Genomic DNA, 57671 nt, shown 5'->3' on the forward strand with positions numbered 1-57671 from the left:
GGGGTGGGGGGCGGGGCGGGGCCGCGGGGCGGGGCGGCCGCGGCGGCGGGGGGGGGGGGCCGCCCCCCCCCCCCCGCGGGCGGCGGGGGGGGGGGGGGGGGGGGGGGGGGGGCCCCGGCCCCCCCCCCACCCCTCTCCCGTTCCGTCGATCAGCCGGGCTGCTCGGTGACCGCCACCGGGCGGCTCTCGTCGCTCGACCACTCGCTCCACGAGCCCGGGTACAGCGCGGCCGGCAGCCCGGCCACCGCCAGGGCGAGGATCTGGTGGGCCGCCGTCACCCCGGACCCGCAGTACACCGCGGTCTCCCGCTCGGCGGCGCCCAGCGCGCGGAACCGCTCGGCCAGTTCGGCGGCCGGCCGGAACCGCCCGTCCGGGCCGACGTTCTCGGTGGTCGGCGCGGAGAGCGCCCCCGGCACGTGGCCGGCCCGCGGGTCGATCGGCTCGGTCTCGCCCCGGTAGCGCTCGCCCGCCCGCGCGTCCAGCAGCAGACCGGTCCGGGCCAGCGCGGCCGCGCCGTCCCCGTCGACCGTCGGCAACTGCCCGGGCACCGGCTTGAAGTCACCCGGCTCCGGGCTCTCCACCTCGGTGGTCACCGGCAGCCCGGCCGCCTGCCACGCGGCGAACCCGCCGTCCAGCACCCGCACGTCCGGGTGACCGGCCCAGCGCAGCAGCCACCAGGCGCGCGCCGACGCCAGCGAGGTCGCACCGTCGTACACCACCACCGGACGGTCGGCGCGGACCCCGAGGCGACGCAGTGCGACGCCCAACTCCTCCGGGTCGGGCAGCGGGTGACGGCCACCGCGCCCGGGCGGCCCGGCCGGGGCGGCGAGGTCGGTGTCCAGCGCGACGAAGCCCGCACCGGGCAGATGGCCCGCCGCGTAGTCCTCGATGCCGGGAGGGCCGCCGAGCTGCCAGCGCACATCGAGCAGGACGGGCGGGCGCGCCGAGGCGAGCGCCTCCCGCAGGCCGGCCACCGACACCAGCGGGGAGTCATCGTGAGAGGTCGTCATGGCGGTCATTCTCGCGCAGCACCACCAACTCAACGCTCTTTGTGCGGTCTTTGCCGGACTTTCCGCGCGGCCCGAGGGTTCGACGCGCGCCAGGGTGGAACCATCACCCTCACGTGCGCAGGTCCGTGCGCCGACCGCCCCGTGAGGAGGCCCGCATGCCCGCGGTGACACTCCGGCTGGCCCAGGGCACGCCGTGCTGGGTCAGCCTGATGACCGACGACCTGGCCGGCGCCCGCGCGTTCTACGGCGAGCTGCTCGACTGGACGTACACCCCCGGCCCCACCGAGCTCGGTGACTACGTCCGGGCCGAATCGGGCGGTGCGCCGGTCGCCGGCCTCGGCGTCTCCGCGGTGCCCGGCTTCCCGGTGCAGTGGACCACCTACTTCGCGGTGGACAGCGCCGACCGGACGGCCCAACTGGTGCACGAGTGCGGCGGAACGGTCGCGGTCGGGCCGCTCCAGGCCGAGCGTGCCGGACGGCTGGCGATCGCGGCCGACGTCTCCGGCGCGGTCTTCGGCCTCTGGCAGGGCGAGGAGCACATCGGCCGCGAGGCCGGACCCGAGCCCGGCGGACCGGCCTGGGCCGAACTGCTCACGCCGGACGAGGAGGGCGCCGCGGTGTTCTACGGCGCGGTGCTCGGGCGGCCGGTGGCACCCGCCGGCGGCGAGTCCGCGCTGCTGGTGGACGGCCGGCCGGTGGCGGGCATCCGGCACGGCGCCGAGCTGCGCGGCCACCCGCCGCGCTGGCGAGTCCACTTCGCCGTCCAGGACATCGAACTGACGGCCCGTCGGGCGATCCGGCTGGGTGGCCGGGTGCTGCTGGAGCCGCACGAGAGCGGGCGCGGACCGGTGGCGCGACTGGCGGACCCGCAGGGCGGGCACTTCTCGGTGCTGCAGGCGGGGCTCCGGTAGGAGCGGGTCAGGCCTGCTGCTCCTCGAAGGGCAGCACGTCCGGGGAGAGCACCGAGACGCGGGCGGTGGCGGCGGTCAGCCGGCGGCGGTGGTGCCGGCGGCAGAGCACCTCGTAGCCGACCTCGTCCTCGCGCACCGTGATGTCGCCGATCACGACCTGGGCGCCCTCGACCACCATCACGCCGCCCACCGTACGGGCGTTGTGGGTGGCCCGCGCGCCGCACCAGCAGAGCGCCTCGACCTGGAGGACCTCCACCCGGTCGGCCAGTTCGATCAGCCGCTGGGAACCGGGGAACAGCCGGGTGCGGAAGTCCGTGGTGATGCCGAAGGTGAACACGTCGATGCCGAGTTCGTCCACCACCCGGGCCAGTTGGTCGACCTGCTCGGCGGCGAAGAACTGGGCCTCGTCGCAGATCAGGTAGTCCACCCGGCCGCCGGCCGAGAGCCGGTGCACGACGTGGGCGTGGAAGTCGAATTCGTCCGCCACCTCGACCGCCTCGGCCTGCAGGCCGAGCCGGCTGGAGATGGTGGCCGCGCCGGCCCGGTCGTTGCGGGTGAGGATGATCCCCTGCCGGCCGCGCGCGGCGTGGTTGTGGTCCATCTGCAAAGCGAGCGTCGACTTCCCGCAGTCCATCGTGCCCGAGAAGAACACCAGTTCAGCCATGGGTGGTGCGAAGGCCTTTCACTTCAAGGGGGTTCAGGTGCGGACTTCGAGCAGGGGCACGAACTGCTCGACCGGGGTCATCGAGCCGTGCAGACCGATCATCGCGGACTCGCCGGGCTCGTTGCGGGAGGCGGTCACCGCGACGTCGTCCCGGGCGGCGGCGACCACGTCGCCGATCCGCAGGTAGACCCGCTCGTCCACGGAGGGTCCGAACCAGCCTGCCGCGATCGCGTCGTCCCGGGTGGCCACCCACATCCGGTCGCCCAGCACCTCGCTCCAGACCGTGTACACGTCGGCGGCCGCGCCGGGCACCGCGTAGACGTGCCGGGCCCGGCCCTCGCCGCCGAGCAGGGCGACGCCGGCGCCCAGCTCCCAGTCCTCGTCGAAGTCGATCCGGTCCTCCGGAGCGATGTCGATCATGCCGTGGTCGGCGGTGACGTACATCGCCGACCGCGGCGGCAGCTGCTCGGCCAGGCGGCGCGCCAGGCGGTCCACCGCGTCCAGCGTCATCCGCCAGTCGTCGGAGTCCACCCCGAACCGGTGCCCCGCGCCGTCCAGCTCGCTCACGTAGGTGTAGACGAGGGCGCGGTCGTGCTCGGCCAGCCAGCGGGCGGCCCGGTCCATCCGCTCCTCGCCGGTGGTGCGGCCGAGGAAGCTGCCGCCGGAGAGCGCCACCCGGGTCAGCGGGGTCTGGGCGAACAGCGGCGAGGAGACCTGGGCGGTCGCCACCCCGGCGGCGTGCGTCTGCTCGAACACCGTCGGGTACGGCTGCCAGGTGTGCGGGGCGACCGGCGGCTGCCAGCGCAGCTGGTTCATCAGGTGGCCGGCGCCCGGCACCGCGACCGTGTAGCCGACCAGGCCGTGCAGGCCGGGCGGGGTCCCGGTGCCGACCGAGGCCAGCGAGGTGGCGGTGGTGGACGGGAAGCCGGCGGTCAGCGGGCGGCCGGTGCCGGCGAACGAGCTGCCGATCAGCGAGGAGAGGAACGGCGCGTACTCCGGGTGGCGCAGCAGCAGCTCCCAGCCGAGTCCGTCGACCAGGAAGACCACCACCCGGTCGGCCGGGGCGATCGGCAGTGCGGCGGTGAAGCCGGGCACGCCGAGGCCGGCCGCCACCGAGGGCAGCAGGTCACAGAGCGAGCCGCCGCCGTACAGGGGGGCCGGGGCGGCGGCGGGGTCGAGGATCTCGAAGGCGTCGTGGGCGTCGGGTGCGAAGGACATGGGTGAGAGGCTGACTTCCTGGCTTCCGGTGCGTCGGCTCAGACCCGCGGACCGTTGCTGATCGTGGCGTCGGAGAGCGCCCGGGCGAACACCAGGGCCTGGGCGACCGTCTCCGGGCCGTCACCCGCCTCGCTGACCCGCAGTGACAGGTCGTCAGCGGTGGCCGATCCGGTGTAGCCGTGGTCGGCCTCGCAGTTCGGGTCCGAGCAGCCGGCCGGCTCCAGGTCCAGGCGCTGCACGGCACCCCAGCCGATGGTCAGCACGACCTCGCGGGGCAGCGTGCCGGGGGTGTAGGTCTCCGGGTTGGCGACCATCCGGCTCACCACGACCGAGCCGATCCGGTCCAGCCGGACGCTCTCGGTGGAGGTGGTGGCGTAGGGCACCGCGGGGCCGGCCTCGCCGCCGGACTGCTCGTCGGTGTGGCTCACCACGAAACGGGTCGGGGTCAGCACCAGCACGGTGACGTGCCGGCGCACCTCGTTGGCGTCGAAGGTGGTCTCCTGGTGCACCAGGTAGGAGCTGATCGGCTCGGGACCCACCGCGGACTCGACCGCCTCGGACACCAGGGCCGGGTAGTAGCCGCTGCGCTCGATCGCCGAGCGCAGGTCCTGAGTGGTGGTGGTACCGGTCTTCGCCATAACTCCATCCTGGCATGGTCCGCCGACGAAGCGGGCGGCGCGGCGCCGAGCTTCCGGACGACAGCGCCCCCGGACAGGGCGCAACCAAGGAAGGTTACAGCGTGCTCATCGCGCGCGGGCCCAGATCGCTGCGGACGGGCAGGGGCGCGATCCGCACCCGCGCCCCCAGGATCGCCAGTCCGTGCGGAGCGACGACCACGGGTTCGAGGTCCACCGAGGCGACCTCCGGGAGATCGTCGACCAGCCGCGACACCCTCAGCAGCAGTTCCTCCAGGGCGGCGGTGTCCACCGCCTCGGCGCCGCGCCAGCCGAACAGCAGCGGGGCCGCCCGGACCTCGCGGATCAGACCGGCGACGTCCTGGTCGGTGGCGGGGACCAGACGGTGGGCAACATCACCGAGCAGCTCGGCCGGGGCGCCGGCCAGACCGAAGGAGAGGATCGCGCCCACCGCCGGGTCGACGGTGGCCCCGATCACGGTGTCCACACCGCGCGGGGCCAGGCGCTGCACGACGAGTTCGGCCTGGGCGGCTCCGCCGAGCAGCGCGTCCAGCTCGCGGTGGGCGCGGCGCAGCCCCGGCTCGCCGGTCAGGTCGAGGCGGACGCTGCCGAGGTCGGGGCGGTGGCGCAGGTGCGGGGCGGTCGCCTTGAGCGCCACCGGGTAGCCGAGCGTCGCGGCGGCACGGACGGCGGACTCCTCGTCGGGCGCGGGCAGGGTCGGGGAGACGTCGATGCCGTAGTGCGCGAGCAGCGCGGTGGTGCCGGCCTCCGGCAGGGTGATCCGCGCACCGCCGGGCTGGGTGCGGGCGGCGATCGCGGTCCGGGTGCTGAGCGCCGCCTCGACCAGGTCGCGGGCGCCGCCCTCGTCGATCCGGTCCAGCTCCGGGACGCGGGCGGTCTCCTCCGCCTCGGCCGTCCGGCGCCGCCACTCGGCGTGGTGGACGGCGTGCGCGAGGGCGCGGACGGCGCGCTCCGGTGCCGGGTAGGCGGGGATGCCGCCCGGGCGGAGCCGGCTCGGCAGGTCGGTCAGCGCCAGGTGGGCGAGCACCAGCGGCTTGCCCAACTCCCTCGCGCGCTCGCCCGCTTCGAGCAGGGCGGCGGCGATCTCGGGGTCGTCGGAGCCCATCTCGGGATCGTCCGGGCCGGTCAGCCGGCCGCCCATGAAGGCATGCGCGGAGGTGCCGATGGGCGGGATCGCGACGGCGATCACCGCGTCCACGGCCGGGTCCGCGAGTGCGACGTCCAGCGCGATCCGGAAGTTCTCGCCGGTGGCGGCCGTGGTGAGGTCGACCGGGGTGCGGGGGCGCAGACCGGCGCTGAGGCAGGCGTCGTGGGTGAGCAGGCCGAGCGAGTCGGAGTTGCCGACCACGGCGACCCGGTCGCCGGGCGGCAGCGGCTGGAGCGCGAGCAGCTCCCCGGTGTCGTACAGCTCGGTGATGGTCTCCACCCGGGTGACGCCGGCCTGCTCGAACAGGGCGTCGACGGTGGCGTCGCGCAGCCCGCTGGCGGTGACCGGGACGGCGTGGCCGGGCGGCAGGCTGCCGGTGTGGCGGGCGCCCTTGACGACCACGATCGGCTTGACGGCGGCGAGCCGGCGGGCGATCCGGGTGAACTTGCGGGGGTTGCCGAAGGACTCCAGGTAGAGCAGCACGACGTCGGTGGCCGGGTCCTCCGCCCAGTACTGGAGGAAGTCGTTGCCCGAGACGTCGGAGCGGTTGCCGACCGAGGCGAAGGAGGAGACGCCGAGGCCCCGGCGGTGGGCGGCCTCCAGCAGGGCGACGCCGATCGCGCCGGACTGGCAGAAGATGCCGAAGCCGCCCCGGCGCGGCAGGACGGGTGCGAGCGAGGCGTTGAGCGGGAGCGCGGGGTCGGTGTTGATCAGGCCGAAGGCGTTCGGGCCGATCACCCGCATGCCGGCCGCCCGGGCCTGGCGGACCAGGGCGCGCTGGCGGTCGCGGCCCTCCGGGCCGGTCTCGGCGTAGCCGGCGGTGACCACCACCAGGCCCTGCACACCGTGCGCGCCGCAGTCGGCGACGGCGGCGGGGACGGCGGCGGCCGGGACGGCGATCACGGCGAGGTCCACCGGGCCGGGGATCTCCAGCACCGAGCGGTGCACCGGGACGCCGTCCAGCGCGGTGCCGGGCGGGGCGTTGCGGTTCACCGCGTAGACGCGGCGCTCGTCACCGTGCGGCAGCCCGCCGAGCAGGTCCCGCAGGATCGCCCGGCCGACGGTCTGCGGGTGGCGGGAGACGCCCACCACCGCGACCGAGCGCGGGGTGAGCAGCCGCTGCACGGACCGCGCCTCGGCCCGGTGCTCGCGCGCCCGCATCACGGCCAGCGAGGCGGCGGTCGGCTCCAGGTCGAACTCCAGGTGGACCACACCGTCCGCGAAGCTGCGGTGCTGGGTGTAGCCGGCGTCGGTGAAGACCTTCACCATCTTGCGGTTCTCCGGCAGCACCTCGGCCTGGAAGCGGCGGATGCCGCGCTCCTGGGCCACCGCGGCGATGTGTTCCAGCAGTGCGGAGGCGACCCCGCGGCCCTGGTGGGCGTCCTGCACCAGGAACGCCACCTCGGCGTCGGTGCCGGTCTCCGAGGGGCGGCCGTCGGCGTCGATCCGGTCGTAGCGGACGGTGGCGATGAAGCGGTCGCGGACCACCACGGCGAGGCCGACCCGGTTCACGAAGTCGTGGTGGGTGAAGCGGCGGACGTCCTTGTCGGAGAGCCGCGGGTAGGGCGCGAAGAAGCGGAAGTACTTGGACTGGTCCGACACCTGCTCGTAGAACTCGACCAGCCGGCCGGCGTCGGCGGGCGTGATCGGCCGGATCCGGGCCGTGCCGCCGTCACGCAGCAGGACGTCGGCCTCCCAGTGCTGCGGGTAGTCCGCGTCCTGGTGCTGCCGGGGCTGGGGAGCCGGCCGGTTCTGCGGATCCTGCGGGGTCTGCTCGGGGTGCGGTACCGCGGAGTCGTCCACATTCGTCAGGTTATCCGGCGGCGAGCCGAATGGCGCCGGACGTGTCGTCGCGGCAGGGTGGAGACGGCCACTGGCCGGGGGTTATGCCCCCGAAAGAAACAATCACAAGTCCTGAACGCGGCGGCTCGCAGGGGTTGCCTGCATGCAACACTGGTCTAGACAACATGGTCGAAGGAACCCCCCTGCCCCGGCCATGACCAGCTTCACCGGAAAGGCACGTCTCATGGCTGAGCGCCGCGTCACCATCGGTTGGGCCGAGGGCCTGCACGCCCGTCCCGCCTCCGTCTTCGTCCGGGCCGTCACGGCCACCGGCGTGCCGATCACGATCGCCAAGCCCGGCGGCACCCCGATCAACGCCGCCTCCATGCTCGGCCTGCTCGGCCTCGGCGCCCAGGGCGGCGAGGAGGTCGTCCTCGCCTCCGACGCCGAGGGCGCGGACGAGGCCCTGGACCGCCTCGCCCAGCTGGTCCAGGAAGGCCTCGACGAGCTGCCGGCCGCCGCCTGAGCACCGTCGAGAAGGGGGGCACCGCCACGGCGGTGCCCCCCTTCCGCATGACCGGCACCCGGCGGCGCCGGAGCCGCGGGCCTGCGCCCGGGTCAGCCCTTGACGCAGACGACCTGCTTCAGGTGGGCGACGACCTCCACGAGGTCCTTCTGCTGCTCGATGACCTTCTCGATCGACTTGTACGCACCGGGGATCTCGTCCACGACGCCGCTGTCCTTGCGGCACTCCACGCCCTTGGTCTGCTCGACCAGGTCCTGGGTGGTGAACCGCTTCTTCGCGGCGTTGCGGCTCATCTTCCGGCCGGCGCCGTGCGAGGCGGAGTTGAACGCCGCCTCGTTGCCGAGGCCGCGGACGATGTAGGAGCCGGTGCCCATCGAACCGGGGATGATGCCGAAGTCACCGGAGCCGGCCTTGATCGCGCCCTTGCGGGTCACCAGCAGGTCGACGCCGTCGTACCGCTCCTCCGACACGTAGTTGTGGTGGCAGCTGATCACCTCGTCGAAGGTGACCCTCGCCTTGGCGAACTCACGGCGGACGACGTCCTGGAAGAGCGCCATCATCACCGCACGGTTCTTCTTGGCGTACTCCTGCGCCCAGAAGAGGTCCTCGCGGTAGGCGGCCATCTGCGGGGTCTGCGCGATGAAGACCGCGAGGTCCTGGTCGATCAGCCCCTGGTTGTGCGGCAGCGACCGGGCGACGCCCATGTGGTGCTCCGCCAGCTCCTTGCCGATGTTCCGGGACCCGGAGTGCAGCATCAGCCACACGACTCCGGTGGTATCAACACATACTTCGATGAAATGGTTTCCGCCTCCGAGGGTCGCCATCTGCTGCATGGCGCGCTCGCGGCGCCACTTGACCTCGTGGGCCACGCCGTCGAACCGCTCCCAGAAGTCGTCCCAGCCCGCCGTGGCGAAGCCGTGGAGCTTCTTCGGGTCGACCGGGTCGGTGTGCAGGCCGCGGCCGACCGGGATGGCCTGCTCGATCTTGGAGCGCAGTCGCGAGAGGTCGTCGGGCAGGTCCCCGGCCGTGAGCGAGGTCTTGACGGCGCTCATCCCGCAGCCGATGTCGACGCCGACGGCCGCCGGGCAGACGGCGCCCTTCATCGCGATCACGGAGCCGACCGTCGCGCCCTTGCCCAGGTGGACGTCGGGCATCACGGCGAGGCCGTGCAGCCAGGGCAGCGAGCTGATGTTGCGCAGCTGCTGCATGGCCTGGCCCTCGACGGTGGCCGGGTCGGTCCACATCCGGATCGGCACGCGGACGCCGGGTACCTCGGTGTACGACATGGTTGAACGACCTCCAAAGGTCGGCTGGTTCAAGCCTAGGTGGGGTGCCGCGCGAAGAGTCCCGGCGCGGCTCGGGGAAGTTCCGGGGGTGGGGCTCAGACGCCCTGGGCACAGCGGGAGAACGGCCTTGGGGAGCGTCGTGCAGTTCGCTCGACCCGCATGGTGACCGCCTCCTCCCGTTCGTGTGTGCCGGGGAACATCTACCCACGCGGCGCCCGGGGCCCGCAACGGGATAAAACGCGGGGCCCGGCGGAGCGGAGTGCTCCACCGGGCCCAGCCCGTACCGGGGGGATCAGGCGCTGATCAGGCGGTGATCACGGTGACCTCGCCGATGCCCAGCTCGCGCACCGGGTCGGCGATCGTGGCGGCGTCGCCGACCAGGACGGTGACCAGGCGGTCCGCCGGGAACGCCGCGACGACGGCCTCGGTGGCCTTCGCCGTCGGCAGCTCGGCGAGCCGGCGGTAGACCTCGGCCTGGTAGTCGTCCGGCAGGTCCTGCTCGACCTGGTCGGCCAGCGTGCCGGCGACGGAGCCCGCGGTCTCGTACTTCAGGGGGGCCACGCCGACCAGGAACCGCACGGCTTCGTCGCGCTCCGCGTCGGTGAGGCCCTCGGCGGCGAGGGTCCGCAGGATGGTCCAGGTGTCGGCGAGCGCCGGCGCGGTGGACGCGGTGTCCACCGAGCCGCTGATCGCGATCAGCGCACGGCCGGAGCCGTCGGCGGCGGAGCGCAGCGGCTGGGCGAACGCCCGGACGCCGTAGGTGTAGCCCTTCTCCTCGCGCAGGACGCGGTCCAGGCGGGAGGTGAGGGTGCCGCCGAGGCAGTAGGTGCCGAGGATCTGGGCGGCCCAGGCCGGGTCGTGGCGGTCCGGGCCGACGCGCCCGATGAGCAGCTGGGTCTGGACCGAGCCGGGGCGGTCGACGATGACGACGCGGCCGGTGTCGTCGCCGGTCACCGGGGCGTGCACGGTGGGCTCCGCGGTGGTGCCGGTCCAGGCGCCGAGGGTGGCCTCCAGGAGCGCGGGCAGGTCGGTGCCGGTGAGGTCGCCGACCACCACGACGGTGGTGGTGGAGGGGCGGACGTGGGCGTCGTAGAAGGCCTTGACGGCGGCCCGGTCGATGGACTTGACCGTGTCGGCGGTGCCGCCGCGGGGGCGGGAGAGCCGGTCGGCGCCGTCGAAGAGCTCGGCGTAGAGGGCCTTGGCGGCGCGGCGGGCGGGGTTGGCCGCCTCGTGGACGAGCTCGTCGAGCCGGTTGGCGACCAGGCGCTCGATCTCGTCCTCGGGCAGCGCGGGCGCGCGCAGCGCGTCGGCGAGCAGGCCGAGGCCGCGCTGGAGCCGGGAGGCCGGCACCTCCAGGGAGACCCGGAGGCCGGGGTGGTCGGCGTGCGCGTCGAGGGTGGCGCCGGCCCGCTCCAGTTCGGCGGCGAACTCCTCGGCGGTGAGGGTGTCGGTGCCCTCGTTGAAGGCGCGGGCCAGGATGGTGGCGATGCCGTCGAGGCCCTCCGGCTCGGCCGCGAGCGGGACGTCGAGCTGGACCTCGACGGCGACGAGCTGCTGGCCGGGGCGGTCGCAGTGCAGGACGGTGATGCCGTTGCCGAGGGCGGCGCGCTCGGGGGCGGGGAACGCCCACGGCTCTGCGGTGCCGGGCTCGGGCTTGGGGTGGAACGTCATGGCGGGGACGTAGTCGGTGCTCATGCGGCAGCGCCCTCCTCTTCGGTGGCGTCGGTGGCGGTCTCGTCGGCGTCGGTGTCGTCGCCGGTGGTGGGCTCGTAGACCAGGACGGCCCGGTTGCGCGGGTGCAGGCGGGCCTGGGCGACGGCCTGGACCTCCTCCGCGGTGACGTCGAGCACCTTGGCCAGGGCGCTGCCCAGCAGCTTCGGGTCGCCGAACAGGACGGCGTAGCGGCAGAGTTCGTCGGCACGGCCGGAGACGGTGGTGAGCCGGTCGAGCCACTCGCGCTCGATCTGGGCCTGGGCGCGCTCCAGTTCGGCGGCGGTGGGGCCCTCCGCGGCGAAGCGGGCGAGCTCCTCGTCGACGGCGGCGTCGATCTGCTCGATGGTGGCGTCGCCGGAGGTCTTGACGTCGAGCCAGCCGAGGCTGGGGGCGCCGGCGAGGCGGAGCAGGCCGAAGCCGGCGGCGACGGCGGTGCGGTCGCGGCGCACGAGGCGGTTGTAGAGGCGGCTGGACTCGCCGCTGCCGAGGATGGTGAGGGCCAGGTCGGCCGCGTCGGCCTCGCGGGTGCCGTCGTGCGGGAGCCGGTAGGCGGCCATCAGGGCGCGGGACGGGACGTCCTCGTGGATGTGCTCGCGGATCTCCCGGCCGAAGGTGTCGGGCAGGGTGCCGTCGCGCGGGGGCTGCTTGCCGTCGTGGCCGGGGATGGAGCCGAAGTACTTCTCCACCCAGGCGATGGTCTGCTCGGGGTCGATGTCGCCGACGACGGAGAGGACGGCGTTGTTCGGCGCGTAGTACGTGCTGAAGAACGCGCGGGCGTCCTCCAGGGTGGCGGCGTCGAGGTCGGCCATGGAGCCGATGGGGGTGTGGTGGTACGGGTGGCCGTCGGGGAAGGAGAGCGCGGTGAGCTTCTCGAAGGCGGTGCCGTAGGGCACGTTGTCGTAGCGCTGGCGGCGCTCGTTCTTGACGACGTCGCGCTGGTTCTCCATGGACGTGTCGTCCAGGGCGGCCAGCAGCGAGCCCATCCGGTCGGCCTCCAGCCAGAGGGCGAGCTCCAGCTGGTGGGCGGGCATGGTCTCGAAGTAGTTGGTGCGCTCGAAGCTGGTGGTGCCGTTGAGCGAGCCGCCGGCGCCCTGCACGAGCTCGAAGTGGCCGTTGTTCGAGACGCTGGCGGAGCCCTGGAACATGAGGTGCTCGAACAGGTGGGCCAGACCGGTACGGCCCTTCACCTCGTGGCGGGAGCCCACGTCGTACCAGAGGCAGACGGCGGCGACCGGGGTGAGGTGGTCCTCGGAGAGGACGACGCGCAGGCCGTTGGCCAGGCGGTGCTCGGTGATGGCGATGGCAGCGCCAGTTCCTCCGGTGGAGGCGGATGCGGGGGCCGGGTTGGCCATGCGCTCGGGTCCTTCCCGTCGTCGATGTCGGGGGTTCGTGTGGCGTCCCCCATTGTGGTGCAACGCGGGGAGGGCTCGGATGTGTCCGCGCGGACCGGGCGTTCGCCAGGGGCGGAAGAGGGGCGCTGGCTCGGAGTGTCGGCGCGAGGGTCCACAATGGGGGCGCTGGGCCCTGTTGACGACAGCCGACGAGGACAGCACACGACGGCAGACGCAGACGACGACTGACGACGACGAGACGCAAGCGAGACGTAAGGGAGCCCCGCCGCGATGGCCCGCCGCAGTTCGCAGACCCCGCCGCCCGGAGATTTCGAGGAGCGGATCCTCGACGTCGACGTCGTGGACGAGATGCAGGGCTCCTTCCTGGAGTACGCCTACTCGGTGATCTACTCGCGTGCGCTGCCCGACGCACGGGACGGTCTGAAGCCGGTGCACCGGCGGATCCTGTACCAGGCCAACGAGATGGGCCTGCGGCCGGACCGCGCGCACGTGAAGTGCGCCCGCGTGGTGGGCGAGGTGATGGGCCGGCTGCACCCGCACGGTGACGCGTCGATCTACGACTCGGTCGTCCGGATGGCGCAGCCGTTCTCGATGCGGCTGCCGCTGATCGACGGGCACGGGAACTTCGGTTCGCTGGGCAACGACGACCCGCCGGCCGCGATGCGGTACACCGAGTCGCGGTTGACGGCGGCTTCGATGGCGATGGTGGAGTCGATCCACGAGGACACCGTCGACTTCGGCCCGAACTACGACGGCAGCGAGCAGGAGCCGCTGGCGCTGCCGGCCGCGTTCCCGAACCTGCTGGTGAACGGCGCGACGGGGATCGCGGTCGGGATGGCGACCAACATGCCGCCGCACAACCTGTCCGAGGTGGTGGCGGCGGCCCGGCACCTGATCAAGCACCCGAACGCCGACCTGGACACGCTGATGCGGTTCGTGCCCGGGCCGGACCTCCCGACCGGCGGCCGGATCGTCGGCCTGTCGGGCATCCGGGACGCGTACGAGTCGGGCCGCGGCACCTTCAAGATCCGTGCGACGACGACGATCGAGAGCGTGACGGCCCGCCGCAAGGGCATCGTGGTCACCGAGCTGCCGTACAACGTCGGCCCGGAGAAGGTCATCTCGAAGATCAAGGACCTGGTCAACGCGAAGAAGCTGCAGGGCATCGCGGACGTCAAGGACCTCACCGACCGCGAGCACGGGCTGCGGCTGGTGATCGAGGTGAAGAACGGCTTCGTGCCGGAGGCGCTGCTGGAGCAGCTCTACAAGCTGACGCCGATGGAGGAGACCTTCGGCATCAACAACGTGGCCCTGGTGGACGGCCAGCCGCTGACGCTGGGTCTGAAGGAGCTGCTGGAGGTCTACGTCGACCACCGCTTCGAGGTGGTGCGCCGGCGCAGCGAGTTCCGTCGGCGCAAGCGCCAGGAGCGGCTGCACCTGGTCGAGGGCCTGCTGGTGGCCCTGATCGACATCGACGAGGTCATCGCGATCATCCGGTCGAGCGACAACGCGGCGCGGGCGAAGGAGCGCCTGATGGAGCGCTTCTCGCTGTCGGAGACGCAGACCGCGTACATCCTGGACACGCCGCTGCGCCGGCTGACCCGGTTCGACCGGGTGGAGCTGGAGGAGGAGCAGGCGAAGCTCAACTCCGAGATCGCGGAGCTGACCGAGATCCTGGAGTCGGACACCCGGCTGCGCAACGTCGTGTCGGGCGAACTGGCCGCGGTGTCGAAGCAGTTCGGCACCGAGCGGCGAACGGTGCTGCTGGAGGCGGGCGCGGCCCCGTCGGCGGCGCTGTCCGTTCCGCTGGAGGTGGCGGACGACCCGTGCCGGGTGCTGCTCTCCTCGACGGGCCTGCTGGCGCGGACGGCGGACGGCGAGCCGTTCGAGGTGTCGGAGAAGCGCTCCAAGCACGATGTGATCGTTTCGGCGGTGCCGGCCACGGCGCGGGCGGACATCGGTGTGGTGACGTCGGCGGGCCGGGTGCTGCGACTGCCGGTGATCGACCTGCCGGCGCTGCCGCCGACGCCGTCGCCGACGCTGGCGGGCGGCGCCGCGGTGGGCGAGTTCCTGCGGCTGGAGACGGGCGAGCGGGCGCTGGCGCTGACCACGCTGGACGAGTCCTCGCCGGGTCTGGCGCTGGGCACGGCGCAGGGTGTGGTGAAGCGGGTGGTGCCGGAGTGGCCGGCGAACAAGGACGAGTTCGAGGTGATCGCCCTCAAGGAGGGTGACGAGGTGGTCGGCGCGGTCGAGCTGCGCACCGGCGAGGAGGACCTGGTCTTCATCGCCTCCGACGCCCAGCTGCTGCGCTACCCGGCGGGCCAGGTGCGCCCGCAGGGCCGACCGGCGGGCGGCATGGCCGGGATCAAGCTGTCGGACGGCGCCCGGGTGCTCTCCTTCACCGCCGTGGACCCGGCCGTGGACGCGGTGGTGGTCTCGGTGGCCGGTGCCTCGGGCACGCTGACGGGCGAGGAGCAGAGCTCCTGGAAGGTCACGCCGTTCGAGCAGTACCCGCGCAAGGGCCGGGCCACCGGCGGCGTGCGCTGCCAGCGGTTCCTGCGCGGCGAGGACGTGCTGTCCTTCGCCTGGGCGGGTGCCGCGCCGGCCCGCGCGGCCGGGGCCAAGGGGGCTCCGGTCGACCTGCCGGAGCGCGACCCGCGTCGTGACGGGTCGGGCACGCCGGTGACGGCGCCGATCGGTGTGGTGGCCGGCCCGGTGTAAGGGCGGAACGGTGTAACGGCGGCCCGCTGTAACAGCGGCCGGCCGCAGGTCGTGGGAGGGGTGCCGGAGTCCGGCGCCCCTCTCTCGCGTCCGGGCCGGGTCGCAGGAGCCGCGTACGGGGAGCCCAGGGAGCCCAGGGAGCCGAGGGGGCCAAGCGGGTGCCAAGCCCCAGAGGCCCGGGGGGCCAAGGGTAGCCTTGCCTGCGTGAGCACCTGTGCGACCGTGTCGCGTGAACTGTCGGAGCCGCTGGCCGCCACCGCGGCCACCGCCACCACCTGGCTGCTGATCGAGCAGACCGGGCCGTGGGGCGCGAAGGCGCTCGCGGAGAGCCATCTGGACGCCGCGGTGGGGCGGGCCCTGGAGGCGGCCGCCGCGGGGACGGGCGTGCGGGTGGCGCTGATCCGGCGGCCGGGCCGGCACGCCGACTGCCTGCCGACCGCGCGGCACGAGGTGTTCGTCGCGCACACCGTGCCGGGTCGCGGCTGGGTGCGCCGGGGGGCGGTCACGGACCCCGCGGAGCTGCTCGGGCTGGACTTCGGGGCGCTGGGGGCGGGCGAGCACGGCGGGTTCGGCGCGGAGCACGTCGGCGGACCGGTGGCCCTGGTGTGCACCAACGGCCGACGGGACCGCTGCTGCGCGCTGCTGGGCCGGCCGCTGGCCGCTCAGCTGACGGCGGCCGGGCACAGCGAGGTGTGGGAGGTGACCCACCTGGGCGGGCACCGCTTCTCCCCCACCATGCTGGTGCTGCCGTACGGCTTCGCCTACGGGCGGCTGACGGCGGAGAGCGCCAAGGAGGTGCTGGCGGCGACGGCCTCCGGGCACATGGTGCCGGAGTGGTCGCGGGGCTGCTCGGGCTGGGAGCGCCCGGGCCAGGCGGCCGACCACGCCGTCCGGCTGGCCACCGGCGAGACCGAGGTGGACGCGCTGAGCCTGAGCCAGCGCTCCGCCGGCGCGGGGCGCTGGCTGGTGACCGTGCGGCACCGGGACGGCCGGGCCTGGGAGGTGGACGTGGTCGAGGGCGCGAGCGAGCCGGCCCGCCCGGAGAGCTGCGGCAAGGCGGCGGGCACGCCGTCGCGGATGGACGTGGCGGCGGTCCGGGCGCTGTCGGTCCAGGAACGGTGACGGCCCCGCGCCCGTGGGGGTGGGCGCGGGACCGCCGGCGCGGGGTCAGCCCGTGGCGGCCTTGCCGACGAACTCCGTGGTGTAGGTGCGGGCCAGGTCGATGGAACCCTCCTTGCCCTTGACGTCCGGGTGGAAGGCGGCGAGCACCGCGAGGACGGTCTTCGGCCCGTCGGCGGGCATCACCCCGTCCGTGGTGAACATCGGCAGGGTCGCCCCGATCGCCGCCGCGTACTGCTCGGCGCCGCCCTGCGCGTAGTCCGCGGGCATCTTCTCGGCGATCTCCGCCGGGGTGTGCGCGGCCATCCACTTCAACGTCCTGACGAAGGCGTTGGCGAGCTTCTGGGTGGTGTCCTTGTTCTTCTCCACCCACTCGGAGCTCATGTAGAGCGAGGACGAGGGGTAGAGCCCGCCGAGTGCGGCGCGCGAGCCCTCGGGGGTCCGCATGTCGTAGAGGATCTTGCCGAGGCCCTTGTCGAGAACGGCGGCCACGGTCGGGTCGGTGGTCATGCCGGCGTCGATGCTGCCCTGCTGGAGCGCGGCGATGAAGGTCTGGCCGGCGCCGACCGCGATCGGGCTGAACTCGCTGACCGCGGTGCCGTTCTTGACGGCGAGGTACTTGGTGAGGAAGTCGGTGGAGGAGCCGATGCTGGTGACGCCGAGCTTCCTGCCCTTGAAGTCGGCGCCCGAGGTGATGGCGTCGGCCTGCTTGGCGGAGACGATCTCGACCTCGCCCGGTGCCTGGGAGAACTGCACGACCGACTCGACGTTCTTGCCCTTCGCCTGGAGGTCGATGGTGTGGTCGTAGAAGCCGACCGCGCCCTGGACGTCCCCGGCGAGCAGCGCGGTGGTGGCGTTGACGCCGGCCGGTTCACTCAGCAGCTCGACGTTGACTCCGGCCTCGGCGAAGAACCCGAGGCGCTGGGTGAGCATGGCGGGCAGGTAGATGACCTTGTCCAGGCCGCCGACCATGATCTTGACCTTGGGGCCGTCGACCTTCTGCCCGGCCGGGGCGGCTCCGCTGTGGGAGACGGAGGCGGCGTCGTTGGCGCAGGCGGCGAGCGGGAACAGCAGGACGGCGGCGAGGGCGGCGGCGGCAGCTCTGCCGGTCGGGTTCGGGCGCATGGGTGGGGGTGCCTCTCTGCGGTGGAACGGGGTGGGGGGTCAGCGGCCGTCGCCGGAGTCGGCGGGCTTCCAGCGGAACAGCTTCTTCTCGGCGAAGGTCAGCAGCCCCTCGGTGAACAGCGCGACGACGGCGAGGATGGTCATCGCGGCGTACACGCCGGCCGCGTTGAAGGTGCCCTGGGCCGCGGCGACCAGCAGGCCGAGACCCTTGGTGGCGCCGATGTACTCGCCGACGATGGCGCCGATCAGCGCGAAGCCGAAGCTGACGTGGAGGCTGGTGAAGATCCACGTGGTGGCGGCGGGGATGACCACCTGAAGGGTGACCCGCCGGTTGTCGGCGCCCAGGATGCGGGCGTTGGCGACCAGGTTGCGGTCGACCTCGCGGGCGCCCTGGAAGGCGTTGAAGAAGACCGGGAAGAACACCAGCACCACCGCCGAGGCCACCTTGGAGGCCGGGCCGAGGCCGAACCAGATCAGGAAGATCGGGGCCAGCACGATGCGCGGGATGGCGTTCAGCACCTTGATGTAGGGCCCGAACACGTCGGCCAGGAAGCGGATCCGGCCGAGGGCGATGCCCAGCAGCACGCCTCCGGTGACACCGATCACCCAGCCGGTGAGGGCCTCGTAGAGGGTGTAGCCGATCTGCTCGCCGAGCGAGCCCTGGGCCGTGCCGTGGGTGATCCACTGCCAGATCTGGTCCCAGATCCTCGTCGGCTGGGAGAAGTTGAAGGGATCGACGACCTCGGTGCGGGCGCACAGCTCCCAGAGTCCGAGGAAGGCCACCAGCACCGCGATCCGGGCTCCGTAGATGCCCAGCCTTCGCCTGCGGGCGGCCCGTTCGCGGGCTTCCGTCCTGGTGGCGGTGGCCACCGGGGCCTTTCCGGCGACGGCCGGCGCGGTCTCAAGCGGCACGACCCCCTCCTCTCTCCCGGGTGATGCGCACCTCTTCGCCGAGCGACGCCCAGATCTCCCGGTACAACTCGACGAACCTCGGCTCCAGTCGGACCGCCTCCACGGTGCGCGGGCGGGGCAGGTCGACGGTGAAGACCTCCTTGACGGTGGCCGGTCCGGCGGTCATCACCACGACCCGGTCGGCCAGCGCGATCGCCTCGTCCAGGTCGTGGGTCACGAAGACCACGGACGACCCGGTGCCGGCCCACAACTCCAGCAGCTGGTCGGACATCAGGGCGCGGGTCTGCACGTCCAGCGCCGAGAACGGCTCGTCCATCAGCAGGATGCCGGGGTCGTTGACGAAGGTCTGGGCGAGCGCGACGCGCTTGCGCATACCGCCGGACAGCTGGTGCGGGTAGCGGTCCTCGAAGTCGCCGAGGCCCACCCGGGCCAGCCAGTCGCGGGCCCGCTCCCTGGCCTCGGTGGCCGGCACGCCGCGGAAGCGCGGGCCGGCCGTGACGTTGGACAGCACGGTCCGCCAGGGGAAGACGGCGTCCTGCTGGAACACGAAGCCGACCTTCCGGTCGATGCCGTCGACCGGCCGGCCGTACACCCGGACCTCGCCCTCGGTGGGCTCCTCCAGGCCGCTGACCAGGGTCAGCGTGGTGGACTTGCCGCAGCCGGTGGGGCCGACGACGGCGACGAACTCGCCCTGCGCGACGGTCAGGTCGAGGTCGCGGACGGCGGTGTGCAGGGCGCCGGACGGGGTGCGGAACCGCTTGGTGGCGCCGGTCAGCTCGATCGCCGGGGCCGGCGCCGGCCCGGTCGCCGGGGTTGTGCTCATGGAACCTCCCGGGGTGCTCTGTGCTTGCCCCGGGAGGCTAGGAGCGGCGGGGGCGGCGGCGGGAGACTTCTCGGCGAACTGCGGGTTCTCCGCGTTGAGGGCTGTTCTGCTCGTTTTGCTTCCGCTACAACAGCGGGGGCACGGCTGACAGAACCACCCCGGAAACATAGGGTGTGCCGACCACCGACCCGCCACCCACCCGGTTCCGCCCGATCCACCCCGCCCCGATCCGCCCCGCCCGATCCCCCAAACCCCCCGCCCCGCCCTGATCCCCCTCGCCCGTCGACCGCGGCCGGTCGGACGCCCCCGAGAGGAGGCCCGGATGAAACACCCCCACTGGCCCCGCCGGGTCTTCGCCCAGCTGCTGCTGAGCCAGACCGTGGTGACCGTCGGCGTCACCGTCCTCACCGCCGGCCTGTTCCTGGCACCGGTCAGCGCCGAACTGGACCACGACGCGATGCAGCGCGCGCTGTCCATCGCCCAGGCCACCGCCGGCGACGAGACGATCGCCCGGGCCGCCGAGGTCCGCGACGCCGCCACCGCCCAGCGCAACGCCGAGCAGATCCGGACGGCCACCGGCGCCAGCTTCGTCGTGGTCACCGACCTGGACGGCATCCGGCTCTCGCACACCGATCCCGGCCGGATCGGCCAGCGGGTCTCCACCGATCCCGAGCCTGCCCTCGCCGGGCGCAGCGTCACCGCCATCCAGGAGGGCACCCTGGGCCGTACCGCGCGCGGCAAGGTCCCGCTGCGGGTCGCCGACGGGCGGATCGTCGGCGAGGTCTCGGTGGGCATCAGCGACGACTCGATCCGTCGGCGGCTGCTGAAGATGCTCACCGGCATCCTGCTCTGCGCGGGCGCCGGGCTGACCGCCGGCACCGTCGCCACGCTGGCGCTGGCCCGCCGGCTGAAGCGCCGCACCCACAACATCGCGCTGGCCGACATCTCGGCGCTGCTGGTGGAGCGGGAGGCGATGCTGCACGGCATCCGGGAGGGCATGGTGGCCCTGGACGAACGGGGCCGGATCCGGCTCGCCAACGACGAGGCGGGGCGGCTGCTCGGCCTCCCCGAGGAGTTCGCCGGGCGGCCGATCGACGAGGTGCTGCCGCCGGGCCGACTGGCCGACGTGCTGGCCGGGCGGATCACCGGCGCCGACCTGCCGGCCGTCCGGGACGACCGGGTGCTGGTGGTGAACCGGATGGCGACGGCCGAGGGCGGCGCGGTGGTCACCCTGCGCGACCGCACCGAGCTGGAGTCCCTGGTCCGTGAGCTGGACACCACCCGCAGCCTCACCGAGGCCCTGCGGGCCCAGGACCACGAGCACGCCAACCGGATGCACACCCTGCTCGGCCTGCTGGAGCTCGGCCGCCACGACCAGGCGGTGGCGTTCATCTCCGAGCAGTCGGGCTCGCACGCGGCGGCGGTGGCCCGCATCGGCGAGCGGGTGCGGGACCCGCACGTCGCGGCGCTGCTGGCCGGCAAGGCGGCGGTCGCGGCCGAGCGCGGCGTCCGGCTGGCGGTCGCCCCGGCGGCGCACCTGCCGGACGCGGTGGTGGACACCCGGGCGCTGGTCACGGTGCTCGGCAACCTGATCGACAATGCCGTCGACGCGGTGGCTCCGGGCGGCGGCGGTCAGGTGGCGGTGACCTTGGCGGCGGCCGGGTCCACCCTGCTGGCCGAGGTCGCGGACAGCGGGCCGGGGGTGCCGGCGGCCCTGCGCGAGCGGGTCTTCGAAGAGGGGTGGACCAGCAAGGACGCGCCCGCGCACCGGCCGCGCGGGCTGGGGCTGGCGATGGTGCGGCGGCTGGTCGAACGGACCGGTGGCCGGATCGTGCTCGACACCGGGCCGCTCGGCGGCGCCCGGTTCACCGTCGAGCTCCCCGAGGCCCTGCACGACGACCCCCCGGCCGCGGTCGCCCCCGCACCACCCCTTCCCGTACCGCCCGTCCCCGCACCGCTCGTCCCCGTACCGCCCGTCCCCGCACCGCTCGTGGAGGCCCGATGATCGACGTACTCGTGGTGGACGACGACTTCCGGGTCGCCGACGTGCACGCCGCGTACGTGGCCAAGGTGCCCGGCTTCCGGGTCACCGGCACCGCGCACTCGGCCGGTCAGGCGCTCGCCGCGCTGGAACGCCGCCCGGTGGACCTGCTGCTGCTCGACCACCACCTGCCGGACGAGACCGGCCTCGCCCTGGTGCGGCGCCTGCGCGAACGGCAGGTGGCGTGCGACGTGATGATGGTGACGGCCGCCCGGGACGTCTCCACGGTGCACGCCGCGATGCAGCACGGCGCCCTGCAGTACCTGGTCAAGCCGTTCAGCTACGCGGGGCTGCGGGAGAAGCTGGTCGCCTACGCGCAGCTGCGGCACGCGCTGGCCGGACCGGCCGCGCGCGAGGCGGGCCAGGACGAGGTGGACCGGCTCTTCGCCACCCTGCGCGGCACGGCGGCCCCCGCGGCCGCCCTGCCCAAGGGCCACTCGGCGCCCACCACCGACCTGGTGCTCGGTGTGCTCCGCCGCGCCGGCCGCCCGCTCTGCGCCCAGGAGGTCGCGGACGCCACCGGGCTGAGCCGCTCCACCGCGCAGCGCTACCTCAAGCAGCTGGAGCGGGACAGCCGGCTGCGGCTCACCCTGCGTTACGGCGACACCGGGCGGCCCGAGCACCGCTACGTGCTGGCCGTCCGGGCCTGACGGCCGCCCCGGGCCGGACGCCGCCGTTCACGGCGGAACCCCGACGGGTCCCAGGCCCGTCGGGGTTCCGTGCGCGCCGTGCGGCGCCCGCCGCGACTCAGGCCGCGCCGGCTCCGGTGAGGGAGCGGACCTCCAGCTCGGCGTAGCGGTCCGCGTCGGCCGGCTCGGGCGAGGTGAGGGTGCCGATCCAGCCGGCCAGGAAGCCCAGCGGGATGGAGACGATGCCCGGGTTCTCCAGCGGGAACCAGTGGAAGTCCACCCCCGGGAAGAGCGCCACCTTGGTGCCGGAGACCACCGGCGAGAAGGTCACCAGGACGATCGCCGGGATCAGCCCGCCGTACACCGACCAGACCGCGCCGCGCGGGGTGAACCGCCGCCAGAACAGCGTGTACAGCAGCACCGGCAGGTTGGCCGAGGCGGCGACGGCGAAGGCCAGGCCGACCAGGAAGGCCACGTTCAGCTGCTGGGCGAAGAGGCTGAGCGCGATCGCGACCGCCCCGATCCCCACCGCCGCGATCCGGGCGACGCCGACCTCCTCGCGCTCGGACGCCTCCCGGCGGGCCCGCCGGGAGGCCGGCACGCCGCCCCGCCGACGGCGCGGGCGCCCCCGCCAGGCGCCCGCCCAGATGTCGTGGGCGAAGGCGGCCGAGGAGGCGAGCGTCAGCCCGGCGACCACGGCCAGGATGGTGGCGAAGGCGATCGCCGAGATCAGCGCGAACAGCACCACCCCACCGGTGCTGCCGTTGCCGCCGCCGAGGACGAGGGCCAGCAGCGGGACGGCCGTGTTCCCCGCCGCGTTGGCGTGCCGGACCTCCGCCGAACCGACCAGCGCGGTGGCGCCCAGGCCGAGCGCGATGGCCATCAGGTAGAAGCCGCCGACCAGCCCGATCGCCCACATCGTCGAGCGCCGGGCAGCCCGGGCGGTGGGCACCGTGTAGAAGCGGGACAGGATGTGCGGCAGGCCCGCGGTGCCCAGCACCAGGGCGAGGCCGAGGCTGAAGAAGTCCAGCCGGCTGGTGAAGCTCGCCCCGTACTTGAGCCCCGGCTCCAGGTACCGCTGCCCGGCGCCGCTGTGCTGGGCGGCCTGCCGCATCAGCTCACCGACGTCCCCGTGGAAGCGGACCATCAGCAGCACGGTGAGCAGCACCGAGCCCGCGATCAGCAGGAAGGCCTTGACGATCTGGATCCAGGTGGTGGCCCGCATCCCGCCGACCGTGACGTAGACGATCATCAGACCGCCCACCGCCACGATGGTCCAGGTCCGGGCCTGGGTGCTGCTGGTGCCGAGCAGCAGGGCGACCAGGCTGCCCGCGCCGACCATCTGGGCGACCAGGTAGAGCAGGGTGACGACGACGCTGGCGCCGCCGGCCGCCGCCCGGACCTTGCGCCGCCGCAGGCGCAGCGCCAGCACGTCGGCCAGGGTGTACCGGCCGGCGTTGCGGACCAGCTCGGCGACCAGCATCAGCACCACCAGCCAGGCGACCAGGAAGCCGATGCTGTAGAGCACGCCGTCGTAGCCGTACAGCGCGATCAGCCCGGCGACGCCGAGGAAGGAGGCGGCGGAGAGGTAGTCGCCGGAGAGCGCGAAGCCGTTCTGCAGCGGGGTGAAGTCACGGCCGCCGGCGTAGAAGTCCTCGGCGGCGCTGCCCCGGCGGCCCACCCAGAGGGTGATGCCCAGGGTGACCAGGACGATGACGGCGAAGAGCACGATGGCCAGGTCGTGGTGGTCGCCGGCGGGGGCGACGGGAGGCGGGGTCGCGGTCCTCATCGCAGCTGGTCCTGGGTGTCCCAGCGCAGGCCCAGCGCGGCCCGGTCCCGCTTGGTGCGGGCGTTGCGGGCGTAGAGCCAGGTGAGCAGGAAGGTCGAGGCGAACTGCAGCAGGCCGAGCAGCCAGGCCACGTTGACCGGGCCGGCGACCTGGCTGCGCATCAGCCCGGGCGCGCCGGCCTGGGCGGCGACGTACAGCAGGTACCAGCCGAGGAACGCCCCGCTGACCGGGAGGACGAAGGCCCGGTAGCTGCGCCTGATCTCCTGGAACGCGTCGCTGCCCTGGACGGCGCGGTACACCTCGCTGCTGTCGACGGCCGACGGGGCCTCGACCGGCGGCACGGGAGCCGGCGCGAGCGGCCGGGCGGGCGGGGCGGCCTCCGTCCGGGCCGCGGGCGGCGCGGACGGCACCGGTGGTGCCGGCGGCGGCACGGCGGGGGCCGGCGGCGCGGGCCGGTCGGGCTGGGGGGCCGCGGCGGGAGCGGCCCACCAGTCGAATCGCTGCCCCTGTCCGGGACTGCTCGTCTGCTGCTGTGGCACTACTGCTCCTGGACCGGCGGGGCTCTGACGGAACCCATGATGGAGGCCCGCGGAGGCCGCCAACTCCCATTGCAGATACGTTCACTCGATGAGGTGATCGATGATCCGACAGGTGCTCATCCGACTACTGCTGCGTACCGGTGAACCCATGGCGAAAGGCGTACGCGACCGCCTGGGCGCGGTCCCGCACCCCGGTCTTGGCGAACAGATTGTTGATGTGCGTCTTCACGGTGGCCGGGCTGACGAACAGCCGACGGGCGATCTCGGTGTTGGAGAGGCCCTCCGCGATCAGTGCCAGCACCTCGGCCTCGCGGGCGGTCAGTCCGTCCGGCAGCTCCGCCGGGCGCCCCGCTCCGGGCCCGGCCGGACCGGACCGGCCCGCCTCGCCGCCACCGCCACCGCCACGCCCGCCGCCGTGCGACGCGTCCCACCCGCCCGGCGCGGTGGCCTGCTGCGCACCGCCCGCCAGCCGCTCCAGCAGGCGCAGCTGCACCTGCGGTGAGAGCCCGGCGGCGCCCGAGCGGACGTCCGCGATGGCCCGGGCGATCTCGTCGCCGCCGGCGTCCTTGGTGAGGTAGCCGCGGGCCCCGGCCTGCAGCGCGGGGAAGAGCGACTCGTCGTCGGCGTAGGTGGTCAGCACGACGACCTCGGTCTCCGGGTGCGCCGCCCGGATCCGGCGGGTGGCCTCGACCCCGTCGCAGCGCGGCATCCGCAGGTCCATCAGGACGACGTCCGGGCGGTGCCGCTCGACCAGCTCGACGGCCTCCTCGCCGTCGGCGGCGGCGCCCACCACCTCGATGCCCGGCAACAGGCCGAGCAGCATCACGATGCCCTCGCGCACCACCGTCTGGTCGTCCGCGACCAGCACCCTGGTCGGATCCGCCCCGGTCACACCGGCACCCGCAACAGCACGCGCCACCCTCCCTCGTCCGGGCCCGCCAGCAGGCTGCCGCCGAGCAGTTCCGCGCGTTCGCGCATCCCCAGCAGACCGTACCCGCTGCCGGTGGCCGCCAGCCCACCGGCCGATTCGCCGCGGCCCGGGCGGGTGTTGCGCACCTCCAGCTCCACCGCGTCGGGCAGGTAGCGCAGTTCCAGCGCGCAGCGTGCGCCGGGGGCGTGTTTACGCACGTTGGTCAGAGCCTCCTGCGCCGTGCGCCGGACCGCGAGCCCCGCTTCGGCGGGGAGCGGGCGCGGGGTCCCGGTGACGGTGAACGCGGCCCGCTCGCGCCCGGTCAGCTCCACCAGGAACTCGCCGACCGGGGTGAACTCGCCGCGCAGCGCGGAAAGCGCCTGCCGGGTCTCGGCCAGGCCGTCCTGCGCCATCCGCCGCGCCGCCACCACCCGTTCGCGGACCTGCTCCCGGTCGGTGCCCGCGTCCAGCATCAGTCGGGCCGCCTCCAGGTGGACGAGCTGCGCGGAGAGGCTGTGGGCCAGGACGTCGTGGATCTCGCGGGCGATCCTGGCCCGCTCGGCGAGCGCCGCGCTCTCCGCCTCGGCGGCCCGCGCGGCCCGTTCCTGGGCCAGCAGCCGCCGGGCGGTGCCACGTGCCTCGCCGTCCATCCGCAGCAGGTAGCCGAGCAGGGTGAGCCCGCCCACCGTGGCGAGGATCCCCAGCCAGCTCTCCCAGCTGGCGGCCGTGTAACTGCCGAACGCGGCCGCCGCGGTGGCCAGCGCGGCGCCGGCGGGCAGCCGGACCAGCGCCGTCAGGGCCAGCCCGCCCCAGACGAAGTCGGCCAGCAGGTGGGCCCTCCCCCACTCGGCGACCCAGGCGGTGCCGATCAGGACGGCGGCCAGGGCGAGCGCGGGCCGCAGCAGCTGCGCGCGGGCGGCCCGCAGGAAGGCGGCCGTCAGCAGGACCACCGCGGCCAGCCCGGCCGCCGCCGCGGCCACCGCCCAGCCGGTGTACCCGCCGCGGGAGAACGTCCCCCAGCCCAGGGTCACGAGCAGGACCGTCCGGCCGATCAGCGTCAGGACCCGCCGGGCCGGGCTCTCCGCGTCCCTCTCCAGCCCCTCGCGGGCCGGCCAGCCGGTCCAGCTCCACCCGGGCACGGGTCTCCCTCTCGTCGGTGTGGTCGGGCGCGGGCCGGCCGGTCAGCCGGCCACGCCGGCGCGGTACGGCGTCGCCAGCTCCCGCGCCCTCCAGTTCACCACGACGGTCCGGACCACCAGCAGCGCGGCGAGCCCGAGCATCAGCGCGCTGCCGCTCTGGTGGACGTGCAGCGCCGCGCCCAGTCCGTACAGACCGATCCGGACGGCGATCATGCCGGCCCAGGCCGCCCCGGTGGCCTTGGTGGCGCGGGTCCAGAGCGCGCCGTCCTCGCCGCGCCAGATCCGGACGGTCCAGCCCCAGACGCAGCCCATCGCCAGCACCACCAGCAGCGAGGCGGCGGTCAGCCCGATCGAGAGGGCCCGGTGGGCACCGTCGACCAGGCCCGGGTCGCGCAGCGCGAGCACGGCGAGGACCAGCGGCAGCACCCAGAACCGGCGCTCGGTGTCGAGGCGCTGCGGGCTCAGCTGGCGGCGGAGCACCAGGGCGACCACCGCGATGATCACGAGGACGTTGACGAGGCCGGTCATCGGATTCTCCGTTCCGACAGGAGGGCTTGCTGACCTCCCCGACGCTACGGATCCGGCGCCCCCCGCTGATCGGCGCCGGGGTGGACCGGGGGTGGAGCCGGCACGGCAGGGGCCCTCCACCCGAGGGTGGAGGGCCCCTGCCGTGCGGCGGTGTGCTCAGGCGTCGATGCGCGAGCGGTCCAGGGTGGCCGCCGAGTCGACGATGAACTCCTTGCGGGGGGCGACGTCGTTGCCCATCAGCAGGTCGAAGATCTTCTCGGCCTGCTCCAGGTCGCCCAGGTTGATCCGGCGCAGGGTGCGGTGGCGCGGGTCCATGGTGGTCTCGGCCAGCTGGTCGGCGTCCATCTCACCGAGGCCCTTGTACCGCTGGACCGGGTCCTTCCAGCGCATGTTCTTGCGCTGGAACTCCAGCAGGGTGGAGCGCAGCTCGGCGTCGGAGTAGGTGTAGTGGTACTTGTCCTGGCCCCGCTTGGGGTTGGTGAGCTCGATCCGGTGCAGCGGCGGGACGGCGGCGAAGACCCGGCCCTGCTCGACCATGGGCCGCATGTAGCGCTGAAAGAGCGTCAGCAGCAGGCAGCGGATGTGCGAACCGTCGACATCGGCGTCGGCCATGAAGATGACCCGGCCGTAACGGGCCTGGTCGATGTCGAAGGTGCGGCCCGAACCGGCCCCTATCACCTGGATGATCGCGGCGCACTCGGTGTTCTTGAGCATGTCGCTCACGGACGCCTTCTGCACGTTGAGGATCTTGCCGCGGATCGGCAGCAGCGCCTGGAACTCCGAGTTGCGGGCCAGCTTGGCGGTCCCGAGCGCGGAGTCCCCCTCGACGATGAAGAGTTCGCTGCGCTCGACGTCGTCACTGCGGCAGTCGGCCAGCTTGGCCGGCAGCGAGCTGGTCTCCAGCGCGGTCTTCCGACGCTGGGCCTCCTTGTGCTGGCGGGCGGCGACCCGGGTGCGGGCGGCCGCGACGACCTTGTCCAGGACGGCCCTGGCCTGGAGCTTCTCGTCCTTCTTGGCGGACGTCAGGAAGGCCTTGAGCTCCTTGGCGACCACCGCGGCGACGATCCGGTTGGCCGCCGAAGTGCCCAGCACCTCCTTGGTCTGGCCCTCGAACTGCGGCTCCGCGAGCCGGACGGTGACCACGGCGGTGAGGCCCTCGGTGGCGTCGTCCTTGGTGATGTCGTCCTCGGCGACGCGCAGCAGCTTGGCGGCGCGCAGTGCCTCGTTGACGGTCTTGGCGAGCGAGCGCTCGAAGCCGGTGACGTGGGTGCCGCCCTTGGGGGTGGCGATGATGTTGACGAAGGAGCGCAGGGTGGTGTCGTAGCCGGCGCCCCAGCGCAGCGCGATGTCCACGCCGAGGTGGCGGGTGACCTCGGTGGGCGTCATGTGGCCGACCTCGTCCAGGACGGGGACGGTCTCCTTGAAGGTGCCCTCGCCGTGCAGCCGCAGCACGTCGCAGACCGGCTTGTCCGGCGCGAGGAACTCGCAGAACTCGGCGATGCCGCCGTCGTAGTGGAAGGTCGACTCCTCGACCACGTCGCTCTCGGTCAACCGCTCGTCACGGACGACGATGGTGAGGCCGGGGACGAGGAAGGCGGTCTGCCGGGCCCGGTTGTGCAGGTGCTCCAGGGAGAGCCGGGCGTCCTTGAGGAAGATCTGCCGGTCGGCCCAGTAGCGGATCCGGGTGCCGGTGCGCGCCTTCGGCACCTTGCGGGCCTTGCTGAGGCCGTTGGCGGGCTCGAAGGGGGCGTCCGGGCCGCCCTCGGTGAAGATACCCGGGGTGCCCCGGCGGAAGCTGACCGCGTGGGTGTGGCCGCCGCGGTCCACCTCGACGTCCAGCCGGGCCGAGAGGGCGTTGACGACGGACGCGCCCACGCCGTGCAGGCCGCCCGAGGCCGCGTAGGAGCCGCCGCCGAACTTGCCGCCGGCGTGCAGCTTGGTCATCACGACCTCGACACCGGAGAGCCCGGTCTTGGGCTCGACGTCCACCGGGATGCCGCGGCCGTTGTCGCGCACCTCCACCGAGGAGTCGTCGTGCAGGACGACGTCGATGCGGTCGCAGTGGCCGCCGAGGGCCTCGTCGACCGAGTTGTCGATGATCTCCCAGAGGCAGTGCATCAGGCCCCGGCTGTCGGTGGAGCCGATGTACATGCCGGGGCGCTTGCGAACCGCCTCCAGGCCCTCCAGGACGAGCAGGTGCCGAGCGGTGTAGTTGGAGCCGTCGTCCCCGGCCAGCAGTGCGGACGGCACGGTCGATTCGGCACTCACGCGGCACTCTCCTCGGTGAAGTTCTGTCTCATCGGTCACATCCGGGCACAGCCGGAACGTCCGCCAGTGCAGCACACCGCACCGACAACAGCTCCGCCACGTGTGCACGCCCCTGCGCTGGGTCACAGCACGACGAGCCGGTCCCGCGCAGCTTGTACGCGCTGCGCGAACACGCACCGCGCCGGATTCCGCGCACCGGAGCGCCATCTCCTCCCGGTACCACCGGTCCTGGCGGATCGTGGGACCGGGCGCAGGCTCCGGAACTGCCGTTATGCAGGCTACCGGGGCCCAGGACGGGGCTTATGCTCCAACCCAGCAGAGGATTATGCTACGCGGACCTCGCACCCCGTCCCGATCGGGCGTTCGAGGGACAGGCGGATCCTGGGCTTCGGTACGCATGAACCACCGGCCCCCGGGGCACGTCCTCATCAACACAGCAGAATCCTCAAAGAAGAAAAGCCACGAGCGGGAACGTTTTCGGCCTGGTTGGATGTTGACCCTGGTACGACAGCTCGTCGAGCTAGAGAAGAGGCGACGTGACTACTGTTCTGACCCCTGCGAGCCCGCTCACCGCGGCTGACCGCTGCGACCGCTGCGGCGCCCAGGCTTACCTGCGCGTCGTACTCGCCAGCGGTGGAGAGCTGCTCTTCTGTGCCCACCACGGCCGGAAGTTCGAGCCCGAGCTCAAGAAGATCGCCGTGGAGATACAGGACGAGAGCGGCCGGCTCAGCAGCGCCACCAACGCCGCGGCCGCCGACGAAGAGCGCTGATACCGGGCGCCACTGCAGCAGCAGGCCAACGAGCTGTGTCCGGCCGCGCACTGCGCGCGACCGGCGAGCCGGGCGGCGGGTCCCCTGACGGGGGCCGGTCGCCCGGCTCTGCTGTTTCCGGCCGCGATCGGACCAGCTACGATCCGGCCGGGCCCGCCGCGGTTTCGGTACGGGCCGTCGCGCCGCCCGACGGTACGGGCGACGCGACGTCAGAACGTGGCCGTGCGACTACAGGACGGAGCGTACCGCGTCGGCGACCGCGGCGACGCGGGTGTAGACACCCGGGTGGGCCGCCTCCGCGCAGCCCGTCCCCCAGGAGACCAGCCCGGCGAGGCGTCCGGCGACGACCAGCGGGCCACCGCTGTCCCCCTGGCAGGCGTCCTTCCCGCCCTTCTCCGCACCGGCGCAGACCATGCCGCGGGCGTCGAAGTGCCCGTCCGGCCCACCCGGGTAGGCCTGGGCACAGGTCCGGTCGGGGATGACCGACACGTCGACACCACGGAGCGTGGGCGAGTAGTCGCCCTTGCCCGAGGTGTCCCCCCAGCCGTAGACCTGCGCCCGGTTCCCCTCCCGGTACGGCTCGGGGTCCCCCTGGCCGACCAGGTCGATCACCGGGCGGGCACCCTGCGACTCGGTGAGCGTGAGCACCGCCACATCGTTCATGTTGGCCGCGAAGGCGTAGTCGGGGTGGATCCAGACCGCCTCGACGGGCACCTCACGGCCGACCGAGCCGCGCAGGTCGTCCCGGCCCACCACGACCTTCAGCCCCGGCCGCTCCACCCGCCGGCCCTTGGCCTCGTCGTAGAAGCAGTGCGCCGCCGTCACGACCTTGGTCGGAGTGACGAGCGCACCGCCGCAGAACTGCCCCGAGCGACCGTTGCCGAACTGCTGGCGGCTGGCGACCGCCACCATCCACGGATGGTCGGCGGTGCTCACGACGGCGCCGCCGATCACCCGCCGCTGGGCCTCGGCCGGTGCGGCCGGGCCGAACGCGACCAGCGTCGCGGGCAGCGCGGCGAGCAGGCCCAGGACGGCCGCCCGGTAGCGGCGACGTACCGGCCGGCCGGCCGGGCACGCCGAGGGCGAGGCGACGGTCGGCAGGTCCGCGCGATCCGGGTTGGGCAGCACCGTGTCTCCAGTTGGCTCGGTAGCGGGCAACCGGCACAGCGTAGGTGATCGGCTACGGTCCGCGACCGGTTACCGCCGCACCGCCACCCGGACGAGCGACAACAGCCACCCGGACGCTGACGCGCCCTATCGCCCTGTCGCTCTATCGCCCGGTCGCCCCCCAGGGGGGGGGAGCCACACCGGAGTCACGCCGGACACGGAGAAGGCCCGGAGCGCAGTGCTCCGGGCCTTCTCACGGTGCGGATCGCCGGACCGGGCCGGACCGGATGGTCCGGCGGCGGTCCCGCCGGTCGCGGATCAGTCCAGGTAGTCGCGCAGCACCTGGGAGCGCGACGGGTGGCGCAGCTTCGACATGGTCTTGGACTCGATCTGGCGGATGCGCTCACGGGTGACCCCGTACACCTTGCCGATCTCGTCCAGCGTCTTCGGCTGACCGTCCGTCAGGCCGAAGCGCATCGAGACGACGCCCGCCTCGCGCTCGGACAGGGTGTCCAGCACCGAGTGCAGCTGCTCCTGGAGCAGGGTGAAGGAGACCGCGTCGGCCGGCACGACCGCCTCGGAGTCCTCGATCAGGTCGCCGAACTCGCTGTCGCCGTCCTCACCCAGCGGGGTGTGCAGCGAAATGGGCTCGCGACCGTACTTCTGGACCTCGATGACCTTCTCGGGGGTCATGTCGAGTTCCTTGGCCAGCTCCTCCGGGGTGGGCTCGCGGCCCAGGTCCTGGAGCATCTGGCGCTGGACGCGGGCCAGCTTGTTGATGACCTCGACCATGTGCACCGGGATACGGATGGTGCGCGCCTGGTCGGCCATCGCGCGGGTGATCGCCTGGCGGATCCACCACGTGGCGTAGGTGGAGAACTTGTAGCCCTTGGTGTAGTCGAACTTCTCGACCGCACGGATCAGGCCCAGGTTGCCCTCCTGGATGAGGTCCAGGAAGAGCATGCCGCGACCGGTGTAGCGCTTGGCCAGCGAGACCACCAGGCGGAGGTTGGCCTCCAGCAGGTGGTTCTTGGCGCGGCGGCCGTCCTCGGCGATGATCTCCAGCTCGCGCTTGAGCTTCGGCGCCAGCTTGTCGGCGGCCGAGAGCTTGTCCTCGGCGAACAGGCCGGCCTCGATGCGCTTGGCGAGCTCGACCTCCTGCTCGGCGTTGAGCAGCGGGACCTTGCCGATCTGCTTCAGGTAGTCCTTGACCGGGTCGGCGGTGGCACCGGCGACGGCGACCTGCTGGGCAGGCGCGTCGTCCTCGTCGTCGTCGGAGAGGACGAACCCCTGCGACTCCTCCTCGGGCTCCGCCTCCTCGCCCGCCTTGTCGCCGGGCAGCGCGACGTCCTCGATCAGCTCTTCCTCGCCGCCGATCTCCTCGTCGCCCTTGCCCGCCTTACCTGCGGCGGTCTTCTTGGCGGCGGTCTTCTTGGCCGGCGCGGCGGTCTTCTTGGCGGCCGCCTTCTTCGCCGGGGCGGCCTTCTTGGCCGCAGGCGCCTTCGCCTCGGCGGAGAGCGTGGCTCCCGCCTCGGTGATCTCGGCGGACACCGTGCCGACCGACGCCGCGGCGGCCGCGACCGCCGGAACGGAGATGGTCGCGCCGGGCGCGATGCGCACGGGGGGCTTGGTCGGGGCCGCCGGAGCGGCCGGGTTCCGGGTGGTGACCGCCTTGGTGGCAGTGCGCTTGGTGGGGCTCTTGGCAGCGACGCTCTTGCGCTTGGCACCGGCCGGCTCGGCCGCGCTGACCATAAGGTCCACCCCCTCCTCAATCAGAACCTGGTTGAGGCTGCGCATGACGTTCTTCCACTTGGTGACCGGGATCTGGTCCGCCTCGAACGCCTGGCGCACGTCGTCACCGGCGATCTGCCCCTGGGCCTTGCCCCGCTCGATGAGCGCCAGCAGAGCCGCGGACTCGGCGATCTCGGGGGGAAGCGAACGGGATGTGCTGGCCGACACGAACAACCTCTCGGACGATGAGTGGACTCGAACCCGTACCGGCCGCCCGAGCGGGCGGGGAAGGAGATCGCGCGTCGGACGCGCGGTGTCGATTCCGACCGACTCGGGCTTGAGGACTGGGTTTGCAGGACGGCAGCAGCGCCGCAGACCAACACAGCATTCTGACATGTTGGGGTATTCCGGAGCTGCTTCCGCTCAGGACACATCGCTGCTACTCGTCAAGTGTTACGCATGGCCTTCGTGTCGCGGGTCACACCACTCGGCGCCTGCGGCCCGGGGCCGACTTCCATCATCCCTCACTCGCGACCAAGCTCTTGGCATGGGCAGACCACCGCGGCCGGGGCGGCTGCCGCGGGGCGTGCGGATTCCGCGGATCACGGCGGTTCACGGCGGATCACAGCGGTTCACGGCGGAGCGGGCGTCCGACGGCCGGGCCCGGGCGTGAAGAAGCCCTCCGGCTGCGCCGTGCGGTGCAGCCGGAGGGCCGGGAGTTCGCGGGGCCGCTCGATCGCCGGGTGGGCGACTCAGTGCTCCCGGGGAGCGGGGACGGACGGCTCGATCTCCGGGTGGACGGTGAGCAGCGCCCGCACCGCGGCCTCGCCCGCCGTGCCGTCGCCGGTGCCGAGGGCGTCCACCAGCCGGGCGTGCAGGCTGACCGAGGCCTCCGAGGGGCGCTCGCAGGAGGTGGGCGGGCCGCCCGACACCTGGAGGGCGCAGGAGACGATCCCGGAGAGGTGCTCCAGCATCCGGTTCCCCGCCATCTGCAGGACCAGGGCGTGCAGCTCGGCGTCGGCCCGCGAGAACGTGGAGAGGTCGGCCTGGGCGGCGGCGTGGCCCATGATCTCGATCAGTTCGACCAGGCGCTGCTGGACGTCCTCCCGGCCGTGACCCGCGGCGAGCCTGGCGGCCAGCGGCTCGATCGCCCAGCGGAGCTCGAACAGCTCCCGGCGCTGCTCGTCGCGCTGCGGGCCGAAGGCGCGCCACTCGATGATGTCCGGGTCGAGCAGGTTCCAGTCGCCGACCGGCCGGACCCGGGTGCCGACGTTCGGCCGGGCACTGACCAGGCCCTTCGCCTCCAGCACGCGCAGCGACTCGCGGACGACGGTGCGGGAGACCTCGAAGCGCTGGCCGATCTCCTCGGGGACGAGCGGGCGGTCGGCACCGAGGTCGCCCGAGACGATCATCTGACCGAGCTGCTGCACGAGCTGGCCGTGCAGGCCTCGGCCACGACTGCTGGTGGTCTTGCGGCCGACCCGGCCCAGATCCGACTCGGCGCCCTCCCAGCGGGGCGCCGGCGGGGTCGGCCGGTCGGCGTACGAGAAGCGGTCCAGGTCGCCGGCGCCGGGGATGGCACCTTCGGCGGAACGGGCGGGGGTCATGGTGGGGTGCGCAAGGGTACTCACAAGTCCTTTGTCGGCGATCGGCGGGCGCAGCTTGAGAATTCTCGTGAAAAGCACACGAAAGGGTGATCGACCGTGACTGGATAATTGACTTCTTATCAGGAAGAACCGCACATTACGGCCACTGCTGGTCGATCTTGGCAGACCGTCAGCGACGGTCGGGGCTCTGCCACGGCCTTCCCGGTGGCTTCCCGGCCCTCGGCGAGGCTTTCGACCGGCCTCCGCCGGGAGCCGTGCGGGCGGGCGGGCGCCCGACCGGTCCGCACGGCCGCCCGTCGCCTCAGAGCGCCCGCCGCCGGGCCTGGACCAGGAGCGAGACGAGCAGCAGCACCAGCGCCGGCGCCGCGACCGCTGCCAGCAGCGCCGGGTCGGTCAGCACCGAACCGCCCTCCGCAACCCGGTCGTCCCCGCCGTACACCCATCCGTACGCCCACTCGACGCCGGACTGGAACGGCAGCAGTTCGGTCGCGCGGGCCGGCCAGGCGGTGCCGGTCTGCCGGAGCACCAGGGCCACCCCGGACTCCAGCAGCGGCGGCAGCGCGCAGAGCAGCAGCACCCCCGCGGCGGCACTGCGGGTCAGCGAGGCCGTCAGCACCCCCGTCCAGCCCGCCACGACCACCAGCAGGACGAAGGCCAGCAGGGCGGCGGGCACCCCCTGGCCGGCCGCGAGCGCGGCGGGGGCGAAAGCCCCGGGCAGGTCCGCGAGCCCGCTGAGGCCGGCCGAGGCGAGCGCCTCGGACACCCGGCCCGACAGGGCGGCCGGCTCCGACCAGGCGGCCACCGCCACCCCGTCCGGGAGCGCGAAGTGCACGACCACGGTGTCGATCAGCAGGGTGACCAGCGCCAGCAGCCCGGCCACCGGGGCGATCACCACCAGCTTGGCCAGCAGCAGCCGCACCCGGCGCGGATACGACACCTGCGAGGCCGCCAACCCCGGGTGGCGCACCTCGTGGCCGTAGGAGAGCGCGCCCAGCAACCCGGCGCCGAGCGCCGCGAACGGCAGCGGGATCAGCGGCACGGTCGCCGTCAGCAGCCGCACGCCGGCCGCCCCGGCCAGCGGCCCGGCGGGAGTCTGGGCGGCCAGCACCGCGGCCACCGCGGCGTCGCAGAGCAGCACGGCGGTGAGGAGCAGCCAGGTGGAGCGCAGGCCGCGCAGCCGGCGCAGCTCGTAGGCCAGTACACGCACGGTTCACTCGCTCCGGTGGTCGGGGGTGGTGGGGGTGGTGGGGGTGTCCGGGGCGTCGGGGGCGTCGGGGGCGGTGCCCGGGAGCGGTCGGCCGAGCCGGACGGTGTCGGCGGTCATCAGGTCGCCGACGCCGGCGTCCTCGCGCCGGGCGCGGGCACCGGGGTCCGGGGCGCTGCCGGACCGGGCCAGTCCGCGGAGGCCGTCCCGGAAGAGGCGGTCCACGACGACCGTCGGCGCGGTGTCGGCGCTCTCGATGACCCCACCGGTGTCGGGGGTATCGGCGGTCGCGGGAGTGCCGGCGGTGTTGGGGGTACCGGCGGTCGCGGGGGTGTCGGCGACCTCGGGAGTGCGGCCGGTGTTCGGAGCTTCGGCGGTTGTCGGCTCGGATCGGCGGGGCGGGTGGGGGTCCCGGGAGCGTGACTTCCGGTCCTGCCCGCCTTCCCGGCCCTGCCGGCCCTGCCGGGTTTCCTGGCCCTGCTGGCCCTGCTGGGGCGTGCGCCGGGTGGCCCGCGCGGTGACCGCCGACAGGGCCGTCGCGGCGGCGACCGCGACGGTACCGGCGGCCGCGGCCGCGGCGGACGACGAAGGCAGCGCGAGGACCGGCAGCGCGCCGGTGCCCGCCGCGCCCGCGGCCGGCCTCGGCACCTGCGCCGACTCGCTCGGGGAGGCCTCGGGCTCCACCGCCGCCTCCGCCGGGCGGGGCTCCGCCGAACGGGGCTCGGCCAGGCGCCCGGACCTGGGATCGGCCGGGCGGTGCTCGGCCTGCGCCGACCTGACCCGGAGCCGACCCGACCGCCCCGAGGCCGTGGGCAGGGTGGCGCGGGGAGCGGGCTGCTCGACCACGCGGTCGGCGAGCTCGTGCAGCAGGATGCCGTGCCGGTAGGCGAGTTCACCGATCTCGGTGCGATCGATCCCCGCCACCGCGAGGCCCGCCCCGCCGTCCCGGCGCACCGCCGCGCCCTGGGCCGCCAGCAGATCGGCGAGCCGGGCCATCTGCGGCCCGCGCACGGCGACCTCGGGGCTGAGCCGGGTGCGGCAGAACTCCTCCACCGGCTGATCGGCCACCAGGCGGCCCTGGTCGAGCGTGACCACCCGGTCCGCGAGCCGGGAGGCCTCCTGCGGTGTGCGGGTGGTGACCAGGACCGTGCCGCCGGCGACCCCGAACGAACGGAGGAAGGAGTGGAACCACTCCACATTGCGCGGCGAGAGCCCCTCGGTGGGCGCGTCGAGGATCAGGGTGCCCGGGTCGCCGAGCAGCGCCGCGGCGAGGGCGAGCCGCCGGTGCATGCCGGGCGAGAAGCTGCGCAGCCGCTGCCCGGCCACGGCCGCCAGCCGGGTCTGCTCCAGCAGTTCGTCGGCCCGCCGGGCGGGGACTCCGACGGCCGCCGCCAGCATCCGAAGGTGGCTGACGGCCTTTCGGCCGGGGTGCCCGGCGACCGCGCCGCCGGCACCGCCCAGGGCCGGCAGCAGTACGCCGACCTCGCGCTCCGGGCGGCGGAGCCGACGGTAGGTGCGGCCGTCGAAGAGCGTGACGCCCTGGCCGCGTTCGAGTTCGAGCATCAGCCGCAACGCGGTCGACTTGCCCGCGTCCTCGGGGCCCAGCAGTGCCGTCACGGAGCCGGCGCGGGCGTCGAAGGTCAGGTCGAGCACCGCCGGCGGGACACCCCTGCGGTAGACCTTGGTCAGTCCGGTGATCTGGATCATCGCTGGCTGCTCCCGTGCCCTCGGCCGACCTGGTCTGCGCGACACGGGGCCGTGCCCGCACGGCCCCGCGCCAGCACATTAGGGGGCCGGAGCGGCGATTCCGGGCATTACGGGAGCGGCACGGGCCCGCCGCCCACGCACCTCACCCGATCAGGGGACAATCCGATCCTGCGACGGAGTCACCGTCGCGCCGATCGGGCGAGCGGTTCCGGGCGTTGCGGTTGTTCCGGGCTCTGCGGATGTCGGGCGCAGCGAATGTCGGGCGCCGCGAGCACCGGTAGCCCGGCCGCCGGGAGGGCGGCCGCGGGCGCGGGGCTGGACGGGATGTCCGCTCAGGGCTCCGGGCGCAGCATGGGCGGGTTGAGCACGGTGGCGCCGCCGGGGGTGAACAGCTGCGCGGGGCGGCCGCCCTGGCGCGTGGTCGTGCCGCCGGAGGGCAGCAGGAAGCCGGGGGTGCCGGTGACCTTGCGGTGGAAGTTCCGCGGGTCGAGCACCACGCCCCAGACTGCCTCGTAGACCCGGCGCAGCTCGCCGACGGTGAACTCGGGCGGACAGAACGCCGTCGCCAGTGAGGAGTACTCGATCTTGGACCGGGCCCGCTCCACGCCGTCGGCCAGGATCAGCCCGTGGTCGAAGGCGAGCGGGACGCCGTCGACCGGACTCGGTCCGAGCAGTTCGGCGACCGGGGCCCAGCGGGCGCCGCTGGCGTCGCCACCGGCCCGCGGGGTCGGCAGGTCGGGCGCCAGGACGAGGTAGGCCACGCTGACCACCCGCATCCGGGGGTCGCGCTGTGGGTGGCCGTAGGTCGCGAGCTGCTCCAGGTGGGCGCCGGCCGCACCGGGGCCCGCCGCGTCGTGGCCGGGAGCGGAGTAGGCGCGCAGACCGGTCTCCTCGGCCAGCTCCCGGGACGCCGCCTCGGCCAGGCCCTCGTCCAGGCGGACGAAGCCGCCCGGCAGGGCCCAGTAGCCCTGGAAGGGGGGCTCGCCCCGTCGGACCAGCAGGGCGCACAGCGCGTGGTCCCGCACCGTCAGGACCACCAGGTCAACCGTGACAGCGAACGGGGGGAAGGCCGACGGGTCATAACGCGACATGGCGACGATCATAGTCGTCTCTCTGACGATAAGCACAGGCCCGCGCACGAAGCGTGCCCGACCGTCCGCGCCCCCGACCTGTCCCTGCCCCGTGCCCGGCTCTGGGCGCCCCGGTCGGGCGGGGCGAGCGGCCCCGCCCGACCGGGGCGCGGTTCGGGGGTCAGCGGGCGACCAGCTGGAGCTCCGCGGACGCCTCCTCGACCATCGCCACGCCGATCCGGCTCACCCGCACCGAGAACGGCTCGCCCGCCACCCGCAGCCCGGTCAGCTGCAGCTCGCCCAGCGGCGCCGTGCTGGCCGGCCGGACCAGCACCCGGCCGCCCGGTACGTCGGGGCGCACCCCGGCGAGGGCGAACACCGCGTGCACGGCCCCGGCCGCCGAGACCGCCGCCGGGTGGCACGCGGCCGGGTGCGGCACCGGCGGGCAACCGGGGACGCGCTGCTCCCCGGCGTACATCTCGGGCAGCCGGCCCTCGAAGTGGGCGGCGGCGCCGAGCAGGCCCTCCAGCAGCGCGCCGGCCTCGTTCTCGTGGCCGGCCTCGGCCAGCCCGGCGATCGCGAGGGCGGTCTCATGGACCCGCACCGCCCCGCTGCGGTGGCCGAGCGGATTGAACCGGGGCGACTTGGCGCTGAGCGTGCGCAGGCCCCAGCCGCTGTCCAGCTCGGGCGCGGCCAGCCGTTGGGCCAGCACCCTGGTCTGCTCGCGGTCGAGCAGGCTCTCGTGCCGGCCGCCGTCGGCGCAGAGCCCCGGGTCGAGGAGGTGGACGAAGGAGGAGGCGACGGCGGGGAGCTGCTGGCCCCCCGGGACGAGGCCCGCCGCCGGACGGCCGCCGGAGAGGTCGTCGATCCAGAACCGCTCACGGAAGCGCCCCCGCAGACCGGCCGCCCAGGAGCGCCACTCATCGGCGCCGGGGCGGCCGAAGGCGTCCAGTAGCTCGGCCCCGTGCAGCGCCGCCCGGTGCGCCTGGGCCTGGACCTCGGCGCGGGCCGCCACCGGATGGGCGGCGCGCTCCTCCACCGGACGGCTCAGGTCGGTGACGAAGCCGTCGACCAGGCCGTCGCGGAGCGCCCCGAGCGCCCGCTCGGCGGTCGGCAGCAGCTCGGCCACCTCGTGCCGGGGCAGGCCCCAGCGCCAGGCCTCGGCGAGCACCGTGACGAACAGCAGGGTCGCCTCGGTGGCCGTGCAGGTGGGCGGCAGCTCCGGACCGCCGTGCCGCAGCGCCCCGGGCAGCAGCCCCTCGGGCCGTTGGCCGGGGCCGCCCTGGCCGGCCGGGGGCGCGAGCTGCTGACGGCGGGCGAGTGCCCGCAGGGTGCCGGCCGCCAGCCGGGTGCCCAGCGGGAGCATCAGCCGGGCCGCCCAGAGCGCGTCGGCCGGGGCGAGTCCGAAGCGCCAGGGCGCGCCGGAGGCCGGGTAGAGGTCGGTCGGGCGGTCCGGGTCGGCGAACAGCAGGCCGCCGAGGGCGTCCAGTGCGCGCGGCACCAGCGACTGGACCCGGGGGTCGTCACTGCGGACCTCCGGCTCCGCCCACGGCAGCGGGACGCCGGTGCCGCGGCCGCCCGGCGGCCGGGGACCGGGGGTGGTGCTCTCCAGCTCGGTGCGCAGCTCGACCGACCACCGGGCGCCGGGCTGCACCTCCAGGTCCCAGCGCAGCACTCCGGCGCCGGCCAGCACGGCGTGCGGCGAGGGCTTGGCGCTGACGACGGCGCTGTGGGTCGGCCCGGCCCAGCGCAGCCCGGCGGACTGCACCTGTCCGGGCAGGTCCGGCGGCCGGTGCCCGGCGGCGATCTCGCCGACCGGGCCGAGGTCCGTGCCGAGCGCGATCTCCAGTGGCAGCCGGGCCGGCCTGCTGCCGGTGTTCCGGACGGTGACGGTCTCGATCCCGTCGGCATGGCGCAGCCGTTCGACGGTGAGCGCCGGATCGGGGTCGAGGTCGCCGGGGATCCGGACGGCGCCGAGGAAGCGGGCCTGCGCCGCCGAGGTCAGGGTGCCCTGGAGCGGCAGCGGCTCCATGCCGCCGATCCGCAGCTCCATCCGGGCCAGGACCCGGACTCCGGAGCGGTAGAAGCCGTGGAGGCCGTGACCGCGCAGCTGTCCGTCCGGACCGGAGGCGGCCATCGAGGGGGCGTTGACGCAGAGCACCGCGTGGTGGACGGCGGCGGGCTGCGGACGCGGCGCCACCGACCGGGCCGGGCCGGCGGGTGCGCCGCCGGGCATGCCCGGCGGTACCTGGTCGGGGCGCCCGACCGGTCTCGGCGCACCGACCACGCTCTCGGCCGGCATGGCCTGTGGTGGCCTCATGGCGGTCACCGGACTCTCCTCCCCTCGGCGGTCCGGTGGCCGGTGGGGCCGGTGGGCCGCGAGCATGCTCGATCGCGTGCTGATGATGCCTGGCCGGCGGGGGTTCCCGCCGGCGTGTCTGCCGTGTCTGGCCGTACCCGTCGCCGGGCCGTGCCATGCGGTGCCCGGTGCCGCCGGGGTACCGGGTTCGCCTTTCCCGGGCACCCGCTGGTGCCCGGCACTTCGTCACGGCCTTTGCCCGGTCGCACCGGTGACACCGTGTCCCGATCGGCGCCCCGGTCCCGCCGTGGACGGGCGCGGGGCGGCCACCTTCTGCCGGCCGCCCGTCGGCCGGGCGGTGCGCCGGGCACCGTCGGCGGGCCGCACCCCGGTACTCGGCGCGGCGCGGCGTCGTCCGGCTACGGGAGCCCGGTGTCCGTCCGGGCACAGTGCCCCCGGGGTGAACGCCGCGGACCGGCCGCAGGTAACGCCCGAACCGCCACTTCGGCCTGCCGCACCGGGGTACCGGGCGGTCGTGCCGCCGCCGGGCCGCCGGCGCTCCGGGCCGGTGCCGTGACGGGCCCGCACCCACGGGTGCCGCGGCTGTCGTACAGCCTCGCGCGGCTCCTCGGGCGGACGGTCGTGAACGGCAACCGTCGAACCCGTGTCCGACCGCCGTCAGGATACGGTGCGGGGGTTGCGGCGCCCGCACCGGCAACACCGTGAGCGGCGGCGTGACGGCTGTGAACCAGACACATACCGAGGAGTTGTATGTCCACCGCCAGCCGGCTGCCCGGGATTGTCACGACCGACCACGTCTTCCGCGTGCCCCTCGACCACTCCGCCCCCCAGGGCGAGCAGATCGAGGTGTACGCCCGCGAGGTGGTGGCCGCGCGCCGTGAGAAGGACGATCTGCCCTGGCTGCTCTTCCTCCAGGGCGGACCGGGCGGCAAGGCGGGGCGCCCGCTCGGCCGCGACGGCTGGCTGGAGCGCGCCCTGGACGACTACCGGGTGCTCCTGCTCGACCAGCGCGGCACCGGGCGGTCCACGCCCGCGAACCGGCAGACCCTCGCCCGGCGCGGCGGCGCCCAGGAGCAGGCCGACTACCTGGCGTGCTTCCGCGCGGACTCGATCGTGCGGGACGCCGAGCTGATCCGGCGCCGACTTCTCGACGACGACCGGCGCTGGAGCGTGCTCGGCCAGAGCTTCGGCGGCTTCTGCCTCCTCACCTACCTGTCGATCGCGCCCGAGGGGCTGCACGAGGCCTTCGTCACGGGCGGCCTCGCGGGCCTGCGCAGCTCGGCCGACGACGTGTACCGGGCGGCCTACCCCCGGGTGGTCCGCAAGAACGAGGAGCACTACGCCCGCTTCCCGCAGGACGTCGAAGCGGTCCGGCGGATCGCCGCCCACCTCGCCGACTCCCCCGCCACGCTGCCCGACGGCGGGCTGCTCACCGTCCAGGCGTTCCAGGGCCTCGGCATGATGCTCGGCGGCGGCAGCGGCTCCGGAAGCCTGCACTACCTGCTGGAGGAGGCCTGGGTGGAAGGCGTCGCCGGGCCCGAGCTGTCCGACACCTTCCTGGCCGACGTCCAGGCGAAGGTCTCCTTCGCCGAGGGACCGCTGTACGCCGTGCTGCACGAATCGATCTACGGTCAGCGGTCGGTGGACGGGGCGGGTACCGGGTGGGCGGCCGAGCGCGTCCGCAAGGAGTTCCCCGAGTTCGACGCCGGGGCTGCGCTGGAATCGGGGGCCCCGGTGCTGTTCACCGGGGAGATGATCTACCCCTGGCTGTTCGACACCGACCCGGCGCTCCGCCCGCTGAAGGAGACGGCGGAGCTGCTCGCCGCCCGCACCGACTGGGCCGACCTGTACGACCCGGCCCGACTGGCCGTCAACGAGGTGCCCGTCGTGGCGGCGGTCTACCACGACGACATGTACGTCGACACCGCGGACTCGCTGGAGACCGCCCGGGCCGTACGCGGCCTGCGGACGTGGGTCACCAACGAGTGGGAGCACGACGGGCTCCGGGTCAGCGGCGGCAAGGTGCTGGACCGTCTGATCGCGATGGCCCGCGGCGAGGTGTAGCGGCCTCGGGCCGCCGGCTCGGGTCGGCGGCCCGAGCCGGCCGGCGGAGGAACCGGGGCCCCCGACCGCCGGGGTGTCACGGCGCATGCCGGGACCTGCCCGTCGCACCGCGGGCGCCGCGACTCCGGCCGCGCCCACCCGCCGTCGCCTCCGCCTCCACCGACGCCCAGGGCGAGGCGCGGCCGGGCCCCACCCTCCGGGCGGAGCGCACCCGGGAGGACGGCCGTCGTGCCTCGCGGTCAGACGCCCGAACCGGCGGTCCTGCACTCGGGCCCTCGTCGGGCCGACCGCCCTCGCGGACCTTCGCCGTGCCCCTGGCCGGACGGTCGGGGCGCCGCCCCGGCGTACCGGCGACACCTGGCGCACCTGCCTCGCCGGGCACCGCCCCCGGGCCCGCGGCACCCGACTCACCCGGCGGCTCCGCCTCGGCCTCCCCCTTGCGGGCGCGCCGACGGCGAGGCTTCGCCGGGACCGGGGGCGACGGCTCCTCCGGCGACCGCTCGGGGTCCGGACCCCGCTCTGGGACAGGGCGGCCCGGGCCGCCCGCCGGCGCTCCCCGCTCTCCGGCGGAGCGGCGGCTGCGCTCGGCCGCCACGCTCGCCAACAGCTCCTCGGGCGAGAGGCCGCCGTTCAACGACTCGTAGAGCAGCTGGGCCAGCAGGTAGGTGGGGGCGAGCCGGAGCGTGTGGGCGAGCACCACGCGGGCCGTCGCGGTGTCCCCCGCGACCCAGGAGGCCCAGGCCAGCAGAGTGAGCGGCGGCGGGGCGTAACCGGTGTAGGGCGGCACGCACCGCCTGGCGAGGAAGCGCCAGAGCCGCTGGGTGGGCGCGAGCTCCTCGGGCCGGATGTACTCGGCGGCCCGGTCCCGGGTGCGCCGGTCCTGGAGGGCGACGAGCAGCCGGGCCGTCCGGTGGTCGTCGAGTACGCGCGCGCCGGCCATGAACTCGGCCACCGCCTGGTCGAGCAGCGCGCCGCCCTGCTCCCGGGAGTGCGACGGCGCCCGGCTGTCCAGTACCCGGGCCAGTGCCAGGCGCTGGGCGTCCGCCTCGGGCGGACCGATCGGGCCCACCGCCGCCACGATCGCCTTGCGGCTGCCCCGCGGCGCGAGTCCCGCGAACGTGGCCGCCGCGGCCACCGGGCCGGGGGCAGGGCTGTGCCGGACCGGGTGGCCGGCCGGATCGCAGCACCCCTCCCGACGGCAAAGGAAGGACCACCAGCGGCCGGCGGACACGCAGAGCGACTCCTTCACCCGCACTCCCCTGGCCTGGAAGGCCGCCCGCAGCTCCTCCGCGAGCGGTTGGAGCCGGTCGAGCACCGGCGGACCGTGCTCCCGGTCGGGGTCCTGACAGAGGTAGAGGAGGACCTGGACCGGTCGGCGGTCCCGGCGCTCGGAGAGGCCGACGAGCAGCGAGGCCGTCTCGTCGGCGGCCGCCGACCACTGCTGCGGCGCCTCGGGGATGTCCAGCCGGATCACCCCGCCCTGGTGGAGGTCCGGCCCCTGGAGGCCGACGGCGACGATGCTGTCGTCGGGGAAGAAGCCCAGCAGGTAGGGCAGCAGCTCGGCCATGTCGGCCGGGCCGCGCATGGTGACCGGACGCCCGCCGGAGGCCGGGTGGAAGGGGAGTGCGACGCGTTCGTTGTTCATGACCGGAAGACTGCCGCAATCCACGAGCCGCCCCCGGATTTTCCTTTTCCCTGTGGATAAAGCCCGCCTGTGGATAAAACGTCCTTCGTTCGGGGCATTCTGAGCCACTCTCCCGGGGGGACATTCGACACCCGTTCAGCGGAAGAGCTGATGAATTGCACCCGCCGGCCACCCACCCGTGAGCAGCGCCGTTCGCCCATTGTCGGCAGCTCGGGGTTACATGGACGGCATGCAGCAGCCGCAGAACCACACCACCGCCACCGACGCCACCGCCACGGCCGGCACCGGCAGCGCGACAGCCGCCGACCGCGCCGAGGTCCGGGCGCGGGCCGAGGCCGTCCTGCGCGAACTCGCCGGGCCCGCCGCCACCCTCCGCGAGGACCAGTGGACGGCCATCGAGGCCCTGGTCGTCGACCACCGCCGGGCCCTCGTGGTGCAGCGCACCGGCTGGGGCAAGTCCGCCGTCTACTTCATCGCCACCGCCCTGCTGCGGGCCCGCGGCGCCGGTCCGACGGTGATCGTCTCCCCCCTGCTCGCCCTGATGCGCAACCAGGTCGAGTCGGCCGCCCGGGCCGGCATCAACGCCCGCACCATCAACTCGGCCAACACCGACGAGTGGGACGCCGTCCAGGCCGAGGTCGCGGCGGGCGCGGTGGACATCCTGCTGGTCAGCCCCGAGCGGCTGAACAACCCCGACTTCCGGGACCAGGTGCTCCCCAAGCTCGCCGCCTCCACCGGCCTGCTCGTGGTGGACGAGGCGCACTGCATCTCCGACTGGGGCCACGACTTCCGCCCCGACTACCGCCGGCTGCGCACCATGCTCGCCGACCTCTCGCCGGGCGTCCCGGTGCTGGCCACCACCGCCACGGCCAACGCCCGCGTCACGGCCGACGTCGCCGAGCAGCTCGGCACCGGCACCACCGACGAGCACGCCCTGGTGCTGCGCGGCCCGCTGGACCGCAAGAGCCTCACCCTGGGGGTGCTCGCCCTGCCCGACCCGGCGCACCGGCTGGCCTGGCTGGCCGACCACCTCGACCGGCTGCCCGGCTCCGGCATCATCTACACCCTCACGGTCGCCGCCACCGACGAGGTGACGGCCTTCCTGCGCGAGCGGGGCTTCCCGGTGGCCTCGTACTCCGGCCGCACCGAGGACGCCGAGCGCCGCACCGCCGAGGCGGACCTGCTGGCCAACCGGGTCAAGGCGCTGGTCGCCACCTCCGCGCTCGGCATGGGCTTCGACAAGCCCGACCTCGGATTCGTGGTGCACCTGGGCTCGCCCAGCTCGCCGATCGCCTACTACCAGCAGGTCGGCCGGGCCGGCCGTGGCGTCGACCGGGCCGAGGTGCTGCTGCTGCCCGGGCGCGAGGACGAGGCGATCTGGCGCTACTTCGCCTCCCTGGCCTTCCCGCCCGAGGAGCAGGTCCGCCGCACCATCGACGCCCTCGCCGAGGCCGGCCGGCCGCTCTCCACCGCCGCCCTGGAGCCCCGGGTGGACCTGCGCCGCGCCCGGCTGGAGACCATGCTCAAGGTGCTCGACGTGGACGGCGCGGTGCGCCGGGTCAAGGGCGGCTGGACGGCCACCGGGCAGAGCTGGGCGTACGACACCGCCCGGTACGCCAAGGTCGCCGCCTCGCGCGAGGCGGAGCAGGCGGCGATGCGCGAGTACGCGGCGTCGACCGGTTGCCGGATGGAGTTCCTGCGGCGGCAGCTGGACGACGAGCAGGCCGAGCCGTGCGGCCGCTGCGACAACTGCGCCGGACCGCTGCACACCCCGGAGGTCTCCGCCGCGGCGCTGGACGCGGCGCGGGCCGCGCTCGGCCGGCCCGGCATCAGCTTCGAGCCTCGCCGGCTCTGGCCGACCGGGATGGACGCGCTGGGCGTGCCGCTCAAGGGCCGCATCCCGGCGGGCGAGCAGGCCGAGACCGGCCGGGCGCTGGGCCGGCTCTCCGACATCGGCTGGGGCAACCGGCTGCGCACGCTGCTGGCCGACCAGGCGCCCGACGTTCCGGTGCCCGGGGAGGCGGTGGACGCCCTGGTGGCGGTGCTGAGCGACTGGGCACGCGGACCCGGCGGCTGGGCCGGGCCCGCGACGACCGAGGGAGTCCGGCTCGACCGGCCGGTCGGCGTGGTGACCATGGCCTCGTCGCGCCGACCGCAGCTGGTCGGCAGCCTCGGGGCCCGGATCGCCGAGATCGGCCGGCTGCCCCTGCTCGGGCACATCGAGTACGCGGCCGGACGGTCACCGCAGGGCGGGCGCAGCAACAGTGCCCAGCGCCTGCACGCACTGGCCGGAGCGCTCGCGCTGCCGCCGGAGGTGGAGGCGGCGGTGGCCGCGGCGGGCGGGCCGGTGCTGCTGGTCGACGACCTGGTCGACTCCGGGTGGACGGTCACCGTCGCCGCCCGGCTGCTGCGCAAGGCCGGGGCGAGCGCCGTCCTGCCGCTGGTCCTGGCCGTGCAGGGCTGAGCCGGGGGGCACGCGGGGCTCCGGCGAGCGGGGAGCCGGGCCCAACCGGAAGGTGCGAAGCGGGCCGGAACGAGCGGAGCGAGGTGGGACTGCGCTCGTGATCGGCGGGAAGACGGTGACGGAGCCTGGGGGTTCCGGCACTGACCTACACCTGAATGGAGTAATGCGGGCGCAGTGCGGACGATCTGCGGGAACCGGCTGCACCGACCGGGCAAAGGGAGGGACGACCATGCGAAAAGTACTCCGCGCCGGCCTTCGGGTGCTCCGGATCACCGCCTCGCGAGCCGTGGGTGACGGTCACGCCGGAGGGGAATATATCCGGCAGAACGTTGGCTTTCAGGCGGCGTTCATCATTTCATCATTGCCGCTCCACCCCCGCTGCCCTGAGAATTGGACCGTACCCGGAACCCGGTCCGCTGGACCAGGGCTTCGGCGTACACGCGTACCCGCGCATCCGTGGGTCGGGAAGGAGGATCGTGATCAACGGTATCGGCCGAGGTCAGTATCCCCTCGCCCGGGGTTCGGAGCCCAGACGGGTGTGCGACCTGGAGACATGGGCTGCCTCGGGGATCCCGTCGCTGCGCGACCCGCGCGAGTTCGTCCTGGAACTGCACCGGCGCCACCTGCCGCAGCCCGGCACGGTCGTGGTCACCGTGCTGGACGCCTCGCACCGGTTGACCGCCTCGGCGTCCTTCGTTCCCCGGCCGCGCCACACCGACGGCTGGGAGCACCGCAACGCCCTCCTGGCGCACCTGCGGCAGGTCACCCCGCACGACCTGCGCCGGACCACTCCGGCCAGAACGGCCGTGCTGCTGCGCTGCCGGGAGGGCTCGGCGGGCTGGACGGCCCAGGACGGCGCCTGGATGTGGGCCCTGCAGGACGCGGCCGCCCTGCACGGGCTGCGCTGCGGTTCGTACCTCACGCTGACCCCGGCGGGCTGGCAGATCCTCGCCGACGGCCGGAGCGGACGCAATCCGCACTCGGGCTCGTGGGCGGACGGGCCGGTCCACACCGTGACCGAGCTGCCGCCCCGCCCGGCACCGGAGAGCGCTCGGGGGCAGCGCCCCCTGCGCCAGTCCGAGCGCCCGTGGACCGGCGCACGGGTCACCCCGATCGAGCCTGGCCGGCGCACCGGCACCTACTGAGGCCGCGCCCTCAGGCAACGGGCCGCCGCCCACCCGTGCTTCGGGGCCCGGGCGCCGCGGGCACGCCCACAGGTGGCGGCACGGGTCGGAACGGCACGGGTCGGAACGGCACGGGTCGGAACGGCACGGGTCGGAACGGCACGGGTCGGAACGGCACGGGTCGGGCCCGGCACCTGGTGGTGCCGGGCCCAAGGGTCGACGGGTGTCAGGCGGACACGGGGCGGCCGGCCGGTACACCGGCGGCCTCGGCGGCGGGGCCGGCGTCACCGCAGACCACCAGGAGCTCGGCCGCCCGGCCGCGCGCCTCGGTGAACGCCCTGGCGGCACGGTCGGCGCTGCCGCCGTTGACCACCAGCACGACCACGGCACGGCGGGCCGGCCGGGTCAGCGCGGCGTCCGCGTAGAACACGTCGCCCCCCTCGGCGAGTTGCGCCCAGTAGCGCTCCTCGCCGAAGGAGAGTTCGTGCCGCTGCCAGGGGTGCGGTTCGCCGACCGTCAGCACCAGGACGGCGCCCGGGTCGCGGCCGGAGTCCAGCAGCCGGTCGACCGCCTCGTCGGCGCGCTCCAGCGCCTGCGCGGCGGTGGCGGACAGGAGTTGGACCGCGACCTGCGGTGCCGCGGGCGCCGGACGGCGCGGGCCGGGCTTGGGGATCCCGCCCGGCCGGGGCTGCGGCCCCGGGCGCCCGGCGCCCGGCGGCGCCGGGCGCGCGGGTGCGGGTCGTTGACCCGGCACCGGGGCCGGGGCTGCGGTGACGGTCGACGGTGCGGAAGGAGTCGCGCTGCCGGAGGCAGGCGTACGGGGGGCTTGTGCGTCCGACTCGCGGGGGAAGGGAACGCCGGGGCCCGGGAGGCTCTCGTGAATCTCCGGCTCCTCGGGGAAGACAGGCATACCCGGATATCTATCAAATGCCGGTCGGGCGCGCACGGGCGCCCCACCCATTGGGCACGGAAGCCTTCCGCCCCCACCCGGGTCAATGGACGACGAAACGTCAGAAACCGAGCGTCAACTGCTCGTCCGCGGGACCCGCCGAGCCCGGTCCGCCGACACCGACGACGGCCCTGGTCCGCTTCAGGTGGCGCCATCGGGGCAGCCCGTCCAGGTAGGCCCAGGAGAGCCGGTGCTGTTCGGTCGGGCCGAACTCCTCCAGCGCGGTGCGGTGCACCGGGGAGGGGTAGCCGGCGTTGTCGGCGAAACCGTACTCGGGGCAGGTCTCGCCGAGTTCGGCCATCAGTCCGTCGCGGTGGACCTTGGCGAGCACCGAGGCCGCCGACACGCAGATGCAGGACTGATCGCCCTTGATGACCGTGCGTACCCGCCACGGGCCGCCCAGGTAGTCGTGCTTGCCGTCGAGTATCACCGCGTCCGGTTCGACCGGCAGCGCCTCCAGGGCGCGCACGGCGGCCAGCCGCAGCGCCGCGGTCATCCCCAGCTCGTCGCACTCCAGCGCGGAGGCGTGGCCGAGCGCGTACGCGGTGACCCAGTCGGCGAGGACCGGGGCCAGCGCCTCGCGGCGCAGCTCGGTCAGCAGCTTGGAGTCGGTCAGGCCCTCCGGGGGCTTGCGCAGCCCGGTGACGGCGGCACCCACGGTGACCGGTCCGGCCCAGGCGCCGCGCCCGACCTCGTCGAGACCGACGACGATCTTGGCGCCGGCCCGGCGCAGCGAGCGCTCGACGGAGTGCGTCGGCGGAACGATGGGCATCGCGGAGTCCTTCGGCTGGGGCAACCTCCAGCGTAAGCCCCGCCCGGAACCGCCCCGACCAACCGGCCCCCGGTGACCCCGCCGCCCGGAACCACCCCGACCAGCCGCCCCCGGCGACCTGGCGCCCCGGCCGCCAGGCACACCGCCCGGACCCGCCCCGCCGCCCCCCGCAGCGCGCGTCAGCGGCGGATCAGCGGCACCAGGACCTCGTCCACCAGCTCGACGGCGAATCCGCGCCCGAGCTGCCGGCCGCAGACCTTGACCCGGTACATCAGCATCGCGGGCGCCACGTCGGCGACCAGCGGGCTGACCGCGCCGGGCCGGACGTCGCCGCGCTCCGCTCCCCGCCGCAGGATCTCCAGGATCGTGTCCTTGGTCGGCTCGACCACCCGCTGGACGATGAAGTCCTTGAACAGCTCCGCCTGCTCGTGCTCCAGCTCGGCCATCAACGCGTGCATGGCACCACCCGACCGGGAGTTCATCGCCTCGGTGAAACCCTGGATGAGCAGCAGCAATTCGGCACGGGCGGACCCGAGGTCGGGGGTGTCGGAAGGCCGTGGCAGAGTGGAGTCCAGGGCGTCGATGACGAGTTCGACCTTGGACGCCCAGCGCCGGTACAACGCGGCCTTCCCGGTCCGCGCGGCCCCGGCGACGCCTTCCATCGTCAGCCGTGCGAATCCGCCGGAGGTGAGCTGGTCGAGCACGGCCTCGAAGATCGCGCGTTCCAGCTCCTTGCCCCGGCGCCGCATCGGCCGGGACAGCACCTCGGCGGCCACCTTCATCGGACAGTGCGACGCCGGCCCGGCCACCGGGACGACGATCCTCGGCACGGGCACGGCCGGACCGCCCTCCGCCGGGCACTCCACGGCTCCCTCCACCGACCCCGGGAGCTGCTCGCCCGCCCGGTCCGCGACCTGGTCGCGCGGCCGCTCGACGGGCCGCTCGGCCGCCCGGCCGACCGGCCGTTCTGCCGCCTGGCGCCGTACCAACTGATCCATCGTCACCAACCTTAGGGAACGCTTGCGTTCACAATCTCGCCCAGGATATCGTCCAGGCTAGTGAACGATCCCGTTCCTTCATAGCCCGCGGGACGTCGCGGGAACGCACTGGACCTCGGGTCCACAGCATACGAAGCAGTAGCCAGCAGGGGGCACTAACTTGGCTATCTCCGACACGCTCAGCAAGAACTCTCCACCGCAAGGCAGCCAGGGCAGGCGCAAGGGCATCACCCTGACCGTCATCGCCGCGACGCAGCTGATGGTCGTCCTCGACGCCACCATCGTGAACATCGCGCTGCCGCAGATCAGGGACGCGCTGAACTTCTCCACCACCAACCTGTCGTGGGTGATCAACGCCTACACGCTGACCTTCGGTGGCTTGCTGCTGCTCGGCGGCCGCGCGGGCGACATCCTCGGCCGTCGCCGGGTGTTCATCGCCGGCACGCTGCTGTTCGGGCTGGCCTCGCTGCTCGGCGGCTTCGCGCAGGACGGCGGCATGCTGCTCGCCGCCCGCGCGCTCCAGGGCATCGGCGGCGCGATATGTTCGCCGACCGCGTTCGCCCTGATCGCCACCAACTTCGACGAAGGGCCCGAACGCAACAAGGCCTTCGGGGTCTTCTCGGCGGTGGCCGGTTCGGGCGCGGCCATCGGCCTGCTGGCCGGTGGCGTGCTGACCGAGTACCTCGACTGGCGCTGGGTGTTCTTCGTCAACGTGCCGATCGCGATCCTGATCGCCGTCGCCGCGCCGCGCTACATCGCGGAGTCGGAGCGCCGCGCCGGCCGCTTCGACCTGCCCGGTGCGCTCACCTCCACGCTGGGGCTGGTCAGCCTGGTCTACGGATTCATCCGGGCCGCCTCGGACGGCTGGACGGACCCGGTGACGCTCGGCTCCTTCGCGGCCGGCGTGCTGCTGGTGGCCGCGTTCCTGGTGATCGAGAACCGCACCGCGCAGCCGATCACCCCGCTGCACCTGTTCGCCAACCGCAACCGCACCGGTGGCCTGGTGATGATGCTCTGCCTGGCCGCGGCCATGTTCGGCATCTTCTTCTACGTCACGCTCTTCGTGCAGGGACCGCTCGGCTACAGCCCGCTGAAGGCCGGCTTCGCCTTCCTCCCGATCAGCGTGTCGATCATCATCGCCGCGCAGGTCGCCTCCACCCTCCAGGCCAAGTACGGCCCGAAGCCGTTCATGGCCGGGGGTGCGCTGTTCGTCACCATCGGGCTCACCTGGCTGACCCAGATGAACGCGGACAGCGGCTACATCGACGGGGTGCTCGGCCCCACGGTGGTGTTCGGCTTCGGCATGGGTCTGACCTTCGTCCCGGTGATGCTGCTCGCGGTCGCCGGGGTGGCCGGCGAGGACACCGGCGCCGCGTCCGGCCTGCTCAACTCGATGCAGCAGATCGGCGGGTCGCTGGGCCTGTCGATCCTCACCACGGTGTTCGCGCACTACGCCACCGCGGAGGCCAAGGTGCAGCTGCCCGGCTTCATGGCCTCGGCCACGCCGGAGCAGAAGGCGGCGTTCCTGGAGAAGAAGGAGTTCCCCAAGGGCACCGACGCGGCCAACCAGGTACTCGCTCATGGTATTTCGCACGGCTTCATCGTGGGCGCGGTGCTCGCCGGGCTCGCCCTGGTGGTCGCGGTCACCGTGATCAGGGCCAAGGCGGAGGACCTGGCGTCGAACACCTCCGGCATCGCGATGCACTGACGCGACGCCGACACCGCAGCGACGCGGCGCCGACACGACACCGAGCCCGACACCGCAGTGACGCGGCGCCGACGCGACACCGGTCGGAGCGGCCGCCGACGGCGGACCGTCCGGACTCCGCACCGACCGCGGAACACCACGAGGGCCGGCCGGGAGCTCACCGCTCCCGGCCGGCCCTCGCGCGTCGGGCCACCTCCGGCCCCCGCGCCGCACGGCGGCACGGCCCACCGGGCCGGCTCACCGCCGCTCGGCGCCCTCGCCCTCCCGGTACCCGTCCCGCAGGCCCGCCCGGGCGCAGGCGCCGCCCGCCGCCGACACCTCGTCCAGCGGCGGACGCTCGGCGAGGATGTCCCGCGCGCGGGTGGCAGCGAGGTTGGTCGCGTACCAGGGCACGGGCTCCTCGGCCTGGGTCCGCATCAGCTCCAGCGCGCAGGTCCGGTAGTCCTTCGGCAGCCGGTCCAGGGCCGGGACGGCGTCGAGCGAGAGGTCCCGGACGTTGCGCAGGTCGATCTGCTGGGTCCGCTCGAAGCGGGCCACGTTCTGCTCGGCGATGATCGCGTCCGGCCCCATCAGTCCGTACACCGCGGCCGTCAGCATGCCGCTGAGCACCACGGCGCGCGGCAGCCAGGCCGCCGAGCGGACCAGCCCGGCCGTGATCAGCAGCAGGAAGACGACGCCCAGCCAGACCTCGACCACCAGCACCCAGAGCCGGAGCCTGGTCAGCCCGGAGGCGTCGACGTAGAACCACATCCGGCCGAGGGCCGAGGCGACCACGACGAGGGTGAGCAGGCAGAGCGCGCCGAGCAGGATGCGGACCAGCCGGCGGTCCGCCGCGGTGCCGCGCGGCGCCCAGCGCTTGGCGACGCCCACCACGACCAGGGTCAGCACGGTGACGGCGGTCAGCTGCCAGAAGCCCTGCCGGGCGTACTCGGAACGGCTCATCCCGGTGTTCCGCACGATCGAGTCCCGGCCGCCGAGCACCACCACGGCCTGGATCAGCGCGAAGGCGCCGAACATCAGGTTGAGCGCGACCAGCGGCAGCGCCCACTCCAGCCGGCCGCGCTCGCGGCCCGGCCGGACCACCGTGCGGTCCCAGCGGCGCGGGCCCGCCGCGATGTGGGCGAAGCCCAGCGCGACGACCGTGCCGAGGACGAACAGCACCGCGCGCAGCGGGAACTCACCCAGGTCCAGGTCCGGGATGAGCGCCTCCAGGACGTCGGCCATGGCGGCGTCGGCACTGGCGAACAGCGAGCCGAAGACGGCCAGCAGCACCCCGGCCACCAGGACCGCCTTCAGGACCGGGGCGACCCTGCCCCGGCCGGCCGGGCTGATGCGGCGCACGGCGGCGGCGGCCCACCCCAGACCGGGCACCAGCTGCCAGAGGATGCCGGGCAGCGCGAGCAGCACGCCCGCCCAGCGGCGTCCGCCGTGCAGCGCGAGCGAGGCCAGGCCAAGGGCGCAGAGCGTCGACAGCATCGTCGGCCAGCCGGCGTCGGAGAGTGCCGGGACGGCGAGCAGGGCGAGCGCCAGCGCGCTCCAGAGCAGCGTCCAGCCGCGCACCCGGCGACCGGCCGAGCGGGCCGCCAGGCCGGCCCCGACGGCGGCGGCCACGCCGCAGATCAGCAGGTTGACGCCGAGTCCGCGGTTCACCAGCAGGGAGACCAGCAGGCCGGTCACCAGGGCGGCCGCGAGCACCCGGGGCGTCGCCGGGGCCTTGGGGCCCGGGTCGCTGGGGCGCAGCCACGAGAAGGGCGACGGGACGGGGCGGCCCGGCGCGCGGTAGGGGTTCGTGCCGTCGGCCGCCCCCGGCCAGGACGCGCCGGGAGCGGCCGGGCCGGGAGCGGACTCGGCATGCTGGGGGCCCGCCTGCTGCCCCGGGCCGCCGGGAGCGCGGTACGGGTCGGATCCGGACGGTCCGCCGGCCGGGGCGGGTGTGGAGTGACCGGGCATGAGTTCCCCCTCGAAGGGTCTGCGGGCATGCGGAAGCAGCCCACGGGGCAGTCCGCCGGCAGGCGCCTGGGCGCCGCGACTGACGCCGACTGTAGACCATTCTGAACAGGTTCAAAAAACCCCGGGCGCCTCCGTCACAAGGCTGTGACAGAGGCGCCCCGGGGGCGCCGTGCCGCGGGTGCGGGCGGGTCGGGCCGTCAGTAGGAGCCGTAGAGCGAGTACCGCAGCGTGTCCTTCACCGCCGGTCCGAACTCAGCCGGCCAGGTGCCGAAGGGCACCACCGCGTTGCTGTAGGCGCCCGAGCCGGTCGGGCCGGTGGAGTAGTTCATGTTGTTGACCGAAGCACCCGTCCCGTTGCTGTTGTAGACCAGCCAGTACGCGGTGTCGGCGCTCAGCGTGAGCCCGACCGGGAGCGTGTTCCAGGCGTTGGCGGTCAGCGTGCCGCTGCCGGTCGCCGCGACCAGGGTGCCCGGCGAGCCGCCCGCGTCGGTGTAGACCGCCAGCTGGTACTGGTTGTTCGGCGCCGCGCTGACCGGGCCGGTGTGCACGCTCAGCGCGGTGAGCGGCACCGGGGACGCCCCGGTGGTGACCCGGCTGCCGTTGAGGTGGTGGGAGTCGGTGTCGTCGATCAGCGAGCCCACCACCGTGTTGCCGAGCGTCCTGGGCGGCGCTCCCCCGGTGGTGAAGGAGATCGCGTACGGGCTCGCCAGGGCGTTGCCGGAGGTGTCCCGCACCCCCTGGACGCTCGCGGTGTAACCGGTGGTCAGCGCCAGGGGGGCGCTCGGCGTGAAGACCACGCCGTTGGCGGCGCCGTCGTACGCCACCGAGCCGGCCACGGCGGCGCCGGCGGCGGTCCGCAGGGTGACCGTGGAGGCCGTCACGCTCGCCTGGTCCAGCGGCTCGCCGAACGAGAAGCGCACCGCCGTCCCCGCCGCCACCCCGGTGGCACCGCCGGCCGGGGTCGTCCCGGTGACGGCGGGCGGGGTGGTGTCGCGGCCGTACGAAGCCGTGTAGGAGCCGACCGCCCCGTCGAAGAACGCGTACGCCACGCCCTTGACCGTCTCGATCCGGTACGGGACGCTCCGGCCGCCCGAGGAGATGCCGGTCAGCGTGCCGGAGGCGGCGGAGACGGGCAGCATCGCCCGCAGCCCGTTGGCCCCGCCGGTGATGTCGAAGGTCAGGCTGCCGCCGTTCCAGGCCAGCTTGGTGAACGCCGAGCCGTTGCGCCCGTCCAGCCAGGTGAGCATCTGCCGCCCGGAGACCACCGGGACGCCGCGCGCCTTCGCGGCGGTGATGATCGCGTCCGAGGCGGCGGAGGCCGCGAAGTCGGTGTGGATGTTGGCGGTCAGCGCCGCGTAGTAGCCCGTGCCGCCGTAGGCGGCGTCGAGCAGCGTGGTGATGGTGCCGGGGTAGGACTGGCCGGACTCGTCGGTCAGCTGGGTGGTGGCCTGGTACTCGTCGATCACGCTGCCGTCGGTGTCGGCGAAGCGCATGATCTGACCGGTGCCGTTGAAGTAACCGGGGCGGTCCTTGGTGAAGTTGGAGGGGTAGAAGTAGTAGTCGGTGTCGAGCCGGATGCCGTTGGCCAGCTTGGTCTTCGCCTGCGTCGCCCAGTCGTCCCACTCCACGCAGTGCGTACGGCTGCTCGAAGGGTTCGGCAGCGAGGGGTACTTGGCCCGCCAGCTGGACAACTGGTCGGCGTAGTAGCCCTGCAGGGCGGAGGCGCTGCCCCAGGGACGGCAGTTGGTGGTGACGTGGACGCCCACCTCGAAGCCCTGGTCGGTGTAGGCCTGCGCCTGCGCCGGGGTCAGCGGATCGTCGGTGTAGATGTACGAGGAGCCGCGCACGCACTCCCAGTTGGCGACGCTGCAGCCGGGCGGGCTCTGCGCCGTGTAGCCGTCCCAGCGGCCCGCCGTGCCGCCGACGCCGTGGTCGTCCCCGGTCATCACCACCACGGCCTTGACGTCGCGCGGGAAGTACCAGAAGCGCGGCAGCGGCTTGCGGGCGGAGTCGAGCAGGGTGATCAGGTTGGCCAGCAGCCGCTGCTGCTCGTCGGCGATCGGGATCAGCACCTTGTCCAGGTCGTTCCAGTCCGGCCGGCCTCCGGTACCGAAGAACATCTCGGAGGCCTCGTAGCCGTCCGTGCCGTCCCGCTGCTGGCCGGCCCAGGCCGCGTTGCCCTGCCGGGTCTGCACCACCGACCTGGCCAGGTCGTAGCTGAAGGCGGCGGCCCGCCCGCTGCCGGCCGTCCGCAGCGTGACCGCCGGGTTGGCGGTCGCGGTGGCGGCGTCGGCGTACAGGGCGGCGACGGTGGTGGCGCCGTTGAGCGCGTAGAGGTCGGCGGCGCCGTGGTAGCCCATGGTGTCGCCGGTGATCCCGGCGCCGGGGGCCGCGGAGGTGTCCACCTTGAGGTAGGCGTCCGCGCGGGTACCGGCGGTGGGGGTCAGGCCGAACAGCGGCGCGAGCTGCTTGTCGGGGCGCATCGCCACCAGCCGGCCGCCGCCGTCGGTCCAGGTGGTGAACAGCGCGGCCTGCGCCGCGGTGAGCGGCATCTCGCCCAGCAGCACCACGTCGGCGGAGGCCAGCACCGAGCCGGTCACCGCCGAGATGTCCACCGTGCGGTAGTCGTTGAGGCCCTCCGCCTTGAGGATCTCGGCCAGGTAGCGGGTGTACGGGTTGGCCTGGCTGGTCACCAGCAGGATCGGACCCTCGGCGCCCGGGCCGGCACCCGGCGGCGGGGTCGGCGGGGTCTGCTCCGCGGTGTAGGTCGCGTAGATCGAGAAGCTGAGACCGCTGGACGTCACCGCGCCGAAGTCGGCGGGCCAACTGCCGAACGCCCGGCCGCCGTTGCCGTACACGCTGGTACCGCCGGGGCTGTAGCGCAGGTTGTTGACGGCGGCGCTGCCGCCGTTGCTGTTGTAGGCCAGCCAGTACGCGGTGTTCGCGGTGAGGTCAGCCGTCAGCGGCACGGTGTTCCAGCTGTCGGCGGTGAGCGTCGCCGTGGCGCTGCCGGCCAGCAGTGCGCCCGGGCTGCCCCCGTTGTCGCGGTAGAGCGCCGCCTGGAACCGGTTGTTCGGCGCCGCGTCCACCGCGCCCACGTAGACGCTGACGCTGCTGACCGTACCGCCGGCCGCGCCGGTGACGTACCGGGACGCGTTGAGGTGGTTCGAGTCTCCGGAATCGGTGGACGGACCGACCGCCGTACTGCCCAGGGTCACCGTGGCGGCCGCCGCCGGAGCGGCCGCCGGGCCGGCGACCACCGCCACGGCGGTGGTGAGGGCGGCCAGCAGGCCCCCGAGCCTGCCACGCCTTCCGACGCCCGCGCGAATGCCTGTACCTGCCATGACCGCCCCCCACGCACCTCGGCCAACTGCCCCTATCGGTGTACCGGTTCGGCGCCGGCCGTGTCCACGGAACCGCCACATCCCGTGCCGATCGGGACTATCCCTTGACCGAACCGGCCAGCAGGCCGCGGACGAAGTACCGCTGGAGGCCGAAGAAGACCGCCAGGGGGATGACGATCGACAGGAACGCGCCGGCCGTGAGCAGCTCCCAGCGGCCGCCGAAGGAGCCGGAGAGCTGGGCCAACCGCACGGTCATCGGCGCCACTTCGGGCGTTCCCCCGGCGAAGGTCAGCGCGACCAGCAGGTCGTTCCAGACCCAGAGGAACTGG

General features: G+C 74.1%; 42 protein-coding genes (1 of these 42 only partly in view). 11 read left to right on the plus strand and 31 right to left on the minus strand.

Annotation, left to right across the window (positions count from 1 at the left end; all coding sequences use genetic code 11):
• Positions 1-149: 149 nt before the first annotated feature.
• Positions 150-1010 (minus strand): sulfurtransferase, encoded by an 861-nt coding sequence (locus ACIF6L_RS30880; RefSeq protein ID WP_396490847.1) that lies wholly within the window; start codon positions 1008-1010, stop codon positions 150-152.
• Positions 1011-1165: 155 nt separating this feature from the next.
• Here ACIF6L_RS30880 and ACIF6L_RS30885 point away from each other — a divergent pair, with 155 nt between their 5' ends.
• The gene (locus tag ACIF6L_RS30885; RefSeq protein WP_396490846.1) at positions 1166-1921 is read left to right on the plus strand and encodes a VOC family protein; all 756 of its coding nucleotides are present in this window, start codon (positions 1166-1168) and stop codon (positions 1919-1921) included.
• Positions 1922-1928: 7 nt separating this feature from the next.
• Here ACIF6L_RS30885 and ACIF6L_RS30890 read toward each other — a convergent pair whose 3' ends face one another.
• From ACIF6L_RS30890 to ACIF6L_RS30905, 4 genes are all read right to left on the minus strand, one after another.
• Positions 1929-2585, minus strand: a complete 657-nt coding sequence (locus tag ACIF6L_RS30890) for a thymidine kinase (RefSeq protein ID WP_329489887.1) — start codon at positions 2583-2585, stop codon at positions 1929-1931.
• 33 nt (positions 2586-2618) lie between these two features.
• Positions 2619-3803: a nucleotide pyrophosphatase/phosphodiesterase family protein gene (locus ACIF6L_RS30895; protein ID WP_359806401.1), complete on the minus strand. Its 1185-nt coding sequence runs from the start codon at positions 3801-3803 to the stop codon at positions 2619-2621.
• Positions 3804-3841: 38 nt separating this feature from the next.
• A complete protein-coding gene (locus tag ACIF6L_RS30900) occupies positions 3842-4441 on the minus strand; it encodes a DUF5998 family protein (protein ID WP_329489885.1) in 600 nt (199 codons plus the stop codon).
• Positions 4442-4535: 94 nt separating this feature from the next.
• Entirely contained in the window at positions 4536-7409 is a 2874-nt protein-coding gene (locus ACIF6L_RS30905; protein WP_396490845.1) for a GNAT family N-acetyltransferase, read from the minus strand.
• A 223-nt stretch (positions 7410-7632) separates the two neighbouring features.
• On the opposite strand from ACIF6L_RS30905, the gene ACIF6L_RS30910 reads away from it, so the two are divergent.
• Complete coding sequence (locus ACIF6L_RS30910; RefSeq protein WP_359806403.1) at positions 7633-7914, plus strand: HPr family phosphocarrier protein; 282 nt, start codon at positions 7633-7635, stop codon at positions 7912-7914.
• A gap of 92 nt (positions 7915-8006) precedes the next feature.
• Here the strand turns inward: ACIF6L_RS30910 and ACIF6L_RS30915 are convergent, their stop codons facing one another.
• From ACIF6L_RS30915 to ACIF6L_RS30925, 3 genes are all read right to left on the minus strand, one after another.
• A complete protein-coding gene (locus ACIF6L_RS30915; protein WP_396490844.1) occupies positions 8007-9200 on the minus strand; it encodes an RtcB family protein in 1194 nt (397 codons plus the stop codon).
• 303 nt (positions 9201-9503) lie between these two features.
• Positions 9504-10895: a M16 family metallopeptidase gene (locus tag ACIF6L_RS30920; protein ID WP_396490843.1), complete on the minus strand. Its 1392-nt coding sequence runs from the start codon at positions 10893-10895 to the stop codon at positions 9504-9506.
• Positions 10892-12265 (minus strand): pitrilysin family protein, encoded by a 1374-nt coding sequence (locus ACIF6L_RS30925; protein ID WP_352294214.1) that lies wholly within the window; start codon positions 12263-12265, stop codon positions 10892-10894. Before ACIF6L_RS30925 ends, ACIF6L_RS30920 begins: the two co-directional genes overlap by 4 nt.
• Positions 12266-12535: 270 nt before the next feature.
• Here ACIF6L_RS30925 and ACIF6L_RS30930 point away from each other — a divergent pair, with 270 nt between their 5' ends.
• Both ACIF6L_RS30930 and ACIF6L_RS30935 read left to right on the plus strand, forming a co-directional pair.
• Entirely contained in the window at positions 12536-14986 is a 2451-nt protein-coding gene (locus ACIF6L_RS30930) for a DNA topoisomerase IV subunit A (protein WP_352294216.1), read from the plus strand.
• A 204-nt stretch (positions 14987-15190) separates the two neighbouring features.
• Positions 15191-16108, plus strand: coding sequence for a sucrase ferredoxin (locus tag ACIF6L_RS30935; RefSeq protein ID WP_396490842.1), 918 nt, complete (start codon positions 15191-15193; stop codon positions 16106-16108).
• 45 nt (positions 16109-16153) lie between these two features.
• Here ACIF6L_RS30935 and ACIF6L_RS30940 read toward each other — a convergent pair whose 3' ends face one another.
• From ACIF6L_RS30940 to ACIF6L_RS30950, 3 genes are read right to left on the minus strand one after another with little or no spacing between them, the layout of a single operon-like run.
• Positions 16154-17230, minus strand: a complete 1077-nt coding sequence (locus ACIF6L_RS30940) for an ABC transporter substrate-binding protein (protein ID WP_352294220.1) — start codon at positions 17228-17230, stop codon at positions 16154-16156.
• 39 nt (positions 17231-17269) lie between these two features.
• Positions 17270-18100 (minus strand): ABC transporter permease, encoded by an 831-nt coding sequence (locus tag ACIF6L_RS30945; RefSeq protein WP_380388628.1) that lies wholly within the window; start codon positions 18098-18100, stop codon positions 17270-17272.
• 31 nt (positions 18101-18131) lie between these two features.
• Positions 18132-18965 carry an ABC transporter ATP-binding protein gene (locus tag ACIF6L_RS30950; protein WP_396490841.1) on the minus strand — a complete coding sequence of 278 codons (834 nt, stop codon included), beginning with the start codon at positions 18963-18965 and terminating at the stop codon, positions 18132-18134.
• A 322-nt stretch (positions 18966-19287) separates the two neighbouring features.
• Here ACIF6L_RS30950 and ACIF6L_RS30955 point away from each other — a divergent pair, with 322 nt between their 5' ends.
• Positions 19288-20970, plus strand: coding sequence for an ATP-binding protein (locus tag ACIF6L_RS30955; protein WP_396490840.1), 1683 nt, complete (start codon positions 19288-19290; stop codon positions 20968-20970).
• Entirely contained in the window at positions 20967-21656 is a 690-nt protein-coding gene (locus ACIF6L_RS30960; RefSeq protein ID WP_396490839.1) for a response regulator, read from the plus strand. The genes ACIF6L_RS30955 and ACIF6L_RS30960 overlap by 4 nt, the downstream gene beginning before the upstream one ends.
• A 97-nt stretch (positions 21657-21753) precedes the next feature.
• Here the strand turns inward: ACIF6L_RS30960 and ACIF6L_RS30965 are convergent, their stop codons facing one another.
• The 6 genes from ACIF6L_RS30965 to ACIF6L_RS30990 form a co-directional block, all read right to left on the minus strand.
• Complete coding sequence (locus tag ACIF6L_RS30965; RefSeq protein ID WP_352294224.1) at positions 21754-23424, minus strand: cation acetate symporter; 1671 nt, start codon at positions 23422-23424, stop codon at positions 21754-21756.
• Positions 23421-23963, minus strand: coding sequence for a DUF485 domain-containing protein (locus ACIF6L_RS30970; RefSeq protein WP_396490838.1), 543 nt, complete (start codon positions 23961-23963; stop codon positions 23421-23423). The genes ACIF6L_RS30965 and ACIF6L_RS30970 overlap by 4 nt, the downstream gene beginning before the upstream one ends.
• Before the next feature lie 124 nt (positions 23964-24087).
• A complete protein-coding gene (locus tag ACIF6L_RS30975) occupies positions 24088-24786 on the minus strand; it encodes a response regulator (protein WP_396490854.1) in 699 nt (232 codons plus the stop codon).
• A gap of 65 nt (positions 24787-24851) precedes the next feature.
• A complete protein-coding gene (locus ACIF6L_RS30980) occupies positions 24852-26012 on the minus strand; it encodes a sensor histidine kinase (RefSeq protein ID WP_396490837.1) in 1161 nt (386 codons plus the stop codon).
• Between the two features lie 42 nt (positions 26013-26054).
• On the minus strand, positions 26055-26540 hold the full coding sequence (locus ACIF6L_RS30985) for a DUF1453 domain-containing protein (protein ID WP_359806427.1): 486 nt from the start codon (positions 26538-26540) through the stop codon (positions 26055-26057).
• A gap of 156 nt (positions 26541-26696) precedes the next feature.
• Positions 26697-28808: a DNA topoisomerase IV subunit B gene (locus ACIF6L_RS30990; RefSeq protein WP_329489867.1), complete on the minus strand. Its 2112-nt coding sequence runs from the start codon at positions 28806-28808 to the stop codon at positions 26697-26699.
• 536 nt (positions 28809-29344) lie between these two features.
• On the opposite strand from ACIF6L_RS30990, the gene ACIF6L_RS30995 reads away from it, so the two are divergent.
• Positions 29345-29578 (plus strand): hypothetical protein, encoded by a 234-nt coding sequence (locus ACIF6L_RS30995; RefSeq protein WP_396490836.1) that lies wholly within the window; start codon positions 29345-29347, stop codon positions 29576-29578.
• A gap of 228 nt (positions 29579-29806) precedes the next feature.
• On the opposite strand, the gene ACIF6L_RS31000 is transcribed toward ACIF6L_RS30995, so the two are convergent.
• The 7 genes from ACIF6L_RS31000 to ACIF6L_RS31030 form a co-directional block, all read right to left on the minus strand.
• Positions 29807-30589: a S1 family peptidase gene (locus ACIF6L_RS31000; RefSeq protein WP_396490853.1), complete on the minus strand. Its 783-nt coding sequence runs from the start codon at positions 30587-30589 to the stop codon at positions 29807-29809.
• Between the two features lie 414 nt (positions 30590-31003).
• Positions 31004-32644: an RNA polymerase sigma factor gene (locus ACIF6L_RS31005; RefSeq protein WP_329489864.1), complete on the minus strand. Its 1641-nt coding sequence runs from the start codon at positions 32642-32644 to the stop codon at positions 31004-31006.
• Positions 32645-33168: 524 nt separating this feature from the next.
• A complete protein-coding gene (locus tag ACIF6L_RS31010; protein ID WP_329489863.1) occupies positions 33169-34101 on the minus strand; it encodes a FadR/GntR family transcriptional regulator in 933 nt (310 codons plus the stop codon).
• A 223-nt stretch (positions 34102-34324) separates the two neighbouring features.
• On the minus strand, positions 34325-35230 hold the full coding sequence (locus ACIF6L_RS31015; protein ID WP_396490835.1) for a hypothetical protein: 906 nt from the start codon (positions 35228-35230) through the stop codon (positions 34325-34327).
• Positions 35231-35233: 3 nt separating this feature from the next.
• A complete protein-coding gene (locus tag ACIF6L_RS31020) occupies positions 35234-36934 on the minus strand; it encodes an ATP-binding cassette domain-containing protein (protein ID WP_396490834.1) in 1701 nt (566 codons plus the stop codon).
• 332 nt (positions 36935-37266) lie between these two features.
• Entirely contained in the window at positions 37267-38025 is a 759-nt protein-coding gene (locus tag ACIF6L_RS31025) for an NUDIX domain-containing protein (RefSeq protein ID WP_359838506.1), read from the minus strand.
• A gap of 160 nt (positions 38026-38185) precedes the next feature.
• Complete coding sequence (locus ACIF6L_RS31030; protein WP_396490852.1) at positions 38186-40324, minus strand: glycogen debranching N-terminal domain-containing protein; 2139 nt, start codon at positions 40322-40324, stop codon at positions 38186-38188.
• Between the two features lie 750 nt (positions 40325-41074).
• On the opposite strand from ACIF6L_RS31030, the gene ACIF6L_RS31035 reads away from it, so the two are divergent.
• Complete coding sequence (locus ACIF6L_RS31035; RefSeq protein WP_396490833.1) at positions 41075-42388, plus strand: alpha/beta fold hydrolase; 1314 nt, start codon at positions 41075-41077, stop codon at positions 42386-42388.
• Between the two features lie 76 nt (positions 42389-42464).
• On the opposite strand, the gene ACIF6L_RS31040 is transcribed toward ACIF6L_RS31035, so the two are convergent.
• Positions 42465-44033: a DUF4192 family protein gene (locus tag ACIF6L_RS31040; protein ID WP_396490832.1), complete on the minus strand. Its 1569-nt coding sequence runs from the start codon at positions 44031-44033 to the stop codon at positions 42465-42467.
• 229 nt (positions 44034-44262) lie between these two features.
• Between ACIF6L_RS31040 and ACIF6L_RS31045 the strand changes: the two genes are divergently transcribed.
• Both ACIF6L_RS31045 and ACIF6L_RS31050 read left to right on the plus strand, forming a co-directional pair.
• A complete protein-coding gene (locus ACIF6L_RS31045) occupies positions 44263-46497 on the plus strand; it encodes a RecQ family ATP-dependent DNA helicase (protein WP_396490831.1) in 2235 nt (744 codons plus the stop codon).
• 536 nt (positions 46498-47033) lie between these two features.
• Positions 47034-47642: a hypothetical protein gene (locus tag ACIF6L_RS31050; RefSeq protein WP_396490830.1), complete on the plus strand. Its 609-nt coding sequence runs from the start codon at positions 47034-47036 to the stop codon at positions 47640-47642.
• Between the two features lie 205 nt (positions 47643-47847).
• On the opposite strand, the gene ACIF6L_RS31055 is transcribed toward ACIF6L_RS31050, so the two are convergent.
• The 3 genes from ACIF6L_RS31055 to ACIF6L_RS31065 all read right to left on the minus strand — a co-directional run bounded on the left by ACIF6L_RS31055 (position 47848) and on the right by ACIF6L_RS31065 (position 50340).
• Complete coding sequence (locus tag ACIF6L_RS31055) at positions 47848-48375, minus strand: hypothetical protein (RefSeq protein ID WP_359838512.1); 528 nt, start codon at positions 48373-48375, stop codon at positions 47848-47850.
• 256 nt (positions 48376-48631) lie between these two features.
• The gene (locus tag ACIF6L_RS31060; protein WP_380390949.1) at positions 48632-49342 is read right to left on the minus strand and encodes a ribonuclease HII; all 711 of its coding nucleotides are present in this window, start codon (positions 49340-49342) and stop codon (positions 48632-48634) included.
• Positions 49343-49521: 179 nt separating this feature from the next.
• Positions 49522-50340 (minus strand): TetR/AcrR family transcriptional regulator, encoded by an 819-nt coding sequence (locus ACIF6L_RS31065; RefSeq protein ID WP_396490829.1) that lies wholly within the window; start codon positions 50338-50340, stop codon positions 49522-49524.
• A 160-nt stretch (positions 50341-50500) separates the two neighbouring features.
• Here ACIF6L_RS31065 and ACIF6L_RS31070 point away from each other — a divergent pair, with 160 nt between their 5' ends.
• Positions 50501-52048 carry an MFS transporter gene (locus tag ACIF6L_RS31070; protein WP_380390945.1) on the plus strand — a complete coding sequence of 516 codons (1548 nt, stop codon included), beginning with the start codon at positions 50501-50503 and terminating at the stop codon, positions 52046-52048.
• A 237-nt stretch (positions 52049-52285) separates the two neighbouring features.
• On the opposite strand, the gene ACIF6L_RS31075 is transcribed toward ACIF6L_RS31070, so the two are convergent.
• From ACIF6L_RS31075 to ACIF6L_RS31085, 3 genes are all read right to left on the minus strand, one after another.
• Positions 52286-53998 (minus strand): DUF4153 domain-containing protein, encoded by a 1713-nt coding sequence (locus ACIF6L_RS31075; protein WP_396490828.1) that lies wholly within the window; start codon positions 53996-53998, stop codon positions 52286-52288.
• Positions 53999-54195: 197 nt separating this feature from the next.
• Complete coding sequence (locus ACIF6L_RS31080) at positions 54196-57342, minus strand: Ig-like domain-containing protein (RefSeq protein ID WP_396490827.1); 3147 nt, start codon at positions 57340-57342, stop codon at positions 54196-54198.
• Between the two features lie 97 nt (positions 57343-57439).
• Positions 57440-57671, minus strand: the 3' portion of a protein-coding gene (locus ACIF6L_RS31085) for a carbohydrate ABC transporter permease (protein ID WP_396490826.1). Its footprint extends 803 nt past the window's final position; only the last 232 of its 1035 coding nucleotides appear in the window; its start codon lies off the right edge, out of view — the gene reads right to left on this strand; the stop codon is at positions 57440-57442.

The sequence above is a fragment of the Kitasatospora sp. NPDC086009 genome, assembly GCF_044540385.1.
In the GTDB taxonomy this organism is placed as follows: Bacteria; Actinomycetota; Actinomycetes; order Streptomycetales; family Streptomycetaceae; genus Kitasatospora.

What these genes read in the sequence shown, in the direction of transcription:
- ACIF6L_RS30925 (WP_352294214.1), bottom strand. Translation starts at nt 12,265, where the DNA reads ATGGCCAACCCGGCCCCCGCATCCGCCTCCACCGGAGGAACTGGCGCT.
- ACIF6L_RS30910 (WP_359806403.1), top strand. Translation starts at nt 7,633, where the DNA reads ATGGCTGAGCGCCGCGTCACCATCGGTTGGGCCGAGGGCCTGCACGCC.
- ACIF6L_RS30915 (WP_396490844.1), bottom strand. Translation starts at nt 9,200, where the DNA reads ATGTCGTACACCGAGGTACCCGGCGTCCGCGTGCCGATCCGGATGTGG.
- ACIF6L_RS31030 (WP_396490852.1), bottom strand. Translation starts at nt 40,324, where the DNA reads ATGAGGCCACCACAGGCCATGCCGGCCGAGAGCGTGGTCGGTGCGCCG.
- ACIF6L_RS31035 (WP_396490833.1), top strand. Translation starts at nt 41,075, where the DNA reads ATGTCCACCGCCAGCCGGCTGCCCGGGATTGTCACGACCGACCACGTC.
- ACIF6L_RS30960 (WP_396490839.1), top strand. Translation starts at nt 20,967, where the DNA reads ATGATCGACGTACTCGTGGTGGACGACGACTTCCGGGTCGCCGACGTG.
- ACIF6L_RS31025 (WP_359838506.1), bottom strand. Translation starts at nt 38,025, where the DNA reads ATGTCGCGTTATGACCCGTCGGCCTTCCCCCCGTTCGCTGTCACGGTT.
- ACIF6L_RS31080 (WP_396490827.1), bottom strand. Translation starts at nt 57,342, where the DNA reads ATGGCAGGTACAGGCATTCGCGCGGGCGTCGGAAGGCGTGGCAGGCTC.
- ACIF6L_RS31060 (WP_380390949.1), bottom strand. Translation starts at nt 49,342, where the DNA reads ATGCCCATCGTTCCGCCGACGCACTCCGTCGAGCGCTCGCTGCGCCGG.
- ACIF6L_RS30965 (WP_352294224.1), bottom strand. Translation starts at nt 23,424, where the DNA reads ATGAGGACCGCGACCCCGCCTCCCGTCGCCCCCGCCGGCGACCACCAC.
- ACIF6L_RS31065 (WP_396490829.1), bottom strand. Translation starts at nt 50,340, where the DNA reads ATGGATCAGTTGGTACGGCGCCAGGCGGCAGAACGGCCGGTCGGCCGG.
- ACIF6L_RS30920 (WP_396490843.1), bottom strand. Translation starts at nt 10,895, where the DNA reads ATGAGCACCGACTACGTCCCCGCCATGACGTTCCACCCCAAGCCCGAG.
- ACIF6L_RS31075 (WP_396490828.1), bottom strand. Translation starts at nt 53,998, where the DNA reads ATGCCCGGTCACTCCACACCCGCCCCGGCCGGCGGACCGTCCGGATCC.
- ACIF6L_RS30895 (WP_359806401.1), bottom strand. Translation starts at nt 3,803, where the DNA reads ATGTCCTTCGCACCCGACGCCCACGACGCCTTCGAGATCCTCGACCCC.
- ACIF6L_RS30885 (WP_396490846.1), top strand. Translation starts at nt 1,166, where the DNA reads ATGCCCGCGGTGACACTCCGGCTGGCCCAGGGCACGCCGTGCTGGGTC.
- ACIF6L_RS31045 (WP_396490831.1), top strand. Translation starts at nt 44,263, where the DNA reads ATGCAGCAGCCGCAGAACCACACCACCGCCACCGACGCCACCGCCACG.
- ACIF6L_RS31020 (WP_396490834.1), bottom strand. Translation starts at nt 36,934, where the DNA reads ATGATCCAGATCACCGGACTGACCAAGGTCTACCGCAGGGGTGTCCCG.
- ACIF6L_RS30985 (WP_359806427.1), bottom strand. Translation starts at nt 26,540, where the DNA reads ATGACCGGCCTCGTCAACGTCCTCGTGATCATCGCGGTGGTCGCCCTG.
- ACIF6L_RS30950 (WP_396490841.1), bottom strand. Translation starts at nt 18,965, where the DNA reads ATGAGCACAACCCCGGCGACCGGGCCGGCGCCGGCCCCGGCGATCGAG.
- ACIF6L_RS30955 (WP_396490840.1), top strand. Translation starts at nt 19,288, where the DNA reads ATGAAACACCCCCACTGGCCCCGCCGGGTCTTCGCCCAGCTGCTGCTG.
- ACIF6L_RS31040 (WP_396490832.1), bottom strand. Translation starts at nt 44,033, where the DNA reads ATGAACAACGAACGCGTCGCACTCCCCTTCCACCCGGCCTCCGGCGGG.
- ACIF6L_RS30975 (WP_396490854.1), bottom strand. Translation starts at nt 24,786, where the DNA reads ATGCTGCTCGGCCTGTTGCCGGGCATCGAGGTGGTGGGCGCCGCCGCC.
- ACIF6L_RS30940 (WP_352294220.1), bottom strand. Translation starts at nt 17,230, where the DNA reads ATGCGCCCGAACCCGACCGGCAGAGCTGCCGCCGCCGCCCTCGCCGCC.
- ACIF6L_RS30900 (WP_329489885.1), bottom strand. Translation starts at nt 4,441, where the DNA reads ATGGCGAAGACCGGTACCACCACCACTCAGGACCTGCGCTCGGCGATC.
- ACIF6L_RS30930 (WP_352294216.1), top strand. Translation starts at nt 12,536, where the DNA reads ATGGCCCGCCGCAGTTCGCAGACCCCGCCGCCCGGAGATTTCGAGGAG.
- ACIF6L_RS30880 (WP_396490847.1), bottom strand. Translation starts at nt 1,010, where the DNA reads ATGACGACCTCTCACGATGACTCCCCGCTGGTGTCGGTGGCCGGCCTG.
- ACIF6L_RS30890 (WP_329489887.1), bottom strand. Translation starts at nt 2,585, where the DNA reads ATGGCTGAACTGGTGTTCTTCTCGGGCACGATGGACTGCGGGAAGTCG.